The organism is Arthrobacter sp. BC5, from assembly GCF_056680255.1.
This window is the reverse complement of record NZ_CM155273.1, coordinates 115343-173013: the sequence shown is the minus strand read 5'-3', so window position 1 is coordinate 173013 and position 57671 is coordinate 115343. Positions and strand designations below refer to the sequence as shown.

Below are 57671 nucleotides of genomic sequence, written 5' to 3'. Positions count from 1 at the left end.
TCCGCGTTCTGTGCGCGGATCGAGCACGGACGGACGTCATCGGTGCGGGTGGTCGCGGAAGCGGTTGAGCAGGGACTGCGGGAACAGGCGGGCCCTGATCCTCCGGGACCAGGGACTGCCGCCCCGGAGCGCGTGCCTGACGGCGTCGACGTCCTCCCACCGCGGCGGTGCCACCCGGCGCGCGAGCGTCGGGACGGGCCGGAAGGGGCCGCCGGCCGGTGCGACGTCGGCGTGTTCGGCGTACTCCTCGTACTCGTAGGCGGTCCTGAGCCTGCCCAGGGACGTCGCGGGTCCACCCTCCAGCCCCGCATCACGCAGGAGGCGCCCGGCGAAGGTGCGGGGCGTGTCGGTGGGCTCGAGCGGGTAGCCGTAGTCGCCGGCCAGCTCGGTCGTCTCGGCCCACGCGGCGGTGGCGGCACCGTGGCTGTCCGCGGTGGAGTCGGTCATGCCGCTGACCTCGACGGCGCGGCGCCTGGACCGGGTCCTCACCGACCGCAGGAGGAGCGGAAGGAGTGCCAGGAGCGCTATCCCTCCGACGGCGAGCAGGCCCGCCATGGGTCGTGCCTCGTCCTGCGGACCCGCCGCCCGGGGATCGTCGGCGTTCTCCGATGCCTCGGCGCTCGGGCCCGTCAGGCCCGCTCCGCCCAGGGCCCCGCCGGGGTTCAGGGCATCCGTGTCGTCCGCGCGGGGCCCCACCGGTGAGAACGCCCGCTGGGCGTAGGTCGGGACGACGCCGCGGGACGGCGTCGGCTCGAACTGGACCCATCCCACGCCCTCGAAGTACAGCTCGGGCCACGCGTGGGCGTTGCGCGAATCGACCACGAACTCGCGCAGCTCCGTCCCCTCGGGGCCCTCCTCCGTGTCGCCCGTGGGGCTGCCCGGCGTGTACCCGATGGCCACCCGGCTGGGGATCCCGGCAGCACGCGCCATGACGGCCATGGTGCCGGCGTAGTGGACGCAGTAGCCGGACTTGGATTCCAGGAAGCGGGCCATCACGTCCATGCCGCTGCCGTCGTACCCGCCGTCCACCGGGGCCTCCACGGAGTACGTGAACTGGGCACCACGCAGGTAGCTCTGGATCGCCAGGGCCTTGTCGTAGGGGTTCACGAACTCGCCGGCCACCTCCTCGGTCGTCGAGCGGACGATCTCCGGGGTGTCCTCGGGTAGCTCCGAGAAGACCTCCGGGACGAGCTCGGGCTCGGAGGGTCCGATGGTGCCGAGGCCCTCACGCGTGAGGGCGGCCGCGCGGCTCTCGACGACGTACTCCTGGCGCGCCGTGGACCCTCCGTCGGTGGCGAGGATCGAGAGGTTCGCCGGGTCCCATTCCCAGTTCCCGGAGAGGTTGCTGATCCCGACGGGCGCGTAGGGGGAGAGGAGCCAGGGGCTCGCGTAGCTCTGCGTCGTGATGCGCGTGAACACGGTGCTGCTCTCGGGCGGGCTCACCGGGGTGCCCTCCTCCGCGCCGATCTCGGCGACGCCCCCTTCGCGGTCGTCGATCCTCTGGTCCGGTTCCCACCGCCGTCCGCTGAAGTCCTCGAGGGTGACCGCGCGCAGGTAGAGGGGCGCATCCGAGTTGGTGGAGTAGGTGATGCGCCCGAAGCCCGTGGGATTGCGCAGGTCGTTGCCGAGCGTCACTGCGGGGTTCAGGCCCGTGGCGCTGCCCCAGACATTCATGCGCGCTCCCTGCGGAAAGGCACCGGAATTGAAGCCCGGGATGAACAGCGGCAGGATCACGGTCACGGCGAGCGCCGCCGCGCCGATGATCGCGCTGCGACCCGCGAAGCCGGAGGACGCCCGGGTGCCACCGGCCGCTATGCGGTTCTCACGCCATTGCGCGAGCGCGAGCAGCAACAGGAACGCGAGGACGGTGGTGATGAACGCGAACATCCCGACACCGTTGGGCTTCACGATGGCCGGGGTGATCATGACGGTGAGGAGCCCGAGCCCGGCGGCCGCGGGCATGTGCATCGTCGTCGAGAAGACGTCCACGATGATGGCGATGAGCCCCAGCGCCGCGCAGATCACGAGGAAGATGCCGGCGCCGGGCAGCACCGGGGCCACCTGGGAGACGACGGTCTCCTCGGCCTGCGCGAGGAGGCGCCGGAGCTCGAACGACGTGCCCGGCCCGGGGACGACGCCGAGGATGCTCTGCCGCGGGAAGAACTGGGCGGTGAGGGCGCCGACGAGCGCGAGGACGCCCACGAGCGCCGAGAGGACGCCGCCCAGGCGGAGGGTCCGGGTCAGCGCCATGGCCAGGAGCACGGGGACGAGCGTGCGCAGGACGGGGGACAGCCAGGCCCACGGCTCCACGACGCCGTTCAGGCTGGTCGCCGCCGCGAGGACCGCGAGGAGGGACGCCCCGGTGACCGCCCAGTGCCACGGGTCGGCGAGGGGGGCGCCGGAGGCGGGCGACGGCGCGGGCGTGGCGGCGGGCGCCGGGCGGGAGAGTGTCGAGGTCATGCCGGTTCCCTGTGGGTGGTGTCCCGTGCGGTGGCACGGGAGGCGCGGATCGGTCCTGGGGACTGCGACGACGGCGAGGGCCCGGTGGACGTCGCGTGCACCGCGTTCCCGAGCCCGGCCCAGACTGCGGGCAGGTGCGCCGCGGGGGAGGCGGCTGTGGCGTGCCAGCCGGCTGCGCGCAGGATGTCGAGCTGCCGCTGGGAGTCGGCGGGCCGCTCGGTGGTGATGATGGCGTAGCACGCCGAGCCGTAGTCGGCCGCCGAGGCCAGGGCCCGAGCCTCCTCGCTGGTGATCGTCCCGAGGACCGCGATGAGGGGGCCGCGGTGCCGTGTCGTGGCGAGCTTGTCCAGGAGATCGTCCCCGTAGGCGGCGTGCGGCGCTTTCTGGGCGGTCTCGGCGGTGGAGCGGCGGATGCGCTGCGCGGCACTGCGCGCCAGCTCGCCTGCCCGCACCATGGTGCTGCCACCGGTCTCGTCCGCCCCTGTGCGGCGCCCGGTCTCCGGAGCGAGTTCGAGGGCGGCGAGCCCCTCCGCGATGCCTGCCACGGCGCCCTGGCCGTGGTGCTCCTCGTCGGACGGGAACGGCGCGGACGGCGAGTGCAGCAGCGCGGGAGCGCCCTGGTGGTCGAGGAACCGCAGGACGTAGTTGCGCTCCAGCAGGTGCGCGCTGATGGACATCACCGCGGTGACGGCCCACTCGAAGGTGGGTGAGGTCGACAGGCCGTTACCGCCGTCGACGCCGAACGCCGCGCTGAACCCGGTGCTGAAGCCGTGGTGCCGCTGGTCCATGAGCAGGGTGGCCTGCGGTGTGGTCACGGACTCCTCCTGCCGCACCATGAGCTCGCTGTGGCGTGCCGTCGCGGCCCAGTGGACCCGGCGCATCGAGTCCCCGTGCCGGTACTCGCGCGTCATGACGTCGTCGTCGCTCGGGTTGGCCTGGCGGCGCGTGGCGGCCATGCCGTCACTGCCCCGGGAGCCGGAGAGGGCGGAGGCGAGCAGCTCGACGGGGGCCGGCGTGACCACGAGGGCGTCCGTGCCACCGAGCACGTGGCGGGACTTGCCGAGCCCGAAGGGATCGGTGAACTCGGCCGTGACGGGGCCGATGTCGTAGACGCCGCGCGATGCGGAGCGGAGCCGGTACTCGTAGAGGGAGACGCCCTCGCGTGTCGGGTTGCGCGACGGGTAGGTGAACTGCGGTGCCTGCCCGAACCGCGCGGGGAGCCGCTCCTCCATCGAGATGCTCGCCCCGCCGGCCACCGATGCCGTGAGGGACAGCGTGACGGTCGTCGTCGAGCCGATCTCCATCGACTGCGGCTGGAAGCGGCGGCCCACCGCGAACCGCGGCTTGACGATCCTCAGCACGAGGACCGAGACCAGCGGCAGCGCCAGGAGCAGGACGCCCACGTACAGGAGGTCGCGGCGCCCGAGGACCTGCGCGAACAGCAGTGCGACCACGGCGGTGAGGACGAAGCCCCACCCGCGCACGGTGAGGATGCGCGAGGGGAGCCTGTCGAGGAGTGCCATCTGGATCCGCCGGGGCTAGGAGGGACGTGTGCCGGGGGTGGGAGTCATCGCCGCTGCGCCTCGCGGGCCACCGGCACGCGCGACAGGACGTCCCGCACGATCGTCGACGCCGTCTCGCCGGCGCTGGTGGCCTTGCGGTCGAGCAGGAGACGGTGGGCGAGCACGGCGTCGGCGATGGCCGCGATATCGTCCGGGAGGACGAAGTCCCGGCCCTCGAGGGCGGCGCCCGCCTTCGCCGCCCGGAGGAGCTGCAGCAGGGAACGGGGGCTGGCACCGAGCCGCAGCCGCGGGTGCTCCCGCGTGGCGCGGCCGATGGCCACCGTGTAGTCCTTGACGGCCGGCGAGACGTAGACGCCGCGGACCTGGCGCATCATCGAGGCGATGTCCGCGACGCTCGCCACCGGGCGGATCGCCGCGAGCGGCGACACCGACTGGTGGCTCTCGAGCATGTCGGCCTCCGCGTGCGCATCCGGGTACCCCATGGAGATCCGCGCCATGAAGCGGTCGCGCTGGGCCTCGGGGAGGGGATAGGTGCCCTCCATCTCGATGGGGTTCTGCGTGGCGACCACCATGAACGGCTCGCCGAGCGAGTGGGTGTGCCCGTCCACGGTCACCTGGTGCTCCTCCATGCACTCCAGGAGGGAGGACTGCGTCTTGGCGGACGCGCGGTTGATCTCGTCGCCGATCACGATGTTCGCGAAGACCGGACCGGGCCGGAACTCGAAGCGGCGGGAGTCCTGGTTGAAGATCGAGACCCCGGTGACGTCGGAGGGCAGGAGGTCGGGGGTGAACTGGATGCGGTTCACGGTGCAGTCGATGGTCCGTGCGAGGGTCTTCGCCAGCATGGTCTTGCCGACGCCGGGCACGTCCTCGAGGAGCAGGTGGCCCTGGGCCAGCAGTACCGTGAGGGCGAGCCGCGCGGCTTCGGGCTTCCCGTCGATCACCGTGTCGATGGAGTGCAGGATCCGCGTGCTGATGTCGTGGAATCTGGCTCCGGGAACGTCCGGCTCCGCTGGTCCCGCCAGTCGTGGATCCGCTGCGACCTCGGCGATGTTGTGCTGGACGTCCATGGGTACCTTCCATGCGTGCGGCTGCGGTGGCTGGCGGCGGCCTGACGGCCGGACGATCGACACGCAGTGGACGGCTGCGGCCTGCCTGCGCGAGGCAGGGCAGGCCGCAGCTGAATGATTCAACAGGTTACTAGCTCAACTTGCTCCCCGGGGGATAAGTTCCGCACCGGAACTAGTCTTGAAGCATGTGTAACAGCGCAGCAGGCGTCCGGCATCCCTACGAGGCGGGGGAGACCCCACCGGCGTACCGGGAGCCGGCAGGCACGGCAGGCACGGACGGCGGCAACGGCACCCCGGGCAACACCAGCGACGACGGCGCGGCCGAGGCGCGACGGCGCCGGAAGGGCGGTTACCCGCCGCTGCCGGAACCGCTGCCCGTTCCCGTGATCGACAACCACACGCACTTCGACTTCCGTGAGGGATCGGTGGAGGTGTCCATCACGGAGGCCCTCGACGCCGCCGAGGCCGCCGGGGTCAGGGGGGCTGTGCAGGTGGGGACGGACCTGGCGTCGTCGCGCTTCACCGCCGCCGTCGTCGAACAGGACGCACGGCTCCTCGGCGCGGTGGCGCTGCACCCCAATGACGCGCCCCTGCTGGCGGAGGCCGGGACGCTCGAGGACGCGCTCGGGGAGATCGAGCACCTCGCCGCCGGTCCGCGCGTCCGCGCGCTCGGCGAGACGGGACTCGACTACTTCCGGACCGGGGAGGGCGGCCGCGGGAGCCAGCTCACGTCCTTCCGCCGCCACCTGGACATCGCCAGGCGGCTGGGCAAGGCGCTGCAGATCCACGACCGCGACGCCCACGACGACGTCGTGGCCACCCTCCTCGCCGACGGCGCCCCGGAGCGCGTGGTGCTGCACTGCTTCTCCGGCGACGCGGGCCTGGCCCGGATCTGCAACGAGCACGGCTGGTACATGTCCTTCGCCGGGACGGTGACCTTCAGGAACGCCGACAACCTGCGGGAGGCACTGCTCGTCGCCGACCCCGCCCTCGTGCTCACCGAGACCGACGCCCCGTTCCTCACGCCCCATCCGCATCGAGGCCGCCCGAATGCCGCCTACATGGTGCCCTACACGGTGCGCGCCATGGCCGGGATCCTCGACACCGGCCTCGACGCCCTCTGCGCCCGGCTGACCGAGAACACCGAGGCCGTGTACGGCAGCTGGGACTGACGCCCGGCCTCCGCACGGCACCACGGACCGTCAGGGCACGAGTAGTTCCCGGTGGGGTACCGCGTACCGGCCTCCCCAACTGGGGTGGCGGGCACTGGTGCCCGGGAGCGCACCGTGTTCGTACTGTGTGGGCAGGGAAAGCGAGGTCCGCCAGCCACCGTGCTGTCGCCGGCCCGCCTCTTAGTACCGTCCTTCTCTTGAGACCGGAAGACGGCGGTGCGTCCGGCAGGGTCCCTCCCCCCAGCAGGGACTCTGCCCCCGAGTGGGTCGGCGGCGCCGGAAGCCCTCCTGAGACCAGGGCTTCCATCCGGCGCCGTCGACTCCCGGGAACGGTCAGGCTGCGGGAGGCGGACCGGGCGCGTGCACCAGGTCCTTCCGGCAGGACCGATACGATGACGGGGTGACATCGCCCCCTGCCGCCGGCCCGCCCGCACCCCTCTTCGGAGCCGCCGACATCCGACGCCTCGCGGCCGAGGTGGACATCCGCCCCACCAAGACCCTCGGGCAGAACTTCGTGATCGACGGCAACACCATCCGCCGGATCGTCGCCGCAGCGAACCTCGGGACGGACGAGACGGTCCTCGAGGTGGGCCCCGGGCTCGGGTCCCTCACGCTCGGGCTGCTCGACGCCGCCGAGCGGGTGGTCGCGGTCGAGATCGATCCCGTCCTCGCGCGGAAGCTGCCGGGCACCATCGCCCAGTGGCGGCCGGAGCGCGCAGCCTCCCTCGACGTCGTCCTCGAGGACGCCCTGCGCGTCACCGAGCTGCCGCAGGACCCCACGGCGCTCGTGGCCAACCTGCCCTACAACGTCGCCGTTCCCGTGGTCCTCAACCTCCTCGAACGCTTCCCCTCCCTCCGCCACGGCCTCGTGATGGTGCAGGACGAGGTGGCGGACAGGCTGGCGGCTCCTCCCGGCTCGAAGACCTACGGTGTCCCGTCGGTCAAGGCAGCCTGGTACTCGAGCATGTCCAAGGCCGGCGTCATCGGCATGAACGTGTTCTGGCCCGCCCCGAAGATCGCCTCGGGCCTGGTCCGCTTCACGCGCCGCGAACCCCCGGCCACCACCGCCACGCGCGAGCAGGTGTTCGCCGTGATCGACGCCGCCTTCGCCCAGCGCAGGAAGACCCTGCGGGCCGCGCTCGCGGGCTGGGCGGGGTCGCCCGTCCTGGCGGAGCAGGCGCTGCGTGCGGCGGGAGTGGACCCCACCGCCCGCGGCGAGGTGCTCGACGTCGTCGCCTTCGCCCGCATCGCGGAAGCACGCGCACAAGCGGCGGGCGTCCCCGACGCCAGCTGAACGGCGCAGGGAACAGTGGGCTAGGTTGGAGGGTATGGTCTCGGGCAGAACAGTCGACATGCGCTCCGGCGCCCGCTCGGTGCGCGTCAGGGCCCCCGGCAAGATCAACGTCTCGCTCATGGTCGGCCCGCCGCGCGAGGACGGCTACCACGGGATCGCCAGCGTCTTCCTCGCCGTCTCCCTGTACGAGGAGGTCACGGCCACCGAGACTGCCGGCGAGGGCATCAGCGTCACGGTGAACGGCCAGGGCACGCTCAACCTGCCCGCCGAGTCCATCCCGCTCGACCGCACCAACCTCGCGGTGCGCGCCGCCGAGCTCCTCGCCGAGGTGAGCCCCGGCCGCACCGGCGTGCACCTCGACATCACCAAGCGCGTCCCCATCTCCGGGGGCATGGGCGGCGGATCGGCGGACGCCGCCGCGGCCCTGCTCGCCTGCGACGCCCTCTGGGGCAGCGGCTTCTCCCGGGACGAGCTGGCCAAGATCGCCGTCGACCTCGGCGCCGACGTCCCGTTCGCCCTCGTCGGCGGCACCGCCGTCGGCCTCGGCGTGGGGGACCGGCTCACCCCGGCCATCTCGAAGACGCCCCTGCACTGGGTCCTGGTGACCTCCGGCTACGGGCTGTCCACGCCGGAGGTGTACCGCAGGCTCGACGAGATCCGCCTGCGCGACGGCGTGGAGCCCGATCCCCAGCCGTCCATCGATCCCGCGATCCTCGGTGCCATGCGCGCCGGGGACGCGCTGGGCCTGGCCCCGCTGCTGCACAACGACCTGCAGCAGGCCTCGCTCGAACTCGCGCCCGCGCTGGGCGATATCCTTGACCTGGGGAAGGCCGCCGGTGCACTGGCCGGCATCGTGTCCGGTTCCGGTCCCACCATCGCCTTCCTCACCAAGAGCTCCGGCCACGCGGCCGAACTGGAGTCACTCCTCGGAACCGAGGGACTGCAGGCGGCGTCCGTGCACGGCCCGGCACACGGCGCCCGGATCGCCACAGACGTCGCGGGCTGACCCCGCACCACCGCTCCAACCGAAAGCAGCATCCCCTTGGCACACCTCCTCGGCGCGGAAAACCTCAGCGTCGCCTTCGTCACCCGCACCATCCTCGACAACGTGTCCCTCGGACTCGAGGACGGCGACCGCATCGGGATGGTGGGGCGCAACGGCGACGGCAAGTCCACCCTCATGCGCCTGCTCGCCCAGCGGAGCGCCCCCGATTCCGGGCGCGTCACCAAGCGCCGCGACGTCGCCGTCGGCTACCTCGACCAGTCGGACGTGCTCGACGGCGACCTCGAGGTGGGGCAGGCCATCGTCGGCGACCAGGCGGACCACGAGTGGGCGTCGAACCCGAAGATCCGCGACGTCATGGGCGGGCTCGTCTCCGAGGTCGACTGGCATGCGAAGGTGTCCTCGCTCTCCGGCGGGCAGAAGCGGCGGGTGGCGCTCGCCAAGCTCCTGATCGGCGACGACGACGTCATCATGCTCGACGAGCCCACCAACCACCTGGACGTGGAGGGGGTCGCCTGGCTGGCCCGGCACCTGCAGCAGCGCTGGCGTGCCACCGAGGGCGGACTCCTCGTGGTGACCCACGACCGCTGGTTCCTCGACGAGGTCTGCAACCACACGTGGGAGGTCCACGACGCCGTCGTCGACGACTTCGACGGCGGGTACGCCGCCTACGTCCTCGCGCGTGCCGAGCGGGACCGCATGAACGCGGTGATCGAGTCCAAGCGCGTGCAGCTCGTCAAGAAGGAGCTCGCCTGGCTCCGGCGCGGCGCTCCGGCCCGCACCGCGAAGCCGAAGTTCCGCATCGAGGCGGCGAACGAGCTGATCGCCGACGTCCCCGAGCCGCGCGACTCCCTCGCGCTCAGCAAGATGGCGATGTCCCGGCTCGGCAAGGACGTGCTCGACCTCGAGGACGTCAGCCTGACCATCGACGACGGCGAGGGCTCCGAACGGCAGCTGTTCGACAGGATCACGCTGCGGCTCGCGCCGGGTCAGCGCCTCGGGCTCGTGGGCGTCAACGGCTCGGGCAAGACCACCCTGCTGCGGCTGCTCAACGGTGAGGTGCAGCCCACCTCGGGCAAGGTGAAGAAGGGCAAGACCGTCCAGACGGCCGTGCTCTCCCAGGAGGTCCGCGAGCTCGACGACGTCTCCGACAGCCGCGTCATCGAGGTCATCGAGTCGGAGAAGCGGGTCTTCGCCGTCGGCGGCAAGGAGGTCTCCGCGAGCCAGCTGGTGGAGCAGCTCGGCTTCACCAATGAGAAGCAGTGGACACGGGTCAGCGAGCTCTCCGGTGGCGAGCGGCGGCGCCTCCAGCTCCTCCGGCTGCTCGTCGGCGAGCCCAACGTCCTGATGCTCGACGAGCCCACCAACGACCTTGACACCGACACGCTGTCCGCGATCGAGGACGTCCTGGACGGCTGGCCGGGCACCCTCGTGGTGGTCTCCCACGACCGCTACCTGCTCGAGCGCGTCACGGACACCCAGATGGCCCTGCTCGGCGACGGCCGGCTGCGGGACCTGCCCGGCGGCGTGGACCAGTACCTCGAGCTGCGCAACGCCGCGGGCCCCATGACGGCCACCGGGAGCGCGGCGTCGCCCGCCATCAGCGGCGGCTCCACCGGCGGCTCGTCGGAGGCGGAGCTGCGGCAGGCCCGCAAGGACCTCGCCCGGATCGAACGGCAGATCACCAAGGTGGACGCCCAGAAGGGCAAGCTGCAGCAGCAGATGAACGACGCCGGGGCGAAGGCGGACGCCGACTTCGAGCACATCGCGGGCCTCAACACGCGCCTGCAGGAGCTGCAGGTGGAGATCGAGGATCTCGAGGCGCAGTGGATGGAAGCCGCCGAGGTCCTGGGGGAGTAGCTCCTCCCGTGCGGACGGACGCGCGGCACCGATAGCACGCCCCGGTCAAGGTGTGATGCGTTACACGTGATTCTTTGTGCGGCGCTGCCGGGACCCGCGGCAACGGCCGGGCCTCCGCCGGGCAGTAGCCCAGGAACTACTCGCTCCCACGCCGGCGCTCCCGCCGGCGGCCGTCCGGTCACTCTGCCTGCCGGCAAAGGCCCTAGTCAGGGGCTGGTCGGCGGTCGCTGTCGCACCTCCGTGCCGCGCCTGTGCCCCTGCCCGGCCGCGCCGCGGCCGCGGCGGCGACCGGCATTCCCACGGAGTAAGAGGGGGCCGGCGTCCAAGTAGGGCGGGCGAGATTTTCGAGTGATGAGCTCGACGGGCGGCTGCCCTAGTGTCGAAACAGAAGGTTGCTGATGTTCTTTCAGCGACCATGCGCCCGCCGCTCCGCAGCCCGACTGCGGCGTCCGGCCTGGCGCATCTTGCCCGCTGACGTGCAGTCCACCAGCCGCTCCATCCTGCCCTAGGACATCCGTGCACCCATTCCCGTTAGCAGCCACCACCGGCTCGACCCTCGACGTCGGACTCGACGTCCTCGGCTCCCAGTGGTCCGCCTGGACCTCCAGCCTGGACTGGACGGACGTCAGCGCCTTCTGGGCGGAGGTCTCGCCCTACTTCCCGGTCGCCGTCGCCGGCGCCATCGTGTGGGCCCTCTGGCTGTACCGGTTCATCCTCTCGCACCGGGCGAAGCCGATCGTGACCAACTACCGGACGACGACGTCCGTGGTGGTGCCGTCCTTCCACGAGGACCCGGACATCCTGATGAGCGCCCTCGAGTCGTGGCGCTCCCAGCACCCGGACGAGATCATCATCGTCCTCGACGTCGAGGACCTCGATGCCTACGCCCGGATCGAGGCGCTGCAGGACCCCACGATCAAGCCGATCCTCTTCCACCACGTGGGCAAGCGGTCCGCGCTCGGGGCGGGTATCCGCCTCGCCAAGCACGACATCCTGGTCCTGACCGACTCGGACACGTGGTGGCAGCCGGACCTGCTGCAGAACGTGCAGATGCCGTTCATCGATCCGCTCGTCGGAGCAGTGGGCACCCACCAGACCGTGTACAAGCGGGAGACGAGCGTGTGGCGCCGCGTAGCCGACTGGCTCGTGAACCTGCGCTACCTCGACTACGTTCCCGCGATGGGCGCGGCGGGCGCCGTGCCCTGCATCTCCGGCCGGACGGCCGTCTACCGCCGCTCCGCCGTGATGCCCGTCCTCGAGCACCTCGAGAACGAGTACTTCCTCGGCAAGCGCTGCATCTCGGGCGACGACGGCCGCCTGACCTGGCTGGTCCTCGCCTCCGGCTACAAGACGGTCCACCAGTCCACCGCGCGGGCCCTCTCGATGTTCCCCGCCAGCTTCCGGGCCTTCGTCAAGCAGCGCATCCGGTGGAGCCGGAACTCCTACCGCTGCTACCTCACGGCCATCGGCACCGGGTGGCTGTGGCGCGTCCCCTTCATCACGAAGGTCACCGTCCTGCAGATCCTGCTGACGCCGGTGACCATGGGCCTGACCATGTTCTACCTCATCTTCAACCGCCTGGACTTCACCGTGCTCGGCGTCGCCGCCGCGCTGTCCTGGCTGCTCCTCGGCCGGGGTATCCGCGGGATCTCCCACCTTCGCCGCCACCCGCAGGACATCCTGATCCTGCCGGTCCTCGCCTTCGCCGTGATCCTCGTGGCGCTGCCCATCAAGCTCTACGCCTTCGCCACCATGAACAAGCAGGGCTGGCTGACGCGGCACGCCGACCAGATCGGCGGCGACGGCCAGGACGCCGTGAGCCTCGAGTCCAAGACGGACGTGGCCCAGAACGGACAGGAGGCCGTGGCATGACGAACCGGAAACCGATCCTCCTCAGCCTCCTCGCGCTCGTGTTCATCGCCCTCGTCGGGGCGGGCTTCATCGCTGCCGGCAACGTCTGGAAGAAGTCCGAGGCCGACGCCGTCGGGCGCAACGAGATCGCCGCCAACGGCAACGTGCAGGGGGAGCTCTACACGGGGGATCCCCGCAGCGAGGCGCGCATCGTCCAGAGCGAGGAGGAACGCCTCGTCTACGTCAGGACCATCGCCTCCGCCGCGCGCTGGCGCGTGGACGGGCTCGAGGGACCCTACCGCCTCCACACCGGAGCCACGAACACGCTCGTGCTGCCGGCCCGCACGGAGCCGTACACGACCGCGGACCTGCTCCAGCTCGCCCCGGACACCTTCAAGCAGCTGGCGTCGTCGACCTACCTCCTCACCGAGAACATCGTGGTGCTGCCCGGTGCCACGCTCTCGTTCAGCGGGGGAGAGGGCATCACCGTGCGGATGCAGAGCAACGAGGACGCCTTCGTCTCCGTCGTGGCCCTCGGCGGCTCGCTCACGATCGCCGGCACGGAGGAGTCCGACGTCGCGATCACCAGCTGGGACGGCTCCGGAGCGGACACCGACACCTCCGACGGGCGCGCCTATGTCCGCGTGATCGGCGGCCACGCCTCGTTCTCCCACGCGACCGTCTCCTCGCTCGGCTTCTGGAGCGGCAACACGGGCGGCCTCGCCCTGACCGGGACGGACACGGCCGGTACGTTCCAGGACGCGCCGGCGACCCCGGAGCCCGTGGCCCCCGCGGGCGCCCGGCTGCTGCCGGAGGCGGACCTGCAGTCCCTCGGGGACCAGACGGAGCTCGACTACAGCGTGGTCACCGCCGGCATCGACAACCTGACCGTGAAGGACAACGCCTTCGGACTGTTCGTCACCAACGCAAGGGACGTCGCCATCCGCGACACCGCCATCACCGGGAGCCTGGTGGACGGCCTCGTGCTGCACCGCTCCGTCAAGGACGCGACGATCACCGCGACGTCCTCCTCGGACAACGCGGTGGACGGCATCACCGTGGGCCGCTCCAGCACGCGGGTGGACCTGCTGGAGGTCACGGCGAGCGGTAACGGCCGGAACGGCATCTCGCTCGACGGCCAGCCGCTCGCGGACGGCCCGAACGCCGTCGGGACCGCCGTGGTCACCTACGGCGGGAACCGCGTGCTGAAGAGCACCCTCGCCGACAACGGGCGCTACGGCGTCGAGCTCAGCGGCGGCAACAACCTGCGCCTGACGGGCAACACCATCCGCGGCAACGAGGTGGGTGTCGTGGTCAACTACGCGGCCGAGAGCGTGCACATCATCGACAACGAGATCCGCGACCAGCGCCGGCAGGGCATCGCCGTGCGGGACGCCGGCGCCAACGCGGACATCCGCCGCAACACGATCTCCGGCGGCGACACGGGCGTGTACGTCCGGGACGCCACCGCGACGGTCACCGGGAACACCATGACCTCGCTGTCCGGTCACGGCATCTCGCTGCTGGGCGACGTTCCCGGCACCGAGGTCACCGGCAACAACGTGGGCGGCTACGGAACCGTGGCCATCTGGGACGAGACCTCCACGGGCGCCCTGGTCGAGGAGAACGAACTGCTGAACTGGCATCCCGCTCCCACCGTCCACAGCGTCATGAACTCCGTCTTCCAGCCGCTGACCTTCGTCTGGCTGATGCTCGGAGCCCTGCTCGTGGCCACCGCCTTCACCCGGAAGCGGCACCTCCGCGTGCGCACCATCCGCAACCCCTACGAGGAGCGCGTCCCACTGACGGCCCTCAGCCGGGGAATCGTCCGCATCGACGACGTCCGGAAGGCCCAGTGACGCGCCGCGGCGGTATCACCGCGCTGGTCCTCGCGGTCGTCGCGCTCGTCGTCGCCGCCGTCGTCGTGGTGGTGGCCCTGAACCGGCCGGACGGGAAGGGCGCCGCGCGGGACGAGCAGGAGCCGACGCCGCAGACCAGCCAGGAGGTCGAACCGGCGCCCGGACCGGTGGCCACGCCCGTCGAGTGCCCGGAGCCGACCGTCCGGGTGGCGAACTCCACCGATCTCGAGAACGCGCTCGACGCCGCCCAGCCCGGCGACGTGATCGGCCTCGGGGCAGGCGTGTACACGGGCAACTTCACGGCCAGCGCGACCGGCACGGCCGAGCAGCCCATCATGCTCTGCGGCAACGCGGAGAGCATCCTCGACGGCGGCACCACGGAGGACGGCTACGTGTTCCACCTGGAGGACTCCTCCTACTGGGTGCTGCAGGGATTCACCGTCCGCAACGGCCAGAAGGGGGTCATGGTGGACCAGAGCACCAACACCGCCATCTCCGGACTGACCGTCACGACCATCGGCGACGAGGCGATCCACCTGCGCAAGTTCAGCACCGACAACCGGGTCATCGGGAACACCATCAGCAACACCGGCCGGCGGAAGCCCAAGTTCGGCGAGGGCATCTACATCGGCACGGCCGAGAGCAACTGGTGCGACATCAGCAACTGCGAGCCTGATCGCAGCGACCGCAACGAGATCTCCGGGAACACCATCTCCGGGACCACCTCGGAGAACGTCGACATCAAGGAGGGCACCTCCGACGGCGTCCTGCGGGCCAACACCTTCGACGGCTCCGGGATCGTCGAGGCGGACTCCTGGGTGGACGTGAAGGGCCGCGGCTGGGTCATCGAGGAGAACACCGGTGCCGATTCACCCCAGGACGGCTTCCAGACCCACGAGATCGTGGACGGCTGGGGCACCGAGAACGTCTTCCGGGACAACGTCGCCCAGGTCAACGGACCCGGTCTCGGCTACTCCCTGAAGCCCGTGCGCGACAACGTCGTCGAATGCAGCAACACGGCCTCCGACGCCGGAGAAGGCCTGTCCAACGAACCCTGCACCTCCGGCTGACCCTCCACCACCTACCCCGCAGTACACCTCCCCGCGACAATCTGCGCCATCCCCTACCCAAAAGAGGACACACGATGAGCACTTTCCACGAGAACGACCAGCCGGCACCCCGGGTGACGGTCATCGGCACCGGCTACCTCGGGGCCACCCACGCCGTCTGCATGGCCATCATGGGCTTCGACGTCCTCGGCGTCGACGTCGACCAGCGCAAGATCGACATGCTGTCCGCCGGGAAGGTGCCGTTCTTCGAGCCGGGGCTGCCCGAGAAGCTCGAGGAAGCCCTCGCCTCCGGCCGCCTCCGGTTCAGCACCGACTTCGACGAGGCCGCCTCCTTCGGCGATGTGCACTTCGTCTGCGTGGGCACGCCCCAGGCGCCCAATTCCTCGGCTGCCGATCTCCGCTACGTCGAAGCCGCGTTCACCGCGCTCGCCACGCGGATCGACCGGAAGGCCCTGCTCGTCGGGAAGTCGACCGTCCCCATCGGGACGGCTGCCCGCATCACGTCCATGGTGCAGTCGCTCTCCCCGCTCGGCACGGAGCTCGAGCTCGCCTGGAATCCCGAGTTCCTCCGCGAGGGCTTCGCGGTGCAGGACACGCTGTACCCGGATCGCCTGGTCTTCGGCGTCAGCTCCGCGTGGGCCGAGGACCAGCTCCGCAGCGTCTTCAAGCCGATCCTCGACCTCGACACGCCGGTGATCGTCGCCGACCTCGCGACGTCCGAGCTGGTGAAGGTGGCCGCGAACTCCTTCCTCGCCACGAAGATCTCCTTCATCAACGCCATGGCCGAGATCTGCGAGGCGACCGGCGCCGACGTGAACCAGCTCGCGAAGGCCCTCAGCCTGGACGACCGCATCGGCGGACGCTTCCTCAAGCCGGGCCTCGGCTTCGGCGGCGGCTGCCTCCCGAAGGACATCCGGGCCTTCAAGCACCGTGCGGAAGAGCTGGGTGTCGGGCAGGCGGTGAGCTTCCTCGGCGAGGTGGATTCCATCAACAACCGCCGCCGCGTGCGCACCGTGGACCTCATCCGCGAGCTGGCCGGCGGCAGCCTGGCCGGCGTCCGCGTGGCCGCCCTGGGTGCCGCGTTCAAGCCCAACTCCGACGACGTCCGCGACGCTCCGGCACTGGATGTCGCCCGCCTGCTGTACCTCGAGGGCGCGATCGTCTCCGTGTACGATCCGGAGGCCAACGCGAACGCGCACCGCGCCTACCCGGACCTCAACTACGTCGGCTCCATGGCCGAGGCGGTGGAGAAGGCCGACGTCGTCGCGCTGCTCACCGAGTGGTCCGAGTTCCGGAACGCGGATCCGGACACGCTCGGCGCCCTGGTGAACCACCGGCGCATCCTCGACGGGCGCCACGCCCTGAACGCGAACGAGTACACGGCCAAGGGCTGGCAGTACCGGGCGCTCGGCCGCCCCGCCCAGGCGGCGACGGTGGAGCTCGCCTCCGACGTCCGCGACGAGGCCCCGACGCTCGCGCTCTAGCTCGACCGGACGCACGAAGGGCCGGGGGGATCGTCCCACCCGGCCCTTGGCGTGTCGCCTCCGCCGCTACCGGCAGGCGATGTTGCTCAGCCCGCGTGCCGCACCGCTCGGCGTGCACGTGATCGTCGTGCCGAGGTTCGCCGACTGCACCCAGACCTCGTAGCCCGGCACGCCACCCTGCACGGAGTTCCCGGTGAACACGTTTCCGGTTCCCCAGCCGTCCAGGGCCGCGTGCACCTGGAAGGCATCGAGCCTGGTGCCGGTGCCGGAGTTGCCCTCGATCCGGTAGTCGTTGCCCTTCACGTCGATCCAGGAGTCGGCGTAGTTCGCGCCCGAGGAGCCCGCGTTGGTGAAGACGTTGCCTGTGATGACGCCGCCCGTGGTGCCTTCCTTCACATCGATGCCCTCGGCGGCCGTGTTGGTGATGCGGTTGCCGCGCACCGTGATGCGGTCGGACCGGTCCGGTGCGCCGCCCACCCAGTTGCTCTTGGCACTGCCGAGGTAGATGCCCTCGCCGTACCCGGGCTGCCTGAGCCCGGTGTCGTGGATGGACGAGTTGAGGATGGCGCCGTCGGAGCTGCCCGAGCGGAAGTGCACGGCCTCCGCGCCGATGGTGCCGACGTCGACGCCGTCGATGACCGTGTTCCTCGATCCGTCCAGGACGATCCCCTTGCTGGAGGAGGCGACCGAGATGCCGCTGATGCGCCAGTTCGAGCCGGTGACGTGCAGGCCGTAGCCGGAGGACGTCGACCCGGAGGAGAGCACCGCGCTGCGGGATCCCCGGAGCGTGATGGGCGCCTCGGCCGTGCCGGAGGCCGAGGCCGTGAAGGCCCCCAGGTAGCGGCCGTCCTGCAGCTCGATGACCTGCCCGGGCAGGGCGGAGGCGAGGGCCGCCTTGAGCCCGGCCGCGGTCGAGACCTGGACGGTGCCGGCGGGTGCGGGTGCGGGTGCCGGTGCCGGCGCAGGTGCAGGTGCGGCCGCTTCCACGGGTGCCGCGGGCTGCGCGGAGGTGCCGACGGAAAAGGACACGGTGGCCTCCTCCCGTCCCGTGGGCGTCTCCCACCGGACGTTGAGCTTATGCCTTCCGGAGCCCGTGGTCACGGGCCACGAGTAGGGGGCGGTCTCGTCCTGGCCCAGGTAGGCGCCGTCGAGTTTGAACTTCACCTTCGAGCCGGCAGGAGCATCCACGGATGCCGTGAAGGCGCCGTCGGCCTGGAGCGTGTCGGCAAGTGTGGTCCCATCGGCGAGGACAGTGGTCGGTGCCGCCGACGCAGGTGCTGCGAGGGAGGACAGTGCAACGGCGGTGAGGACGACGCCGGCCGCTGCTCGGCCTGCGCGCAGGCTGACGGAAGAATGCATGGGCTACTTTCTGGTGAGACCTTCCCGCGTCTGCGGGCCAGTTCGTCAGAGGTTAGCGAAGCTCCCGGCAGGGCTTGTACGGTCCGGGGCGCAGCCTTGCAATAAAAAGGGGAATTTATGCCAATGCTTGCAAATCCTTGCGGAAAGCGACGCCGAAGGGGGCAGGTAGTCCGGCGCTGAAGACAAGTACCGGGTGCGCGGGATTACTCTCGTTTTGCTCGTGACCCTCCGGTTAGCTGGGCCCTGGTGGTCAAGGACGAGCATGACATGGGGAAACTATGGGTTACGGTCTCAGCATTGATGTAGGAACAAGTTTCACGGCCGCGGCGGTCATACGGACAGGCGGCCAGGGGTCGGACGCGCCGCAGGTCCTCCCGCTGGGCAGCCGCGCATCGGCCATACCGACGGTCGTCTTCCTCGGTGACGACGGGACACGCCTGGTCGGAGAGGCCGCGGAGCGCAGGGGACTCGCGCAGCCGGAGTGTGTCACCCGGGAATTCAAGCGGCGGATGGGCGATGACGTCCCCCTCATGGTGGGGGGCACCGAGGTCCTCCCGCAGGCCCTCTTCGCCGATGTCGTCTCGTGGGTGGTGGGCGTCGCCGTCGAGCGGGAGGGCGGATCTCCCGACGTCGTCACCCTGACCCATCCCGTGGGCTGGGGGGAGCACCGGAAGGCCCTCCTCCGGGGAGCACTCTCGGAGGCGGGCATCCACGACGTCGAGCTGCTGACCGAGCCCGAGGCCGCAGCGCTGTCGTACGCCTCCCGCGAGCATGTCGCCAGTGGGAGCACGCTCGCCGTCTACGACCTCGGCGGCGGCACCTTCGACGCGACGGTGGTCCGGAAGGGCGACGCCGATTCCTTCACGGTCCTCGGGGTTCCGCAGGGCCTCGAGCGCCTCGGCGGCGCGGACTTCGACCAGGAGGTCTTCCACAGCGTCCTCGACAGCGCGAAGATCTCCCCGGCGGACCTCGATCCGTCCGCCCCCGAGGTCCTTGCCGCCCTCAACCGGCTGCGCCGGGAATGCGCCGAAGCGAAGGAAGCCCTCTCGTCGGACTCCGAGGCGACGGTCTCGGTGATGCTTCCCGGAGTGCACTCGCAGGTACGGCTGGTCCGGTCGGAATTCGAGGCGATGATCGAACCCGCGCTCGCGGAGACGGTCGACACCCTGCGCTCGGCCCTCGAGAGTGCGGGGGTCGGCGCGGAGGACCTGACCGCCATCCTGCTGATCGGCGGATCATCCCGCATCCCACTGGTGGCACAGCTCCTCTCCGAGGAATTCAACCGCCCCCTGGCCATCGACCTCGACCCCAAGGCTTCCGTGGCCCTCGGCGCGGCCTTCGCGACCGCGGCCCTCGAGGATGCCTCCGGCCAGGACCCGGCCGCGGCAGGCGCCGCGGAGCACCACGAGGATCCCAGCGCGGTGCCGGGGAGCGGAGCATCCGCCGCACGCACCAATGCAGCCGGGTTCTCCCTGCCCTCCGCCCGGCGGCCGGCCACGGCGCCGCGCCACGGCCCGGTGTCCATGGCACCGAACAAGCGGCTGGGGATCCGGGTGGGGGCCATCGCGGCGGCCGTGGCGTTGCTGGGAGTCGCGACAGCCAGTGCGACGAACGCCCCGGGCCTGTTTCCCGCCATCTCGGCGCTGGGCGACTCACGGGCCGAGGCCGCCGAGAAGCCGGTACCCGCACCGGCGACGCAGAGTGCAACCCCCGAGCCCGGCGAGAGTGCGAGCGAAGGGCCCGCCGGACCCCTGGCCCCTGATGAGGGCCAGACCTTCCTGGAGCGGGCAGGGGTCAAGGACGCCCCATCGGAGGACAGGCCCAGCAGCACCGAAGAGGCTCCTGCCGACGGTACGAGCCGCAGCACGGGCAAGGCGTCGGAGGCCGCACGGCGAGAAGCCTCGACCTCGGAGGAAGCACCCGGCGGAGCGCCGGCAGGAGAAGGACCCTCACCCGCGCCGTCTTCCTCCTCGCAGGCACCGGCGTCCGCGCAGAAGCCCGGGACGAGTCCGGTCGATCCGACGCCGCCCGCGCCCTTCCCGCCGTCGAGCCCCGCCCCGAGCCCCACCGTTCCCGTCAGCGAAGCGCCGAGCCCCACCACGGCGCCCACCCCGGCGCCCACCACGGTGCCGCCCGTCGTGCAGCCGACCACCCCGCCGCCCGCACCCGAACCGACCACCGACCCCACGACGCCCCCACCTCCCTCGCCCGACCCCCAGCCCACCACCGAGCCGGCAACCGAGCCGCCACCGCCGGCCGTTGAGCCGACGCCCACTGATCCGCCGGCCGGTGGGGACCCCACCGCATCCTCCGCACCCGTGGAGGCCTGATCGTGGTGGCCCACTACCTCGAGGCTGACGTGCGCCCGCACGGCAATCACCCGCTGGAACTGGACACCGCAACCTACGAGGTCGTCCTCGCGCTGTGCGTCGGGTTCTCGATCCCCGGCCTCGTCCCGCCGCTGCTGTACAGCGAGGGCACGCCGCCCGAGCACCTGGTGGACCGGGCACGGGCTGCCGGTTTCGTGCAGGCCGACGGCCGGCCGTCCACCGAGCTCCGTGCCTCGGTGCTGAGGGATGCGGATCCGTACCAGGTGCGGCGGCTGCGGCGCGCCCTGGTGGACCTGTACTGCTCCGAGAGGCTGCCACTCGGCCGCCTCGCACGCCAGCTGGCCGGGGAGGGGTTCGTCGACGAACGCCTGGCGGCCCTGCTCGTCCAGGAGGGCACCACCCTCCTCGGCACCGACCCCTGCGGAGCCCTGGAATCGCTCGACCTCGCGGTCGCTGCCGGTGCCGATGCCCTGACCGCCGCACCACGCCGGGCCGAGGCGGCGCTCGGGGCGGGCGACCTCGACGCTGCCTCCCGCATCCTGGACACCTACTTCGGGCATCAGCTTCCCGAGGAGGAGCTGACCCTCCCTGACTTCGCCCGGGCGGTCCGGGTGTCCAGTGCGCTCTGGGCTCACCGCGGCATGATGTCGCGTGCGGCCGATGTCCACCGCTGGGCGGCCGCCCTCCGCCCGCCGGGGGTGGAGCCGCTCGGCGCGCTCGCGCTGCTGGCCGCCGGTGATGCCGCAGGGGCCCGTTCCATGATCGAGGGGAGGGCCTCGGCGCCGTCGCCCTCGCTGCACGACGTCGCGCACACGCTCCTCGCCGAGGGAGCCCTGCTGTCCCTCGGCCCCGATCCCTACGGTGCCCTCCCCATCCTCATCCGTGCCTCCGACACGCTGAATTCGACCGGAAGGATCGCGCCCTCACCGGAGCTGCCGGCGTCCTTCGCGGCGATCGTCGGGCTCCTGGCCGGCAAGCCGCAGACCGCGCTGTCGCTCATCCAGGCGGCACTCGCCGGCGGACAAGGGGGGCAGGTCCTGCGCCCGCGCCTGTGCCTCCTGGGTGCCTGGGCGGCGATGCTCCTCGACCAGCCCGTCCAGGCGCGGCACCTCATCGTGGACGCCGGAGGGGGCGAGCAGCAGCTCGGCCCGCGGGACGAGCTGCTGCTGCAGGCGCTCGAGGTGGGACTCGCCAGGAGGGCAGGGGACACACCCGCCCTCGTCGAGGCCTGGCAACGCGCCCGCGAGGCACTGCTCCACGTCTCCGTGGACCTGCTGGCCATCCTTCCGCTCGACGAACTGGTGATCGCCGCGGCCCGGCTCCGTGACGTCGAAGGGCTGAAGCCACACCTCGAAGAGGCGTGGCTCCTCCTCGACAGGCTCGGCAATCCACCCCTGTGGTCCGTGCCCCTGCACTGGTCGGCCGTCCAGGCCGGCCTCCTGCTCGAACGCCCCGAGGACCTGGCTCCCCACGCGGCGGCGCTGGTCCGCCAGGCGGCGACGTATCCACTGGCTGCCACGTTCGCGGCCGCGGGCAAGGCGTGGGTCTCCGTACTCGCCGGGAGGTTCGATGCCGACGCCGTCGAGGGGGCGGCACGATGCCTTGCCGCGGAGGGTTTCCCCTGGGAGGGCGCCCGGCTGGCAGGCCACGCCTCGGCGCGGGCCGCGGACCGCAAGGACATGACCAGGCTGCTCTCCTGCGCCCGTGACCTGCGCCCCGTCCGGGAACGGACATCGCGGCCGGACCCGAGGACGCCCCGCGACGCGCCCGGTGCGCCGCGGGCCGCCGCCCTCCGGACAGCGGCGGCAGCGCGCGCCGGCACCGTTCCCGGGGACGGCGCGCGGCGAACGGCGGGCCCGGTCCTCAGCGGGCGCGAACGCGAGATCGCGCAGCTGGTCCTGCTGGGCCGGACCTACCGCGAGATCAGCGAGGAGATCTTCATCTCGCCCCGCACCGTGGAGCACCATGTGGCCCGCATCCGGCGGCGCTTCGGAGCGTCGTCGCGCTCGGAACTCCTGGCCCGGCTCCGCCTCGCCCTGGAACCGGCAGCCGGCGGCAGTGCTGCCGCCAGGGGGTCTTCACCTGTGGGGGCCCCTAACGGCGCCGGCCGAAACCCCTAATGGGAGCCCGGGGTTAGGGGGCCAACTACCGATGCCCCCGGTGCACCCCCGCTCCTACGTTTGAAACAAGCCAGGCAGAGCCGCCCGGCGAATCGACACCACCACCGAAGGAACATCTCATGACTACTCTCGCTTCAGATCTCCTCGATTTCCTGATGAACCTCTTCAATGACCAGGAAGCGGCCAGCGAATTCATCAGCGACCCCGAAGGCGTCCTCGCCGAAGCCGGCCTCGGCGACGTGTGCATGGACGACGTCGACGCCGTCATGCCCGTGGTCCTGGACTACGCCCCGGTCAGCTTCGGCGGCGGCAACGCCAGCTCGTTCGGACGCAGCTACAACACCGGCGGCAACTCCTCCGGCGATGTGACCCCCGCTCCCTTCACCCCGGGCGGCGGCGGAACGACCACGCCGACAACGCCGGGCGGTGGCGGCGGCGGAACGACGACGCCGGTCACGCCGGGTACGCCGGGTACGCCCTCCACGGGCGGCGACGACAACGATCACGGCAACGCGGTCCAGCAGCTCCTGCACGTCGTGAACAACTACTCCTACACCTCCTCCGTGGATGACCGCGACACCATCACGGACCAGTCCGTGAACCAGAACATCTGGGCCAACGGCGACGTCACCCAGATGTTCGACAACGACGCCTTCATCGCCTCCGGCAACGGTGCGGTCGCGGCGAACGGTGACGCCAGGGTGGACAACTCGGTGGACAACTCGGACGACCACTCCCAGGACAGCTCCACCAACGTCACGGCCGGCGGCTCCGCGAGTGTCGCGATCGGCAACACCACCGATTCGTACAACGACAACTCGGACAACTCGGACAACTCCGACAACTCGGTCGAGGACTCCTACAACGACAACTCGGACAACTCGGTCGAGGACTCCTACAACGACAACTCCGACAACTCCGACAACTCGGACAACTCGGACAACTCCGACAACTCGGTCGAGGACTCCTACAACGACAACTCCGACAACTCCATCGACACGGACATCGACGTGGAGCTCGAGGACTCGTTCAACGACAACTCGACCACCGACAACTCGGACAACTCCATCGACACCGACGTCCAGGACTCTTTCAACGACAACTCGGACAACTCGACCACCGACAACTCGGTGGACACCGACATCGATGTCGAGCTGGAGAACTCGCTGAACACGGACAACTCCGTCACCGACAACTCGGAGACCACCGACGTCGTGGTGCAGGATTCGTTCAACGACAACTCGGTGGACAACGAGCTGGAGGTCGAGAACTCCTTCAACGAGACCGACAGCTCGGTCGACAACACGCTCGAGGTCGAGAACTCCTTCAACGAGACGGAGGTCGTGACCGACAACTCCGACAACGAGTTCACCTCGATCGACGACTCGGCGATCTTCGTCGACAACGAGCTGGACGTGGAGGTCAACACCGAGCTCACCGTCGAGGACTCGGCGCTCTAACTGCAGGACAACTCGGGCAAGCCCAACGGGGGATCCACCCCGTTGGGCTTGCCTGCGGTCTCATACAACAACTCATCGGGGAGCTTTACATGGACGATCTCACCACGCTCGTGAACCGCGGTCTCAGCCTGGTCGCTGCCGGGGACCGGGCGGACCTGCGCCAGAGGCTGGAGCAGACGCTGGTGCGCCTGGCGAACCCGGACATCCGGGTCATCGTGGTGGGGGAGTTCAAGCAGGGCAAGAGCAAACTCATCAACGCGCTCGTGAACGCGCCGGTGTGCCCGGTGGATGACGACATCGCGACCTCCGTGCCGACGGTCGTCAGCTTCGGTGATCCCCCAAGCGCAGCCGTGCTGGTGCCCCGCGGGAGCGGCGGGGCGGAACAGGATGCCTCGGCGTTCGAGCGCCGCCCCATCGCGCTCGAGGAGATCGCCGGCTTCGTGTCCGAGCGGGGCAATCCCTCGAACAGCCAGGGGCTCGCCTCGGCGGAGGTCCGCCTTCCCCGGCGTGTACTGGCCGACGGGCTCTCCATCATCGATTCCCCCGGGGTCGGCGGCCTCGAATCGGCCCACGCGCTGACCACCCTCACGGCCCTGCCCACGGCCGACGCCATGCTCCTCGTCTCGGATGCCTCCCAGGAGTACACCGAACCGGAGCTCCGGTTCCTCAAGCAGGCCCAGCGCATCGTCCCCAACGTGGGGTGCGTCCTGTCGAAGACCGATCTCTACCCGCAGTGGAGGGCCGTCGCGGACCTCGACCGCGCCCACCTCGCCCAGGCGGGCATGGAAGCGGCACCGCTGATCCCGGTCTCCTCGGACCTCCGCCTCTTCGCCTCCCAGGCGAAGGATCCCGAGCTCAACCGCGAGTCCGGGTTCCCCGAGCTCATCGCCTACCTCCGGAACGACGTCGTCGGCAAGGCGCAGGCCCTGCGCCGGAACTCCGTGGCGCAGGACCTGCTGTCCACCACCGAGCACCTGCGGCTGTCGGTGAGGTCCGAGCTCCAGGCGCTCCAGAACCCCGAGGGAGTGCCCGTGCTCCTCGCCGAGCTGGAGGAGGCCAAGGAGAAGGCCGACCAGCAGCGGAAGCGCTCATCGCGCTGGCAGACCACCCTGAACGACGGCGCCTCGGACCTGATCTCCGACATGGAGCACGATCTCCGCGACCGGCTCCGGTCCATCCAGCGGGAGGCGGAGACCGCCATCGACGCCGGGGATCCGGGGCCCGTCTGGGACCAGTTCGCGGAGTGGCTCGAGCAGCGCGTCGCCTCAGCGGTGTCCGACACCTTCGTCTGGACCAACGAGCGCTCGCAGTGGCTCGCCGAGCAGGTGGCCGAACTGTTCGCACTCGACGAGGTGCCTCTGCCCCTGCTGGAGGTCTCCAGTACGGACGGGGTCCTCGCACCCGTCGAGGAGGTGCCCTACCTGGACCCCGGTCACGTCAGCGCCGCGGGGAAGGTGCTGATCGGCATGCGCGGTTCCTACGGCGGCGTCCTGATGTTCGGGCTGCTGACCGGCATCATCGGCATGTCCCTCATCAATCCGCTCTCGGTCGGAGCCGGCCTGCTGCTGGGGCGCAAGGCGTACCGGGAGGACAAGGACGCCAGGCTGAAGCGGCGCCAGTCGGAGGCCAAGGCCCTCGTGCGGCGGCAGATGGACGACGTCGTCTTCCAGGTGGGCAAGCAGCTGAAGGACCGGCTGCGCCTCGTCCAGCGCGAGATCCGCGACCACTTCGGCAACATCGCCGAGGAGCACCACCGGTCGCTCGCCGATTCGGTCACCGCCGCGCAGCGGACGGCCTCGAGCTTCCGGCAGCAGCGCGATGAGCGGGTGGTCCAGCTGAAGGCCGAGCTCACGCGGATCGACCAGGTGCACGCGCAGGCCAGGAAGCTCCTTCCCGCAGCCACCCCGGTGCCGCAGGTCGCCGCGGACGTGATGGCAGCAGGAGCATGAGGGACAGCGGCGCCGTCGAGGCCCTCCTGCTGGAGGCCGTCACGGTGTACGACGACGAACCTGCGGTGCGTGCCGAGCTCGAGACGTACGCGCAGCGCCTGCGCGAGCCGCTGCGCGTCGCCGTCGCGGGCATGGTCAAGGCCGGCAAGTCCACGCTCCTCAACGCGATCATCGGCGAGGAGATAGCTCCCACCGACACGGGGGAGTGCACCCGCATCATCACCTGGTACCGCCACGCGGCCACGCCCCGGATCACCCTGTACCCCGTGGACGGCGAACCGCGGCTGCTTCCCCTCACGAGGGTGCAGGGGCGGCTCGTCTTCGACCTCGGCGGGCAGCGGGCCGAGGACGTCGCCCGGCTCGTCGTCGAGTGGCCGGCAGAGAACCTGCGCTCCATGACGCTGATCGACACACCCGGCATCGCCTCCCTCTCGGCGGATGTCTCCGCGCGCAGCACCCGGTTCCTCACGCCCGAGGACGCGCCGTCCGAGGCGGATGCCGTGATCTACCTGATGCGGCACCTGCACGCCTCGGACATCACGTTCCTCGAGGCCTTCCGCGACACCAGTGCGGCCCACGCGGGCACCGTGAATGCGCTCGCGGTCCTGTCCCGGGCGGACGAGGTGGGGGCCGGCCGCATCGATTCCCTCATCTCCGCCTCCCGGATCGCCGACCGGTACCGGGCCGACCCCTCGCTGAGGTCACTGGTGCTCGACGTCCTGCCGATGGCCGGCCTCCTCGCCCAGAGCTCGCGGACGCTGCGGCAGGCGGAGTACGAGGCGTTCGTCGCCCTGGCTGCGCTCGGGAACGCGGAGCGCGAGCGCATGCTGATCTCCGCGGACCGCTTCGTCGCCGGGGGCCCCGCCCTCGGGATCTCCGCCGAAGACGCCGCGCGGATGCTCGACCGTTTCGGCATGTTCGGCCTGCGGCTGGGAGCGGCGCTGGTCCGTGGCGGCACCACGGATGCGACGGCGCTGGCGCGTGAGCTGGCCCGGCGGAGCGGGCTCGACAACCTGCTGGCGCTCGTGATGCGGCAGTTCAACGCGCGGGCGGCGACCCTGCGGGTCCGGACGGCGCTGGCCGGACTGGAAGCGCTGCTCCGCACCCACCCGCGGGAGGACGGCGCCCGGCTGCTGGCCGGGATCGAGAGGATCACGGCCAACGCCCACGAGATCAGCGAGCTGCGGCTGCTGTCCGCGTTGCGCTCGGGCCTCGTCCCCCTGCCGGCACGTGCAGCGGACGAGGCGGAGCGGCTGGTGGGCGGATCCGGCACGGGTGCCGCGGAGCGTCTTGCCCTGGCGCCCGGCGCGGATGCCGAAGAGATCCGCTCCACCTCGTTCGGGACCCTGCGCCGCTGGCGCGTGATGGCCGAGAACCCGCTGACGGACCGGGGAGCCCTCGAGGCCTGCCAGGTGGTGCTGCGCTCCTGCGAGGAACTGGTGGTCCGGGCAGGCGCCGGTGCCGGACCGGGAGGACCTGCAGGTGGAACCGAGCAGGCCCGGGAGCTCGCCCGGGGCTGATCAGCCCGTCAGCGCCGCGAGGGGACGTGCCGGAACCAGCGCGCGGCCGCCGGAAGCAGGCACAGGATCAGGGCCGGCACCGCCAGGGCCAGCTGGACCACCGAGAGGTGGGGGGCGGGCTGGAACCCGGCAGCATCACTGCCGAGGAAGGCGAACACCAGCAGCACGGCGCCTGCGTTGAAGACCACCATCACCAGGAGCGCCCAGCGGGCCCAGCCGCGGCGTCGCAGCAGCGGACCCACCAGGAGTGCTTCGAGCAGCAGGACGAGCGCGAAGACCCCCAGCGTTCCCCACAGGGCCACCGAGGCCACCTGGTCCACCGCCGAGGCCTCGACCTCTGTGTCGAGGGAGCTCGCGGTCTCCCGCAGGGTGTCCAAATGCGCCTCGCGGTCGAGGAACGCGAACACGAGCGCCACCACTCCGGCAACCACCCCCAGGAGCCAGAGCCCACCCGAGGCCCGCACCACCCGCGGAGCGGGCTCCTCCCTGACGATGGGAGGCGGGACGGCATTGGACATCTCTGGCCGGGGAGGAAGCATGCTCGTAATCTAGCCCCGCTGCCGCAGCGCTTTCAATGATGGGCGGCCCGGCAACCGTGCCGAGCCTCCACCCGCAGGGAACCTCCGGGCGGAGTCGCCCGTGCCCCGGGAGCATGGCAAACTAGATAACCGTGCGCACATGCTCCGGCACCAGGGGAGCGTGGTCGCGGTCCGCCCTGGTGTAATGGCAGCACCCCAGCCTTTGGAGCTGTGGAGTATAGGTTCGAATCCTATGGGCGGAACGGTGAATTGCTGCCCGGACGGGTCAGTCCGCCGCACACGCCGGTCCCCCAGAGGTAGGAGCGCTTTTTCGTGAGCAACCAGGACAGCACCACTGCCACCGCGCTGGACGGTACCGAGATCCCCGCGGCGGTGATCGTCCTCGCTGCGGGCGCAGGTACCCGGATGAAGTCACGCACGCCGAAGATCCTCCACCCCATCGGCGGCATCTCCATGATCGGGCACGCGCTGCGCGCGGCGCGCGCCGTGCAGCCCCGGGACCTCGCCGTCGTCGTCCGCCATGAGCGTGACCGCGTGGCCGAGCACGTCAGCGGGCTCGACGCCGCTGCGGTGCTGATCGACCAGGACGACGTGCCCGGCACCGGCCGGGCGGTGCAGGTGGCGCTCGCGGGCCTCGACGAGCGCTCCGGGAGCCCACTGGCCGGAACCGTGGTGGTGACGTACGGCGACGTCCCCCTGCTCACCCCCGAGACCCTCCGGGACCTCGTAGCGGTGCACCAGGGCGAGGGCAACGCCGTCTCGGTCCTCACCGCGGTGCTCGAGGACCCCACGGGGTACGGGCGCATCCAGCGCCATGAGGACGGCACGGTGGTCGCCATCGTCGAGCACAAGGACGCCTCGCCCGAGCAGCGGGCCATCCGCGAGGTCAACTCCGGCATCTACGCCTTCGACGCCGCCGTTCTCAGGAGCGCGCTGACGCGGGTCGACGTCGACAACGCGCAGGGCGAGATGTACCTCACCGACGTCGTCGCGATCGCACGTGCCGACGGCGGCCGCGTCGCCGCCGTCGTGCAGGAGGACCGCTGGCAGGTCGAGGGCGCGAATGACCGCCTGCAGCTCGCCGCTCTCGGAGCCGAGCTGAACCGGCGCCTCGTGGAGCGGTGGATGCTCGCCGGAGTCAGCATCGTGGACCCGTCCACCACGTGGATCGACGCGACCGTCGTCCTCGAGGAGGACACCACGCTGCTGCCCAACACGCAGCTCCACGGCGGGACGTTCGTGGCGCGGGACGCGGTGGTGGGTCCGGACACCACCCTCACCGACGTCGTCGTCGGCGAGGGCGCGCACGTGGTCCGGACGCACGGGAGCGGCGCGCGCATCGGCGCCGGCGCCAGCGTGGGCCCCTTCACCTACCTGCGCCCCGGGACGGTCCTGGGCGAGGACGGCAAGATCGGCGCGTTCTACGAGACCAAGAACGTGACCGTGGGGCGCGGCTCGAAGCTCTCGCACCTCGGCTACGCGGGTGACGCCGAGATCGGCGAGTACTCCAACATCGGGTGCGGCAACATCACCGCCAACTACGACGGCGTCAACAAGCACCGCACCGTGATCGGCTCGCATGTGCGCACCAGCTCCAACACCGTCTTCGTGGCCCCCGTGACGGTGGGGGACGGCGCCTACACGGGGGCGGGCGCCGTGGTGCGCAAGGACGTCCCGGCCGGTTCGCTGGCCCTGACCGTCGCACCGCAGCGGAACATCGCGGACTGGGTGGCCGAGAAGCGGGCCGGCACCGCGTCCGCCGGTGCCGCAGGCGCGGCCGGCGCTTCACCCGACAATGACACCCCCTCGAGCAACCCCACCGAAGAGAAGAGCACCCAGGCATGAGCGAGATCACCGCACACGGCGAGAAGAAGCTGGTCCTGGCCTCCGGGCGCGCCCACCCGGAACTGGCGGAGGAGATCGCGTCCTGGCTGGGCACGGAACTGCTGCCGGTCTCGGCCTACGACTTCGCGAACGGCGAGATCTACGTGCGCTCCGGGGAGAGCGTCCGGGGCACGGACGTCTTCGTGATCCAGGCCCACCCGGCGCCCCTGAACAACTGGCTCATGGAACAGCTCATCATGGTGGACTCGCTCAAGCGGGCGTCGGCCAAGCGCATCACCGTGGTGTCGCCGTTCTACCCCTACGCACGGCAGGACAAGAAGGGCAGGGGCCGCGAGCCCATCTCGGCCCGCCTCGTCGCCGATCTGTACAAGACCGCCGGCGCCAACCGCCTCATGTCCGTGGACCTGCACACCTCGCAGATCCAGGGCTTCTTCGACGGGCCGGTGGACCACCTCATGGCCATCCCGCTGCTCGCCGACTACATCCGCACGCGGGTGGACGCCGACAACGTCACCGTCGTCTCCCCGGACACCGGGCGCGTGCGTGTGGCCGAGCAGTGGGCCGAGCGCCTCGGCGGGGCGCCGCTGGCCTTCGTCCACAAGAGCCGCGACCTCACGGTGCCCAACCAGGCGATCTCCAAGCAGGTGGTCGGTCAGATCGAGGGGCGCACCTGCGTGCTCATCGACGACATGATCGACACGGGCGGAACCATCTCCGGTGCCGTGCAGGTGCTCAAGAACGCCGGCGCGAAGGACGTCATCATCGCCGCCACGCATGCGGTATTCTCGGAACCGGCGTCCCGGCGCCTGGCCGAGTCCGGTGCCCGCGAGGTCGTGGTGACCAACACGCTGCCGATCCCCGCGGAGAAGCGCTTCCCGCAGTTGACGGTGCTCTCGATCGCCCCCCTGATCGCCCGGGCCATCCGCGAGGTGTTCGACGACGGCTCGGTCACGAGCCTGTTCGACGGCAACTCCTGACGGCTGGTATCGCGCCACCCGAGCTCCACAACACTCGTCGTCCAAGTACTCCATGCGGGATTTGCAAGTAGTCTTACCGTAATTACCCGGGTGGGAAGCGAGTAGGTGGAGTGGAACTCCAGTAAGTGTTACTCGTGTAGCAGGCCCGAAGCGTTCCTAGGCTCGAAGTGGAATGACCCAGACTTCGGATGTAGGAAGTGGTCTCATGGATGACATCATCCTTGGCATGCTGTTTCTCTCGATATGTTCAGCAGTACTTCACGGGGCGGTGAGGACATGAGCAGGTTGGCGGAAGCGCCCTTCTTCGTGGGCCGGGAGGATACGGTCTCGGCGGTCGGGGATGCCCTGTTCTCGCCGGGATCCGTCGGAGCCGTGCTGGTCGGGGAAGCGGGAGTAGGCAAGACGGCGGTCATGCAGCAGGTGCTGTCCGCCCAGGCGGAGAGCCTCTACATCCTCCGCATCCGTGGCTCCAAAGGGTCCCGGCACCAGGCATTCCGTCCCGTGAACTTCCTCCTGTCCGAGCTCGAGGCGGACGTCGTCGAGCACCCCGTGACGGTGCTGCAGGCCGTGTCCGAGCTGCTGAACCGGCAGGCACGCGGCCGCCGCGTGGTCCTCGCGGTGGACAACGTCGAGTACCTCGACCCCTCCTCGGCTGCGCTGATCGGCCAGCTCGTGCTCAGCGAGACCGCCATCGTGCTGCTGACCGCCCAGGATTTCGCGGCCGCTGATCCCCTGTTCGCCGCGCTGTGGCGGGACGGCTCGCTGAAGCGGTTCGACCTGGTGCCGTTCACCCCGCCGGAGGTACGGGCCTTCGTCGAGGCCGAGCTGGAGGGGCCCGTGAGCGCCGAGGGCGTCCAGCTGCTGCACTGCATGAGTGGAGGCAACGCGCGGTTCCTGCAGGCCTGCACGCGGGAGCTGCGCGGGCGGCGCATCGTGCAGCACGGGAACTCCTGGGTGCTGCTGCCCGGCGGCACTCCCGTGCCGGCCGAGATCGCCGAAGCGGCCCAGGCGCTCCTCGAGGAGCTGCCGGCCGGCCAGCAGGAGATCGCGCACGTGATCGCCCTGGCGGGGCGGCTGCCGCTCAATGCGGCGCAGGGCATCACCACCAGTGCGGACGTGGACTCCCTCCAGTCGGCCGGCGTCCTCGCCGTGCGGCACGGCAAGCAGGAATACGTGGAGTTCGCGAACCCCGTCATAGCCGCCGGAACCGTCGAGTCCCTCTCCGCACAGCGCTCCGGCGAGCTCTACAGGCGCTGGGTCGAGGACGCCGCGCAGGCGCAGCTGCTCGACCCGGAGCGGCACGCCGCGTGGCTGCTGAAGTGCCACCGGCCGGTACCCGCCGCACTGGCCCTCGCCGCCGCCCGCTCGGCCAACCACGCCGGCAGGTACTGGGACGCCGCCACCTACGCCGAGCTCGGGGACGCGCACCGGTCCTCCGCCGCTGCCGCCGCCGAGCGGATCCATGCCCTCACCTTCGAGGGCCGGTTCCAGGACGCCGCGAACGCTCTCCTGCTCGCCTCACCGCTGCTCGGCGAGGCCGCGACGGCGGACGCCGTGGAGCTGCTCCTCGCGGACGCGTTCCTCCGGAGCTGTCTCGGCCTGGCCGGGCTCGAGGAGCCCCTCGCCGACGCCGAGGCACGGTTGGAGGCCGACGCCGGCCTCGCCGGGGAGGAGAAGGCCCGGCTCCGGGCCGACGTCGTGATCGCCCGCGCCAAGCTCGCGTCCCTGCAGGGGGAGTTCGCGCAGTGCCGGGACCTCGTGCTGTCCCTGAGGGAATCGTCCCCCCAGCTCACCCGGGACCAGGCGATCCGCAGCGACGTGCTGCTGTGTGAGGCGTGGGCCATGATGGAGAGCCAGCTGGAGGCGCTCCAGCTCGCCGATTCGGTCGCGGACCGCCTGGAGGAGTCCTACGGCAGCGATCGCACCAGCGAGATCGCCTACCTGCGCCTGGCCGCCGTCTACAGCGCCACCGGCTGCTGGGAATCGGGATCGCAGAAGCTGCGCCTCTCCGCCGGGGACTGCGGGGCCATGCACCACGGCTCGGCGGTGCAGCTGGCGCTGGGACTCGCGCGCGGCCGGCACGGTACCCCCGAGGACGCCCTGGTCCTCCTGGCGCCGGCGTTCGACCAGCTGCGGGTCGCCGATCCGCACCGGATGCTGCCGCTCGCGGCCGCGGCGATCGCCTTCTGCCACACCATGAGCCAGAACATCAAGGCCGCCATCCCGTTCCTGGTGCACGCGGAACCCGCACCGGGTGTCCCGTGGGTGGTACGCCGCATGGTCGCGCAGCTGCAGCTGCTGAGCCTCGGGCTCCGTGAGGCCAAGCCCGATGCCGCCCAGCAGCTCCAGGCCCTGGGGCGGTCGGACCGGCAGCGCGGAGCGTCGCTGTTCGAGCTGTCCGCCTTCACGAGTTCGGTGCGGCTGGGCAACACCGCCGCCCTGGCGGAACTGTCCGACGTCGCGGCCCGCATGCAGGGACCCTTCGCCCGTCTCTGCGAGATGTTCGCGAAGGGCGTGTCCACACGGGACGCCGAGGTGCTCCTGCAGGCGATGGAGCTCGCGGCCGCGGGCGGGGACCAGGACTTCGGCAGGGACGCCGCCCGCTCGGCCCTGAACGCGGCCCGCGCCACCGGCAACAAGTCCACCGTGCGCGAAGTGCAGCAGAGGGCACGGCGGGTCCTGGCCAACGTGGATGCCGGCGGCCCCACCTCGCAGCTCGACGCCCTCACGCCACGTGAGGGCGAGATAGCGCAGCTGGCGGTCGGCGGGTACACCAACCGGGAGATCGCGGAGGTCATGTGCGTCTCCGTCCGCACCATCGAGGGGCACCTTTACCAGATCTACTCCAAGCTCCACGTCTCCTCGCGGCTACAGCTCGCGGAGCTGCTTCCGGCACCGCTCTGATGAGCCGCGAGGACGGGCACGCACCCCTCGTGGGCGTCGATCGGACCATCGGCGCGATCGTCTCCACGCTGTCCCACCCCAACCTGCACGGTGCGCTCGTGGTGGGCGAGGCCGGCACGGGCAAGAGCGCGATCGCCCGCCGCCTCGTCTCGGTTCTCGAGGCGCACCAGAAGAAGTGCTTCGTGGTGCGGGCGACGGCGAGCCTGGCCGACGTGCCGTACGGATCGCTCGGGCCGTACCTCACCGAGGCGACACCCCAGACGCTCGCGTCCTCCCTCTCCGCCCTCCGCGCGCTCGTCGCCTACTTCCGTGCCGCCTCCGGAGGCCGCGAGGCGGTCGTGGTGGTCGACGACGCCCACTACCTCGACGACGACAGCAGCCACATCCTCACGCAGCTGGTGATCTCCCGGACCATCAAGGTGGTCCTCTTCGCGAACGGCATCCCGCCCCGCTCCGGCGATCTCTTCTCCCTGTACACGGACGGCTTCATCAGCCGCGTGGACGTCCGTGCGCTCGATGACGCGGACGCGGCGAAGCTGTCCGCGGCCGTGCTCGGCGGTCCGCTCACCCGGGGTGCCGCGCACTACCTCGCCCGGCAGAGTGCGGGGAACCCCCTGATGCTGCGGGCCCTCCTCGAGCATTCCTCCGCCACCGGCGAACTGGTGGAGCGGAGCGGTGTCTGGTGCCTCGCGGGGCGCTTCCACCCGCCCATCCCCGCCCTGGTGGACCTGGCCAAGACGTTGCTGCAGGGTCTCAGCGAGCAGGAGCGGACCGTGTACGAGGCCGTGGCGCTCAGCGGCGGCCTTCCGCAGGCGCGGCTGGCGAGGCTGGAGGAGGACGCCGTGGCACAGCAACTCCTCCGGCGCGGGCTCCTGCGGAACTCCGGTCCGTCCGCCGGCCCGGTCCGGGTTGCCCACCCCATGATGACGCGCGTCGTCCGGGCGCTGGTACCCGCCGGCCGGAGCGCCGACCTGCGCCGCAGGGTCTTCGACGACGACGAGGTGGTGCTGCCCGCACTCCACGAGGGCCGGATGGACCACCTCAACTGGGCCCTCGACTGCGGGGTGGACGTGCCGGCAGCGGTCCTCCTTGCGTCGGCGCGCACCGCCGCGCACGTCTCCAGCCCGGAGTCCGCCCTGCGGTTCGCGGGTGCCGCGAGGGCAGGGGGAGAGGACGACGCCGCCACGGTCGAGGAGGCGCGTGTCCGGGTCAACCTCGGCGACTACGCGGTGGCCGTGGACATGCTCGAGGAGGTCCTGTCCCGTGCGGTCCGGCCGATGACCGTCGCCGACGCCGCGGTCCTCACCGCTCTTGCCTGCGTCCGCAGGGGTGATGATCCGAGCACGGTCCATGCCATCGCCGATGCCTGCACGGCACGGTTGGAGGCAGTGCAGGCGGGTGGCGGTACGGCTGAAGCGGACGACGCCGGGGGAGCGGCGCGTGAGGCGGTCGCGCTGCTCCACGTCTTCGGGTGGATCCTCGAAGGGCAGTACGCAGCCGCCCAGGCCGGGCTCGATGTCCTGGACGGCGCGGGGTGGTCCGCGGCGTCAGCGGCTGAACCCCGGTTGCCGGTTCTGGGGCTCGTGTTCAGGGGGATGGTCAGCGGCGCGTTCGGCAAGTGCGGGACGGCCACCGCCGAGCTCCGGGCCGCGCTCGAGGAGGTGGAGGGTTCTTCCGGGGACCTCGAACACCTGCGCCCGCAGGTCATGGTCGAGTACGTGAGTGCGCTGATCCACGCGGGCGAATTCGCGGCAGCCGCGGACGCCCTCGAGGAGTACCGGCAAAGGCCCGTGGTGAGCCTCGAGTACCTGAGCGGTCCGCTGGCGGCGCTCGAGGCCGTTCTCGAGGCGCGGCGTGGGAGATTCCGTACGGCGCTGCAGATTCTCGAGCCGGCCCTGGTCTGCCTGCGCCGGCTGGACAGCGAGATGCTGCTGCCCTACGCGCTCGGCGTGGCGTCCTGGGCTGCCAACTCGGTGGGGGAGAAAGCCGCGGCAAAGGCCTTCGAGGAGGAGTTCAGCGGGGTGTCCTCGATCGGGAGCCGCGCGCTGCTGCTCCTCGGCCGGGCCTTCCTCGCGGCATGGGGCGCCGGGACACCGGGTGAGGGCAGCGACCTCGCCGGTCTCCAGGCCCTGGCCGAGGCGGCGAGGTCCGCTCCCTATCCGTCCTGCGAGAAGGACACCCTGGAACTGCTCCTGGTCCTCGGGGACACAGCGAGGGCATGGCGCCTGGCGGAACTCGCGGACCAGTTCGAGGGCACGGAGGCCGAGGTCCTCTCGCACTACGCGCACGCCCTGACGGACGCGGACGCCGAGGCGCTGCTCATGGCGGCCGATGAGGCCGAGAGCATCCAGAAACTGCCGCTGGCGGCTGACGCCTCCGCCCGGGCCATGCGACTGTTCGAGGAGAAGGGGGATGGACGCGCACGGCGCCTTGCCCTCCGTGCCGTGCGCCGGCGCCAGTCCCTGCTCGAGGGGTTCCTGCCGCATCAGGAGGGGGACGTGCAGACGACCCACGAGCTGACCGGCAGGGAGTGGGAGATCGCCAAGATGGCCGCTGACGGCGCCACCAACCGTGCCATCGCGAGGGCGCTGGTCCTGTCCACGCGCACCGTGGAGGGGCACCTGTACCGCATCTACGGGAAGCTCGGGATCACCACGCGGGAGGAGCTGGCGGGGGAGATGGCGGGGGACGACGGTACGCGCTGACTGCCCTGGCGAAAGCGCGTATCCCGTGCGGTGTGACAGGTAGTGAAGGGCTGCAGTCCCCGTAGTCGGCTGGAGAAAACACGTTGTGCGTACTCGTGAGCCGCCCGCAAGATCTCCGTAGTGTTGCACTTGTTGAACCAAGGATGCTTCAGCAGCAGGGCTTGTGCCCTTACCCGAAGAAAAAGCGGGTCCCGGATCGGGGCCAGTGGCAAAGGAGTCTTCCTGAGACCAAGACTCCGTCCCCAGCTGCCGCTGGCCCCTTACTCGTTTAACAGGCGCGGGATTTCCTTCTTGCAGATGTGGTCTCACTACCGGGGGTCGATTCCATGTACCGCACGCAGCAGTCTTCGTTCACCAGGAGACTCCGCCGCCGCCTTCGCCGCAGGATCAGGAAGGTCAGGCCTCACCAGTGGTTGCAGTACTTCGGACTACTCATGCTCGTGATCGGCGCCGGGATGCTGACCTTCGCGGCTCTCAACATCTGATTCGCCCGACGAACAAAGAACGTCTGCAGTTAAACACAGAATGGGCAGACCCTCAGGGTCTGCCCATTCTGCTAGATGGTGTACTGGTTACGCTTCGGCACCCGCACGACGACGGGAGACGACGATGCTGCCGGCACCCAGGCCGAGTGCACCGATGCCGGCGGCACCCCAGAGGAGCATTGCGGAATCGACACCAGTGTTGGCGAGGCCGCCCTTGACCGAGGAGGTGGTTCCGCCGCCGGTGGTGCCTCCGGTCGAACCGCCGGTGGTGCCACCAACGGCGTTGGCGGAGTCGACGACCACGCGAGAGGTGACTACGGGGCTGCCATCGAGTGCAGCTGCGGTCAGCGTGTACACGCCTTCCTCGTTGAGCTGCACGTTGTAGGAGAAGTTGCCCTGTGCATCGGCATTGATCGTCTTGTCGAGGACGATCTCGTTGAGCACGATCAGCCCGCCGCGCGCTGCAGCAGCGCCACCGGCACCGAAGCCTGCAGCCGAGGGCGTTGCGTCGGTGCGGTCGACCGTGATGCGGATGGGCTCGTTGGGCTCGAAGAGACCGTCGTTGCTGCTGAACACTACGGTGTCGCCGGGAGCAACAGTGCCATCGCTGACCGTGCCGGGCGCCGGCGTGGTGACGTAGGCGGGGGTCGAGACAGGAGCGGCCTGCGCTGCGCCGGCTCCAAGGAGTGCAAGGGTTCCAGCGACGGCCAGGACTGAGGCGGTTTTGTTCATGATGAGCTCCCCATAAAGGTGATTGAGACGAGAGAAAAGCGGTGAAGTGACCGGGGCCTTCGTTCCCAAAACGCCCTGAGCCTACTCTCCCCTACCCTATAGGACCCACGACGATTACTCGAACCGCCGATGACTTACTACTTAGTAAGGAAGTACCTCTACTCAGAAGTTACCAAGTATGCCTAGGTAGGGGAAGGCTTCGAACGCCACTGGCAAAGATGTAACCCAGTGTTAACCTCGCCTAGCCACTTCAACTGCGTCAGCTGCAGGACTGCAGGCCTTCCGCCGGCAGAAGCACATCGGCCGGGTCCTGAACGGTCGGCGTGATGTCGAGCACCGGCTCGCTTTCCTGCACCACCTTCGAGAAGTCCACCTCGATGGTTGCCGTCTCGCCTGGTCCGAGTTCTGTGGTGAGGATGCCCACGGGCCGGTTGCCGTGCGCGAAGGAACCGACCGGCACGTCCTCGCCGTTGATCCTCGTCTGCTGCAGGAGCGCCTGGGCCGGCCCGTAGGCGACCGTATTGGTTCGCACCCGGCCCGGATCCACACCGAAGGCCCCGCCTCCGGTGACGTACTCGGGAAGGCTGGTCGCGGCGTCAGCGGGAGCCGTGTTGGTCAGCGTCACCTTGGCCGTGTACAGGGAGTACCCGTCACCCGGGCAGCTCTTGACGAGCTGCACCGTGCGGCGCACGTAGTAGTCCATCTTCGCCCCGGTACCGTCGTTGAAGTACACCCCGAAGGCGGCTCCGCCGACGGCGGGACCCAGCGCTGCGCCGGCGAGGTCGGTCTGCGCGAGCAGGTCCTGCTGCTCAGGTGTCGCGGACCACAGGTACAGGCGGCCCTGCTCGGCGCTGGTGACCAGGGATTCGACGAGCTGCGTGCCGTCCCCCTGAACATCGGTCAGCGCCCCGAAGACCTTGCCGGCAACAGCCGCGAAGTAGGCGTCCTGCAGGGCCGGCTCCTCGATCTGCGCGTACACGTCCGAGAGGAGAGTGGGCACCACGTTCGCGGAATCGAGCGCGGTGGGCAACTGAGTCTCTGCGAGCAGGGCATCGACGGCGGGGTCTCCGAACTCGCCGAGCTCCACGGGCCCCGTGGCCCACAGGATGTTGGCGAGCACCACGGGATCGATCGCGATCACTCCGTCGATCCGCGACCCTGGGTGACGTTCCTGCCACATCCGCTGTGCGGTCGAAGCGGCCGTGGGGAAGTCGGGGGTGAGGTTCACGCTCTGCATAAACGTGCCCATGCGGTAGGAGTAGATCAGCTCCTGCTCGGGATCCACGCCGATCGACGGGGTGAACCGTCCCATCTCGGAAGCGCTGCCCTGGTCCGTCAGGGCAATCCGTCCGTCCTCGACGGTGAGTACGGCCAGCGCACCGGAGATGCCGCCCGTCGCGCGAACTTCGGCACTGTTTTGCACCAGCACCAGATAGTTGCGGGGCCCGTCGGAGCCAAGCATGGAGGGAAGCAGCTGACCGGCACGTGATGCACCGTTGATGGGCCCCCGCGCTTCCTCCAGCGCGTCGATAGCGTCCTGCAGCGGCCCGGCGATCTGCGGTAGCAGCTCCGAGCGGTCGATTCCCTCGAGGCGGCCGTAGGAGAGATTGACCGTCGTCGCTGCCGCGGACAGGGTTGGGGCGATGTCCGCCAGCGGGGCTGTGTCAATCCGTCCATCGACCGGTGTAAGTGCGTCCCAATCCAGGGCCGCGAACTTGTCGACCATGGGCGCAACGGCACGGTTAACCACGTCATCGGCCGATACCGTGACCTCGGATACTGCACTGAAGTTCTGCCCGACGAATGGAATCAGGCTAGCTGCCTTCCAGAGCGGGTCGGTACCGGCGGCACGAGCTGTGGTCGTGTGCCCCGCCAATTCCGCTGTTAGGAAGCTGGCCCGGTCGGTGTCACGGTCCAGGACCGCCGCCTGCAAGTCGGGGAGCAAAGACATAGTGCTTTCCAGATTGCTGCGGACCTGGTGCGCCCGGTGTACCAGCCAGCCGCCGGCCGCCGCGAGCAGCACCAGGATGACGACGGCGATCACCAGCAGCATGCGGCCGCGCTTGGCGCGGCTGCCCCTCGGCGCGGGCGAGCTCCTATTAGCCGATACCGCCGCTTTGGAGCGGGCGGGCTCGGCGTGCGGGGAGTATCCGTCAGTCATGCCAAGAGTCCTTCATACGGTGGTCGTTGGAGGTGGGAATTGTTACAAAACAGGCAAGCAACGTAATCGTCAAAAGGCGCCGTGGCGTCCGATAACAGCTTTAACTGTCCGGAGGAGGATGGTCAGGTCACCCAGGAAGGACCAGTTCTCCACGTAGTAGAGATCGAGCCGAACGGTCTCATCCCAGGACAGCAGTGATCGTCCGCTGACCTGCCACAGCCCGGTCATCCCGGGGCGTACCAGTAGTCGCCGGTGAGCGCGGATATCGTAGCGCTCCACCTCGGCGGCCAGGGGAGGTCGGGGGCCTACCAGGGACATTGATCCGCCGAGCACGTTGAAGAGTTGTGGCAGCTCATCGAGACTGAATTTGCGCAGGACGCGACCTACGCGAGTAACTCGGGGATCATTCTTTAGCTTGAACAGCACTTCGTTGCCCTCGTGGTTTTCACGGAGCTGCTCGAGTTTCACCTCTGCATCCATCACCATCGACCGGAACTTGTACATCTCGAAGCGCTCACCGGCTGTGCCTACCCGTTCCTGCCGAAACAGGACCGGCCCTGGCGAGTCGAACCGCACGAGCAGGGCGAGCACGGCCAGAAGGGGAGACGTGGCGATAATCAGCAGTGCGGCGCCGGCTATGTCGGTGGAACGCTTGACGAAGCGCTGCCCCTTTTCGAGGTTCGGGGTTGAGACATGGATCAGCGGGAGGCCGGCGACGGGACGGGTATGAATACGTGGTCCGGCGACGTCCGTTAGCGCAGGTGCCATGATGAGGCGAATGTTGAGGTCAGCGAGCGCCCAACCGAGGGCTCTGATGGTCTCGGGCGCCAATTGCATGCTGCTCGAAAGAGCTACGGCATCCGGATTGAATCCCTTGATGTCGGCGACGATGTCATCGGCCTCGACAGCCCTCCCGATCACGGGCAGATCCAGGAGGTCGGCAGTGCTCGCGCCGGATTCGACTCCGGGGAGGTAAGCCCCTACCGGGAGGTAGCCAGCCATCGGCTGCGCACGCAAGGAGTCGGCAAGATGCTGCACTCCGCTCGAGCTGCCGATCACCAGCACGCGGAGGGAGCTACGACCATGCTCGCGTTCTATGTGGAGAAAACGACGCACTATTGCGCGGGACAACAAGAGCATGATGAGACCGGACGGAAGGGCCACGCCGACGTATCCACGAGCGGTGTCGAACTGCAGCGCGTAGCTGACGATTGCTACGACCCCGAACAAGATGAGGGAGGCGCTGACAACCCGCTTGTACTCCTCCGTGCCGTGCCCCAATACGGTCGCCTCGCGGCTGCCTCGCAAGGACAGCATGGCCCACCAGCCGGCAGCGAGAAGGAGAGATAGGACCACATAGGGTTGTTCGCTCGCGCTCAATCGTTCCGCTTCGGGAACTCCGAACCGGACGATCAACGCACCGATCGTCGCCCAAAGAACAACAGCGGCGTCGACGATGGCTAGCCGCCTCCCGTAACGCTGAGTCCACCCGATATTCTCTTCGATCTCCGACACCAGCTCCCCATGCCCTGTGGTACGCCGCACTGCGACGACGTGCTCGTTATTTGTTGTCAGACGGAATCCCGAAGATCCGTTCATCGAAGTCAGAGGGACTGTTACCGGTGGATCGCCGGGACAATGGCTGTGCGTGGTCCATCGTGGTAGGAGCTGCCGAATCGTATGAATAGTAGCTGTAGGCGTACGCATCCGGCCCCTTGCTTGGCAGCAAGTTGATGACGACTCCGAGCAGGTCCGCGTCCACCAGCTCAAGGTTTCCGAGGGCCTTCTGCAGGTCGGGCAGTCTCACCTTAGAGGAACCGACAACGAGCACTACGCCGCCAACCTGCTGAGCGAGCACGGCGGCATCTGTGACGGGCAACAGGGGAGGAGCATCGATAATGACTGCGTCAAACTTTTGCTCTAGCCGTGCGATTAGCTGCTTCATGGCGTCAGATCCCAGCAGCTCACTTGGGTTAGGCGGTATCTGCCCGGCTGTCAGGATGTATAGTTCGTCGGCGCCCCATGGCTGCAGGAGGTCCTCGACATCGGCCCGGCCGATCAGGGCCGTGGTAAGACCAGCGTTGCGCTCGAGCCCGAGGTACTCGTCCACACGAGGTCGGCGAAGATCAGCATCAACGAGGACCACCGACTGCCCGCCTTGAGCGATCGAAATTGCAAGATTTGTTGCCGTGGTGCTCTTGCCTTCGCCAGGGAGTGACGAGGTCACGAGCACCGCTTTGGACTTATGGCTCACGTGCGCAAACTGCAGATTCGTACGAATCTGCCGGAAGGACTCGGCACGCGGGCCCTGGGTCGGGGCCTGCGTCAGCAGTGGCTTCTTCTGCGCATCGGTATCGAAGGAGATTCCGCCGAGGAGGGGGGCGTCGCTGATTCGACGGAGATCAGATTCTCCACGCACGCGGGTGTCGAGCGTCGTACGAAGTACCGCCACGCCCACTCCGAGCGCGAGGCCCACAAGGAGGCCGAGGGCAAGGTTGAGCCGCGTGTTCGGGGCCGAGGGCTGCGACGGCGCCGTTGCCGGGGTGATCACCGTCAGGTTTACGGGCGAGGCACCTCCCTCGGTGGGGTTTTCTAAACCACCGACGGATTGCACCAGACTGTCCGCCGTGGCTCGAGCTATCGCAGCAGCCTGTACAGGCGATGTGTCCTTAACCGTGATCGTAATGATGACCGTATTCAGATCAGCGCTGGCGGTAACCTTTCCCGCCAACTGTTCGGCCGTCCACTCCAGCCCAAGCGAATCAACGACAGGCTGCAGCACTAAGGGCTCTGTCACAGTTTCCACGTATGACTGCACCCGTGCTTGCGTGAACGTGTTGCCCTGCTGCAGTTCTTGGACACTGCCCGAGCTTTGTATCGCCACGAAGAGCTTGGTCTGAGCCGTATAGGTTGGTCGAACGGCGAATGACGCGACGGCTCCCGCGAGCAGGCCGATGAGGGCGCAGACGACGATCAGCAGCCAATTTCGTCGCAGTATCCGTAGGTAGTCACGCAGCTCCAAAGGAGACCTCTCTAGATGCTCTGTATGGTCGCCAAACCAGGGCCGTGCCGACGATTCAGTGACGTGTGTTGCCCAAAGGGGGCGGAAGTTCGTGCTGAGTCTAGCCGCGCAGGCTCGTCTGGTGGGTGCGATACCACTCCACCGTGTTGCGCACGCCATCTTCGAGACCTATACCCGCGGTCCATCCCGCCTCCGCGAGCTTAGAAACATCAAGCAGCTTTTGCGGAGTGCCGTCCGGCTTTGTGGTGTCCCACTCCATGGTGCCCTCGTATCCGACTGCATCTGCAACGATCTCGGCCAGCTCTTTGATGGTCACGTCCGATCCCGTTCCCACGTTTACCTGCTCCGGGCCGTCGTAGTGCTCCAGGAGGTGAAGGCAAGCTGCGGCCATGTCGTCCACGTGCAGGAACTCGCGCCTGGGCGAGCCGGTGCCCCAATTCGTCACGGTGCCAACGCCGCCGCGCGCGGCCTCGTCATATCGGCGGATGAGCGCCGGGAGGACGTGCGAGCCTTCAGGGGAAAAATTGTCTCCCGGGCCGTAAAGATTGGTGGGCATCGCCGAGATCCAGGGGAGCCCGTACTGGCGACGAACGGCCTGTACCTGCATGATCCCGGCAATTTTCGCAATCGCGTATGCATCGTTGGTGGGTTCGAGATGCCCGGTAAGTAGCGATTCCTCGCGAATGGGTTGCGGCGCCAACTTGGGGTAGATGCAGGACGAGCCAAGGAACAGAAGACGCTCCACGTTGTGTTCTAGTGCGGCATCCATAACGTTCACCTGGATCTGCAGGTTCTCTGTCAGGAAATCAACGGGATAGCTATTATTCGCCAGGATGCCACCGACTTTGGCCGCGGCCAGAACCACATATTTCGGCTTGTTGGCGGCAAAGTACTCGAAGACGGCCGTACGGTTCTTGAGATCCAGTTCGGTGGACGTCTTCCCGTGCAGGTTGGAGAAACCTTCCGACTCGAGGGTTCGCCAAATCGCAGAACCCACCAATCCTCGGTGGCCCGCTACGTAGAAGGCAGCGTCGCGCTGGAGGGACCCAGGGATGAAAGTAGTCGTCACGTCACGCCGTCCAGGATTCGAGATCGACTGTGTCGATCCAATTGCGTCCGGAGTGCTTGAGGGCTTCAACGTCCGCGTCGACCATGAGCCGGGCAAGGTCCGGCGTATGGATAGTGGCCTTCCAGCCGAGCTTGTCCTGTGCTTTCGACGCGTCGCCCACAAGGGCGTCCACTTCAGTGGGGCGGAGGTAGCGCTCGTCAAACTTCACATGGTCTTCCCAATTTAGGCCCGCATGTTCGAACGCAATGCGAAGGAAGTCCTTGACTGTGTAGTTGCCTCCGGTGGCTAGGACGAAATCGTCGGGTTCGTCTGCCTGAAGCATGCGCCACATGCCCTCCACGTACTCTGCGGCGTATCCCCAGTCGCGGACGGCATCGAGGTTTCCCATGTAGACGTGTTCCTGCTGGCCGGCCTTTATGGCTGCGACCGCTCGAGTGATCTTTCGCGTCACGAAGGTCTCACCGCGGCGGGGAGACTCGTGGTTGAAAAGGATCCCGTTGACGGCGTACATGCCATACGCCTCGCGGTAGTTCTTCGTGATCCAGTAGCTGTAGACCTTCGCCGCTCCGTATGGTGATCGAGGGTAGAACGGCGTTTCCTCATTTTGAGGGGGTGGAGTAGCACCGAACATTTCCGAAGAAGACGCCTGGTAGAACTTGGTTTCGATACCTGCGAGTCTGACGGCTTCCAAGAGACGAACTGTGCCCATGCCTGTGGTATCGGCGGTGTGTTCCGGCTCGTCGAAAGACACCCTGACGTGGGACTGAGCGGCAAGGTTGTACACCTCGTCTGGTCGGATGTCTGCCAGCAGCGTTACGAGACGGGAGCCATCACTCAGGTCGCCATAATGCAGAAATAGCTTCGCCGTAGGGTTGTGCGGATCTACGTACATGTGGTCGATGCGAGCCGTGTTGAACGTCGAGGCACGCCGAATGAGACCGTGCACCTCGTAGCCCTTACGGAGCAATAGCTCCGCTAGGTAGGACCCATCCTGGCCCGTGATTCCCGTGATAAGCGCCTTTTTAGACACCCGTACCCCCAGCCCTTAATTATTTCACCGCGCGCGTCGCACGTTACCTCCGGAATCCTACCTCCAGTAGGGCTGCCGGAGGCGCACAAGCAGCAGCCCTGCAACGAATACGACTGGCCGAGACGCCCGTCCACTGGAAGACCGCCTCGAGCCTGTAGGCTAGCCCCGCTATGTCGATCTACAGGAAGCCTGGAGACAAAAGTGGGGGATGCACTGCGCAGTGAGGAAACAACTCTGGTCCTATCGACCGAGTTCGAACAAGACTTCCGCACGACCGCGAGCCGGCTCCTGGGAACGGAGGCGCAGGAGGGCGACGGCAGCATCCATGTGCATCTTCTAAACGCTTACTCAATGTGCGTTGCTGATGGAAACGTGAATTACCAAGCGGCGCTGAACGATAGCTCCGCGGTGAACCTATGCGATGGCAAATCCGTGGAACTAGCCGCCAGAATGTTGCACGGGATGACGAAGCTGCGTCAAATGCGCGGGCCAGATTTCTTCCGCACCATGCTGGATCAGGGTCGAGAAACTAACCTACGCCACTGCTTTCTAGGTTCGACGCCCAGCGTTCTAGAAAAGCTTGTGAAACAAGCAGAAGAGATGTACCCAGGAGTGCAAATTGCTTGCGCCATAAGCCCACCATTTCGTGAGCCAACAGCTCAAGAGCTCGCCGAGCGGGATGCGCTAATTCTTGCATCCGGAGCCAATATCATCTGGGTAGGCCTAGGTACACCCAAACAGGACTTCGAAGCGCATAGGGTGACAACGGCCACGGGGATCAACTCAGTGGCCATTGGAGCGGCTTTTGACTTCTTAGCTGGAACCACCAAGGAAGCTCCCCGGATTCTCCGAGGATCAGGTGCGGAGTGGTTATACCGACTTATTTCTGAGCCTCGTCGCTTGTGGAGAAGGTACCTCTTTGGAAACGTACATTTTCTAGCTCTAGTCCTTCGCCAAGCGCGGCCTCGACAGCGCGCTGTTTAGCACTTGTACCGTCCTACGAAGAGCAGGTTACCGCTTATGGCAGGCCCGATCGCTACTTTTAGAAGTGATTCCAAGGACGGACAAACTTCTCAGAAGGCAAGTATCTGGCTGGTTGCCGTAATAATACTCGCATGCTTGTTGCAAGAGCTTTTCACCGACCGATACGGAACCTCCTCGGTCGGTTCACAGTTGCCACTGAATGCAATAGTTGCGCAACTTGCTAGGTTTAGCAATGCAATAATACTATCGGCCTGCTTTTTCACAGTCCTCCTGATAATTGCCGCTCACGGGACCGCCCGTATCAAATCCACCGCGTTGAGTAATAATCTTGATTTGCGCACCAGTCAACCCGGAGCACTTCGGGTTTCGCAATGCTGGATATGGGTTCCGTACGCTTTCGTTTGGCTGTTCTCCTCCGCATTCGCAACTTATCCTGGTACGACCTTCTATGCCCTCGTAAGCCTCCTAGCTGTCGTCACTATTGCTTTCCTTCCAATGGAGAGGAAGTCGAATTATCCGATAGGTCAGCTAACCCTTTCCCTACTTCGGCTTTTGACTAGCAGTTCCGCTCTTCTGGGACTGATTTGGCCTGGACGGGCATTTGCTCCTTACCAGACCTGGCCAGGTGGTTGGTGGACCGGCGTCGATCGCCTGCAAGGAGTATTTCCCCATCCCAACACTCTCGCTTGGGTGGCTGCCCTTGCGGTTCTTGCCGAAGTGCTCGGAACACGTCGGGTAGGGAGGTGGTTCTTTCTGCCTGTAGCCCTGTACGCGCTGCTAGCAACCGGTTCCCGTACTGCATCCATCTCTTTGGCCGTGGGACTCTTGGTCGGCTTTCTATACTGGTGCGGAAAGAAGAGCCTGGCTTCGCGACAGCTAATCCTCCTGTGCGCTCCAGTCTTCGCGGCCATTTTCGCTATAGCGATCATATCGACGAGGTTGTCCGCTGATTCCTTCAACGGCCGGAATCTCACCTGGGCAGGTGCCTGGGTCTCGTTTCAGGAGAACTGGTTGGCAGGGACAGGGCCCGGTGCATATTTGTCGCTCGGTTCCGAATCGGTAGCCTATGCGCACAATCAATTGCTACAGACCATGAGCGAACTTGGTACTCTCGGGCTGGTGGCACTGTTGATCCATATTGGAGCTCTTCTCTACTTTGTTCGCCAGCATTGCGTTAGCAGTCTAGGACTTGGTTTGACTGCAATGTGGCTAGTTATGTTTATTTCGGAGAACCTGATCCGCTTCGCCGCGACAAGTTTTGCTCCGCAGATCCTGCTGTTTCAGCTGATGCTGCTTTTGGCCGCAGCCGAGAAGGAGCGCAAAAGCCATCACCCGTTACGAAGCTTTTCTACAACAGGAGAATATCCGTGACATTACCAAGCGTTACCGTGGTGATAGCCGCATTCAATGCAGAGCGCACTGTCGGGAAATCTATCGACTCGGCACTTGCACAGCAATATGACGGCGAGGTTCGGGTGATAGTTGTTGATGACGCATCGACTGATTTGACTGCTTCCGTTGCAGAGAGCTACCCCGACGTAGAAGTTGTACGAAACAGCGTGAATATCGGCAGGGCAGGAGCAAGAAATATCGCGATCGCGACTGCAACCACAGATCTGATCGCGATACAGGACGCCGACGACTGCTCGTTTCCCTCGCGTCTGGAGGATACGGTCCCGTTCCTGCTGAACGAACCGATGGCCATCGCGGGAGGGCAACTTGAGTGGGTTGACTCGCGTTCTGGGTCGTATCCTGGGCCCACATGGCCCGAGGGTTTTGAAGAAGCCGATGAACTGCTGTCCCAAGGCAGAATGCCAGTTGCCCATCCTGCGCTACTAGCGCCAACGGCCCTCCTTCGGGAGTCGGGTGGATATGATGAGGACCTCCCCGTTGGAGAGGACCTCGATCTTTTGCTGTCGCTGAAGAAAGCGCATCCTGACCTAAAGTTCTTCAATTCACCGCAGATTGTTGTCCGCTACGACCGCCCGAGAATACCTGCACCTAGATATACGCTGCGGTCAACCTTCTGGACGTCGCGCGTGCATCGCAAGCATAACCTTCGAACACCCGTCTCTAGACACGCTGGATGGTTTGTATTTGGCATTACGAGCCTGACGCGGTCTGTGATGAAACAGGCAATTGAGTTGCTTTCTCGTGTCAAATAGGTCTACTAGCCTGAGGGCCGGATCGTCGACAAGTAGGACCGTTCTAGGATCTGCAATGAGTCTGATCATAGTCTCGGTTGGATTCATGATTCCGGGACTCGTGCGTACCAAGTCGGCAGCGCTGTTCTTCGGTCTTGAAGGAGTAGGCCTGATCGGTCAGCTCTCTCAAATACAAACTGTGTTTATCTCGCTTGGTGCGGCCGGCGTAGTTACCGCAACACGGGTCATATTCTCCCGAACTGAACTGGTGAACGATGAGGAGGCCCGCACCCGGAATTGGGTCCTGCTTGCTCCAACTGGTGTCGCGGGTGGTCTCGCTATAGTGGTGATCCTTTTTTCAAGTTGGTTAGCGATACTTTTGCTCGGCGACAGTTCTTACTTCGTGCTCATCATCGGTGCAGCCGCTGGCATTCCGTTTGCAGTTTTTGGTCAGATAGCGTTATCGCTAGCTCAAGTACGCTCCGGGCGACAAAAACTCGTCGTTTCTGCGCTTTTCGCTTCAGTCACTAGCAGCTGCGTAGTAGTTTTGCTCATGGTTTCGGGAAGCTACAGTCTGGCAGCCCTGAGCTTTGTGGCGGCGCCGGCCGTCCAAGTTGCTGCCATCTTGGTCATGTGCAAGCAGTCACGCCTCAAGCGCGGCATACGGCCGAAGATATCGCCGTCGCATCGCTCGGAGATGTTTATGTTGGCCTGGGCCTCTGCAACCCTCGGTATATTTGCGGCGACTGCTGAACTAACTGGGCGGACGGCGGTGTTGCACGCCCACGGGATCACCGAGCTAGCTCGATACCAGCCCGTCGCGTTGATCGTCACGCAGATTATCGGCGTTGCATTGGGCGCGCTTTCCACCTCGACCTTAATCGAGGTATCCAAGTCGCAGACGCAGGAAAAGCTCATTCGGAACTTGAACGGGCTGTTGGCTACCCTAATCCCAATCTCTACTATTGCCCTAGGGGCGTTGTCTGCAGCTGGCCCACTTCTGATAACCCTATTTTTCTCAGCCCAAGTTGCTTCATCCGCTTCGAGTCTTCTCGCGTTGGCGCTGAGTGGTGAAGTCGCTCGAGTCTACGCGTGGACAACCGGATCGACATTTTTGTCGAGAGGATGGAGAACCAGCTGGTTAGTTAATGGCCTGAGCACAGTGTCTGTTCAAGTCGTACTTGCCGTTTTCCTAGGGATTGAGTTTGGCGCGACAGGAATTGTATTTGCCCTAGTAGGCGCTAATCTCGTGTCGGCAATTCTAACCTTCGCGTTGCTGCGGATGCGAAAAGTTTCCGTATCTGCATTCGATATTTGTTCCGTCACCGTGATTGTAGCGGCATTCGCCGCCGTGCAACTATCCGGCGGCGACATTACTTTGCTTCTTACCGCTTGTCTCTGCCTTGTAGTTGGCGCTAGCTATTTTTTGATCTCGAGAAGAAGGAAGGCTGTGGTTGCGTGAGTGGGATCGACGTTGTCCCCCTTAGAGGGGGATTTGGCAACCAGCTATTTTGCTGGGCTAGAGGGTTACAACTTATGCACGAGGGACGCAAGGTGTTGTACGACCGGGGGCGTTCCTTGGGTCGCGGTTATGAACTTGGCCATTTGCTGGAAGCGCGGAAGATTGCTATTCCAAATCGCGTGTGGCGTCGGCTTCTGCACAGTGGAGCGTCTCACAGGAACCGCGTGTTCGAGCTCGTGACTGAGGACCAAACAGTGCCTCCGCAACTCAGTCCTAAAGGCGCTCCTGTCACTTTTCATTGGGGATACTGGCAGTCATCGGACTATTTCTCAGATATCAGGGGTGAGGCGGCTACAAATGTGAGTAGATGGCTAAATCTCGCTTCGCGCAATGAGTCTTCTGTTTGTCGGATACACGTGCGCCGCGGAGACTACGTAACCGACGTAGGTGCCGCGCTCACTCTCGGGGCGTTGTCGCTTGAGTATTACCAGGATGCAATCGGTTTAATGAGAAATCGCGGGTATGACAAGTTTGTAGTCCACACCGACGACGCCTCGTGGGTGCGCGAGCGACTTATTGGGAAGGACATACATCTTTCAGAGTCTACTACTGCTCGTGAGGACTTTTGCTCTCTGGCTGCGGCATCGGCAATAATAATGTCTAACAGCTCCTTCAGCTGGTGGGCCTCTCTCATTGCGTCTGAGCGCGAGCATGCCGAAATAGTCGGTCCACAGAAATGGTTCGCGGACGAAACTCTGTCGAGCGAGCGGCTGATGGAGGAACCTTGGACCAGAATCTAGATGTAATAGCCGTTGCGATTTGTACCTACCGTCGACCGGTGACGTTGGAAAATGTAGTTCGTGCGATAGTCAGCCAGATCGCTGAGTTGGACAAGAGCATCAGTGACATCTTAAGCGTGCGTTTAGTGGTGATCGATAATGATCCTGAGAAGTCTGCCGAAGTCGTTGTTGGTCGCCTTCAATCTGCGGGTCGCGGATCTAATATCTCCTACGTGACTGAGCGACGAACAGGAGTCGGGTGGGCGCGCAATGCTGCCTTCGAAGCGGTCCGCGGCGACTCAGCGTTGATCTTTTTTGATGACGATCAGGTTCCAGACGACGGTTGGCTGGCCACTCTGCTTGAGAGGCATTTGGAGTATCCGCGTGATCTGCTTGTAGGGCCGGTCACGCCGCTTCTGCCTAGTGATGCTCCGCCCTGGGCGCACCACGTCTCAGGATGGGGAGCACGCTTGCATCCAGACAACTCGATTCGCCCACATGCTGGGTTCGGCAACATCCTCCTTCCGAGCGGCGCCCTCAGCTCTCCTTCGTGCAGCGTCCCGGGTCCGTTTCTCCTCGGACCAGGGGAAGACACGTTGGTAACGCGGATGCTGGCGAAAGAGGGGTTCTCACTGAGGACTGTCCGACACGCATCAGCTCGGGAGCCGGTTGATCCAAGCAGGATCAAGAGGAGCTGGCTCCAGGCAAGAGCGAGAACCAATGCGAACGCTTGGGCGAAGGTTCTGCTACATACAGGGGAGTCGCCGTGGAAGATTCTGGCGTATGCCAGCTACTCGGTGTACAAGGCGCTGGTGGCCGGCCTTCGACTATCTCTGAAGAGGCAAGAGATTCAAACGATTGCTTTTGAGCGTTCAATGGCAGTGGTTCAGGGATACATTGATTTCTACAGCAGCTGGTATCGGACGAGGAGCTTTCTTCGAGCTGCGTCTTATGCGGGCGAGGTGCTTCATAAATTATTCCAGCGCTGAAACCATTCCAGAAACGAACGCAGTAGCAGTATTGTCTATAGACAAAGTGCCGCTTTCCTCGCGGCAACCGTTACGGAGACGTTCAAGTTCAGTCGGAGAGTTAAGCAAGCCGCCCAGAGTGGAGGCATACGCTTCTACGGAGTCGTTGGAAAATACACTCGTCACTCTGTCGGTAAGGTAGTCAACTTCGGGAGCGTGCCAAGACCAGTTTGTCGTGACTATAGGAACGGTCGTTGCGAGGCTGTCAGCGGCGATGAGGCCGACCCTCCCAGGCATAGCAATAGCCTCGCTCCCTCGCAAAGCGAGTGCTTTCTCCCGGCCCGACAAGCTTCCGAGGTAGATCACGTAGGGCTTGCTGCAAGCTAATTGGCGGACTAAACCGCCTAGCGGTCCTTGCCCGGCCACGAGGAGGCGAAAGTCGTTATCAACTTTGTATATCCTGTCTGCGGCTTCCAACAGGAATGCTATTCGCTTGCTCTCATCAAGTCCACCAATGAAAATGGCAGTTTTGCCCTGCAGGTCATGCTCCGCCTTAAATGATTCAACATCCTCTTGAGACACTGAGGAGTAGTTATCACTCAGTGTGCGAGTGTCGATGGTGTTATTGAGAGTTGTAATTCGCTGGGCGGGGAAGCCAAGGGACGCGACTGCTTTGGCCCCACTTTGTGTATACGCAAAAAACCAGTCCGCGCGCAGGGTAAGTTGGTCTCGAAGGAGTTGCTCCAAACGATTTGCTTGTAGCACATAATCTTTGCCGTGCCCCCAAAGTGCAAACTTTGACGTCCTTGTCGCTCGGGGCAGAAACATCCTATAGCTATCAAGGTTTCGGCGCGCCTGTTCCATTACTACCAAATCTGCGTTATCTATTATTTCGCCTACCTGACGAAGCACAAGTCGACGCCCCATTAGTGAATATTCGCGTTGCTTGATGTAAGCCGAACTAGATATTTTGCCGACATCGTTTCGGGCCGCTTGCGTTTGACTCGGAGTGCCGCTTGCTACTGTCACGTGTATATCTGCATCTTCTGATTTTTCTTCGATCGCTTCGTACAACGCTTCGCGATATTTCGGAACATACTCCTGCAGAATGACCACCCGTCGCTTACTCATTCACAACCTCCTCATAGGCTGATTCTATATTCGTTAGCCAAGCCCGCTCGGTATAAAAGTTCTGGAAGTTTGTTCTTGCTTGTGCAGCGAGAATATTCAGAGTAGGAACTTCGGTGTTGACTGCTTCCGTCAATTCTTTCGTATTCGAATATACTCGACCACCGCCCCGGGCGGAAATATCATCGGCGGCTGCGTTTCCGCTTCGACAGATGACCGGGCGCCCGGCACCAAGCGACTCAAGGTATACCAGCGGTGCCGCGCCCTCCGCCCAGCGGCTCGGTAGCACAAGTCCTTTGGAAGCTTGAAGTACGTTCGCGATTTGTTCTTGAGTTGCCCGGCCCATTATCTTGATGTTCTTCGAACGAAATTCATCCACTTGGTCACGAAGGGGGCCGTCCCCGTAAACTTCTATGACCTGGTTGTCGGGCCACTGCTGTAGTAGTTCAAGTATCCCTTTCTCAGGGGAGAGTCTTCCCACAAAGGCCCATGCGGCGACTTCGGAAATAGCAATCTTCTCCGCCGAGATGCTTGGTCGCCTGAAGTTTGGGACGACCGATATTTTCGTTTTGTCGAGGCCATAATTTTCGTATATTTGCTTGGACCTGTCGGACAGCATAATGACTCGATCGGCCCTGTTCAGCAGCTCGCCTAGGCGGTTTGCCTTCCTCGTGACTATTGCCAGTGGCACCGTGGCTGGCCGGGACTGCCGGTAGCATGCATGCTTGATTGCGTTGAGAGTTCCCTGATCGGGGCAGAGAGTGCAGGGCTCTCCGTCTCGGAAGAGGGTGCCCGCGGCGCACATCGGCCGGAAGTTGTGGACTGTGGAAACGATCGGGCCCGACCACTTACGAAGCCAAGAAGTTGCGAAGTTTGGGAAGAGATTGTGGACATGGATAACGTCCGGGCAAAAATGCTCGAGTTCGGAAAGGGGTGAAATTCCACGCCCCAGAGAGACGCTGGCTGCGGTTCGGGCGGAGTAGAGTGGTCGGTCTCGCAGTTCGTCTGTGTGAGCTGCGATTAGCCGAACTTCATGTCCGGCACGCTCTAAGGCCGCGACCTGATCAATCACCGCTATGTTCTCGCCACTTGGTGAATCGTTTGAGTAGAAGCTGTGAACTACTGCGATCTTCATCAGGCCGTCGCTCGTCCGTGATGCGGAACTTCGGTCAGACCCTCAACTATGAGATTGATTGCCGACACGATCTGTTTATATGACTGTTCATAGTCAGAATCCGCCCTTTTATAGGGGTCTATTACATCAAGATTCTGCTGCGGAACGTTACTGTTATGCGAGCGAAGGCGTGGTGCCCATTCTGAGACGTTATGCAATGTTCGCTCTGCCTTGCTGCCTTGTTCGAGGTTCGCTCCGTGTACGAGATTCGCGAACTCTCGAAGCGTGTATGTTTTCCTAATGCTACCGGGAGATATTTCTAGGACTCTCCGCCGGTGCTCACGAGCTAGCGCGAAGATTAGGTCAGCGCCTGCAATCACGTTCTCGTCAACTTGTCGGGCTCTGAACGTCTCGTACGAAAGCCCCGAACGTGCTAATTGCTCCGCTACATGGTTATCAATTTTATGGCCAGAAAGGGCGCGAGTTCCAGCGCTTGTAATCGAAAAAGACTGTTCTGGAAAGGAGGTGCTGAGCCTTTCCTGGAGCAGTCGGGCGGTCATCGGGGACCGACATATGTTGCCGGTGCACACGGTTAGTATGCGGAAGGGTGTCGATGTCGATGTCACGGTCGTCCAATACCTTTGTAATTCCAGCCCGCTGCACGCCACGCGTCACAGTCCAAAACATTGCGCCCGTCTAGCACATTCTTTGTCCGAACGAGGGAGCCCGCCTCCTCCGGCGTAATATCTCTATACTCCTGCCATTCGGTGAGCAGGAGGACCGCATCTGCCTTTTTCATGGCCGTATGGGTGTCTGCTTCGTACGTGAGTTCCGGGAATCGACTGCGTGCGCCTTCAATCGCTTCCGGGTCCGTAACGGTCACGTCGGCGCCCTGTAGTTGCAACTGCGCCGCAATGCTCAGCGCTGGGGAATCGCGGACGTCGTCGCTGTTGGGCTTGAAGGCCGCTCCCAGGACTGTGACGCGTTTGCCCAAAAGGGAGCCGCCAACCAAGGTTCGGGTCAGGTCAACGACGCGCGTACGTCGCCGCACGTTGATGTCGTCTACCTCGCGAAGGAACGTGAGCGCCTGATCGGCGCCAAGCTCACCTGCGCGCGCCATAAAGGCTCGGATGTCCTTCGGAAGGCAGCCTCCGCCGAACCCGATGCCGGCATTCAGGAACTTTCGGCCGATGCGCTCGTCCATGCCGATCGCATCCGCGAGGACAGTCACGTCAGCACCCGTGACTTCGCAGACCTCGGCCATGGCGTTGATGAAGGAGATTTTGGTTGCAAGGAAGGAATTGGCTGCGGCCTTCACTAGCTCAGCGGTGGCATAGTCGGCTACCAGCCGGCGTGTCCCAAGCGACAGGGGAGTGTTGTACACCTCGTCGAGAGCGGAGGTGGCTCGCTCGCCGGCATCGCCTTCCGGCACCCCGTATACAAAGCGGTCCGGCGAGAGTGTGTCCTTGACAGCGAAGCCTTCGCGGAGAAACTCGGGATTCCAAGCGAGGACGGCATCGGGGTGGCTTTCGGCCAGGTCGTCTGCCAGCCGCGCAGCAGTGCCGACTGGCACCGTGGACTTGCCGACCACGACGTTGCCCGGTTCGAGGGAGTCGAGCAGCGAGCTGAAGGCGCCGTCCACGTAGCGCATATCGGCCGCGTACTCGCCCTTGCGCTGGGGGGTGCCGACGCAGAGGAAGTGCACTTCCGCGCCCTTCGCGTCCGCCATATCGGCGCTGAACTTCAGCCGTCCGGTAGCGAGCACCTCGTCGAGGAGCTCAGGCAAACCGGGTTCGAAGAATGGAGCACGGCCAGCCTGCAGATCGCCGATCTTCCGCGGGTCGACATCAATACCGATCACGTCATGGCCCAGTTTCGCCATACATGCCGCGTGTACTGCCCCCAGATAGCCGCAACCGATCACGGATATACGCATATGTGTTTGTCCCCTAAAAAGTTCCCCAGTGCAGCCGATTCTAGTCCGGACTGTTCGCTTGGACAGACGTAGGACACCCGCGTGGTGTTAACAAAATGTGAACTAGCGTGTGCGGCCAGTAGCACGCAGCTGTAGGACGGCCCAACCCAGCAGCGAGCCGATCACGGAGCCGAAGGTGTTGGCGATGACGTCCTGCGGCGTCGCGAACCGTTGCGGGAGCAACACGAGCTGGGTGAGCTCAATGATGATCGAAAGAGTCATCCCCGCCAGCGGTCCTGCCCAGCGCCAGGACCGCGGCGCAAGGATGAACCAGAAAAGGCCGAAGGGGACGAACATCACCACGTTCGACATGAACTCGACCGAACTGTAGGTGACGAACGCGGGCAGTCCATGGTCGTGGAGGAATGCCAGACCCTGCCGCAATCTCCCGCCTCCGGCACGGTCCACAGGGGTCGGCCACAGGACGATGCACGCGACGGCCGCCAACCACACCGCGCACAGCGCAGCTGTCACGGTCTTGTACCGGTGGGAGGGAAGCGGCACAGAACTCAGTGGAGCCTCTTCGAGGATGGGTCGGACGGATGACAGGGTAGTTGCCCCATTATCGCCGTCCGACGTTGACGAACAGCCCACAACTCGCGTTCCTGTACTATTGAACGCGATGCCTAGGCGAGGGAGCGGGCCGGAGTAAGAACTATCCGGCCGTACTCCGTGATCGACGGTGGCTAGCGACTCTACTGGTTTCTAGACGACTGCCCCACGCGTGTTCCTTCCGCCCCGGTAACGTCCCAGTGCTCCCGCAGACAGCTTGAGCCATAACGTCCAGGAGAAACCATGTCCGAGCAGAAGCTCGCAGCACACGTCCGCACCGAGTTCGGCAAGGGCTCGGCCCGCCAGGCCCGCCGCGCCAACATGATCCCCGCCGTCATCTACGGGCACGGCGCCGATCCCATCCACGTCCTCCTGCCCGCGAAGGCGACCACCCTCGCCGTGCGCACGCCCAACGCGCTGCTCACGCTTGACATCAACGGCGAGGACCACCTGGCCCTCGTCAAGGACATCCAGCGCAACCAGCTCAAGCGCATCGTGGAGCACCTCGACCTCCTGACCGTCCGCCGCGGCGAGAAGGTTCAGGTGGACGTCGCCATCCACGTCGAGGGCGAGCCCGCCGCCGACGCCGTCCCGAACCTCGAGGCCAACACGGTCCTCGTCGAGGCCGACGCCACCAACCTGCCCGAGACCCTCACCGTCAGCATCGAGGGCCGCGAGGTCGGACAGCACGTCCTCGCCTCGGACATCGTCCTGCCCGCAGGCGTGACCCTGCTCGTCGAGGCCGACTCCCTCGTGGTCAACCTGGCCGCCGAGGAAGAGCAGGATCTCGGTGAGACTCCTGAGACCGACGCCGACGTCGAAGGCACCTCCGAAGGCGCGACGGCGGCTGACGCCGACGCCGACGCCGTCATCACCGACGCCGACGAGCAGTAAGCAGGATCCGCACGGTGTCCACTGACACCTGGCTCGTAGCCGGGCTCGGGAATCCCGGGCCCGGCTACGCCGGCAACCGCCACAACGTCGGCCAGATGGTCCTCGACCTGCTCGCCGCCCGGCTCGGCGGGCGCTTCAAGTCCTCCAAGGCGCAGGCCGTCACCCTCGAGGGACGCCTGGGCATCGGCGGCCCCCGCCTGGTCCTGGCGAAGCCGCTGACCTACATGAACATCACCGGCGGCCCGGTCTCCACGCTCGCGCGCTTCCACGACGTCGCCCCCGATCATGTGATCGCTGTGCATGACGAGATCGACATCCCCTTTAACACCCTCAAGCTCAAGCTCGGTGGGGGAGAAGGCGGACACAACGGTCTGCGGGACATCAGCAAGGCCCTCGGCACCAAGGACTACCATCGAGTCCGCGTCGGCGTCGGGCGCCCGCCCGGACGGCAGGACCCGGCCGACTTCGTGCTGAAGGACTTCAGCACCGTGGAGAAGAAGGAACTGCCGTTCCTGCTCGACGACGCCGCGGACGCCGTCGAACTCCTCATCCGGGATGGCCTGCTCGAAGCCCAGCAGAAGTTCCACCCGCAGAAGTAGGACCGGCGGCAGAGGACGGTTCCGTGCCCCTTCCGGCAGCCCTCCTGCGCAGCCGGTTCGAGACGGCCGTGGAGAATGTCGCGAGTTCTTTCGCGGCGACCGTCGCTAGTGCCTGACGGGCACCAGCCGGCCCTACTGCGTCGACGCGAAGTAGGTCTCCGGCACCACGGGGATCTGCCCGTCCGGGAACAGGGCATCCGCCTGCGTCCCGTAGCCCCT

The 57671-nt window shown here is 66.6% G+C and carries 42 protein-coding genes and 1 tRNA gene (1 of these 43 cut by a window edge); 26 read left to right on the top strand and 17 right to left on the bottom strand.

Annotated elements, in window-relative coordinates:
* Positions 1 to 36: 36 nt before the first annotated feature.
* The 3 genes from AC1MFI_RS00610 to AC1MFI_RS00600 are packed head-to-tail and all read right to left on the bottom strand — an operon-like array spanning position 37 to position 5053.
* Complete coding sequence (locus AC1MFI_RS00610) at positions 37 to 2460, bottom strand: transglutaminase TgpA family protein (RefSeq protein ID WP_479818786.1); 2424 nt, start codon at positions 2458 to 2460, stop codon at positions 37 to 39.
* Positions 2457 to 3983 carry a DUF58 domain-containing protein gene (locus AC1MFI_RS00605; protein ID WP_479818784.1) on the bottom strand — a complete coding sequence of 509 codons (1527 nt, stop codon included), beginning with the start codon at positions 3981 to 3983 and terminating at the stop codon, positions 2457 to 2459. The genes AC1MFI_RS00610 and AC1MFI_RS00605 overlap by 4 nt, the downstream gene beginning before the upstream one ends.
* A gap of 44 nt (positions 3984 to 4027) precedes the next feature.
* Complete coding sequence (locus AC1MFI_RS00600; protein ID WP_479818782.1) at positions 4028 to 5053, bottom strand: AAA family ATPase; 1026 nt, start codon at positions 5051 to 5053, stop codon at positions 4028 to 4030.
* Positions 5054 to 5238: 185 nt separating this feature from the next.
* Between AC1MFI_RS00600 and AC1MFI_RS00595 the strand changes: the two genes are divergently transcribed.
* From AC1MFI_RS00595 to AC1MFI_RS00560, 8 genes are all read left to right on the top strand, one after another.
* Entirely contained in the window at positions 5239 to 6225 is a 987-nt protein-coding gene (locus AC1MFI_RS00595) for a TatD family hydrolase (RefSeq protein ID WP_479818780.1), read from the top strand.
* Between the two features lie 400 nt (positions 6226 to 6625).
* Entirely contained in the window at positions 6626 to 7519 is an 894-nt protein-coding gene (gene rsmA, locus AC1MFI_RS00590) for a 16S rRNA (adenine(1518)-N(6)/adenine(1519)-N(6))-dimethyltransferase RsmA (RefSeq protein WP_479818778.1), read from the top strand.
* A 34-nt stretch (positions 7520 to 7553) separates the two neighbouring features.
* Positions 7554 to 8525, top strand: a complete 972-nt coding sequence (locus tag AC1MFI_RS00585; RefSeq protein ID WP_479818776.1) for a 4-(cytidine 5'-diphospho)-2-C-methyl-D-erythritol kinase — start codon at positions 7554 to 7556, stop codon at positions 8523 to 8525.
* A 36-nt stretch (positions 8526 to 8561) separates the two neighbouring features.
* Positions 8562 to 10382: an ABC-F family ATP-binding cassette domain-containing protein gene (locus AC1MFI_RS00580; RefSeq protein ID WP_479818774.1), complete on the top strand. Its 1821-nt coding sequence runs from the start codon at positions 8562 to 8564 to the stop codon at positions 10380 to 10382.
* A 516-nt stretch (positions 10383 to 10898) separates the two neighbouring features.
* The gene (locus AC1MFI_RS00575) at positions 10899 to 12254 is read left to right on the top strand and encodes a glycosyltransferase (RefSeq protein WP_479818772.1); all 1356 of its coding nucleotides are present in this window, start codon (positions 10899 to 10901) and stop codon (positions 12252 to 12254) included.
* A complete protein-coding gene (locus AC1MFI_RS00570; protein WP_479818770.1) occupies positions 12251 to 14092 on the top strand; it encodes a right-handed parallel beta-helix repeat-containing protein in 1842 nt (613 codons plus the stop codon). Before AC1MFI_RS00575 ends, AC1MFI_RS00570 begins: the two co-directional genes overlap by 4 nt.
* Entirely contained in the window at positions 14089 to 15162 is a 1074-nt protein-coding gene (locus tag AC1MFI_RS00565) for a right-handed parallel beta-helix repeat-containing protein (protein WP_479818768.1), read from the top strand. The genes AC1MFI_RS00570 and AC1MFI_RS00565 overlap by 4 nt, the downstream gene beginning before the upstream one ends.
* Before the next feature lie 74 nt (positions 15163 to 15236).
* Entirely contained in the window at positions 15237 to 16646 is a 1410-nt protein-coding gene (locus tag AC1MFI_RS00560; protein WP_479818766.1) for a UDP-glucose dehydrogenase family protein, read from the top strand.
* A gap of 66 nt (positions 16647 to 16712) precedes the next feature.
* On the opposite strand, the gene AC1MFI_RS00555 is transcribed toward AC1MFI_RS00560, so the two are convergent.
* Positions 16713 to 18005, bottom strand: a complete 1293-nt coding sequence (locus tag AC1MFI_RS00555; RefSeq protein WP_479818764.1) for a right-handed parallel beta-helix repeat-containing protein — start codon at positions 18003 to 18005, stop codon at positions 16713 to 16715.
* A 278-nt stretch (positions 18006 to 18283) separates the two neighbouring features.
* Between AC1MFI_RS00555 and AC1MFI_RS00550 the strand changes: the two genes are divergently transcribed.
* From AC1MFI_RS00550 to AC1MFI_RS00530, 5 genes are all read left to right on the top strand, one after another.
* A complete protein-coding gene (locus AC1MFI_RS00550; protein ID WP_479818762.1) occupies positions 18284 to 20335 on the top strand; it encodes an Hsp70 family protein in 2052 nt (683 codons plus the stop codon).
* A 2-nt stretch (positions 20336 to 20337) separates the two neighbouring features.
* Positions 20338 to 22455 (top strand): LuxR C-terminal-related transcriptional regulator, encoded by a 2118-nt coding sequence (locus AC1MFI_RS00545; RefSeq protein WP_479818760.1) that lies wholly within the window; start codon positions 20338 to 20340, stop codon positions 22453 to 22455.
* A gap of 119 nt (positions 22456 to 22574) precedes the next feature.
* Positions 22575 to 23915, top strand: coding sequence for an IniB N-terminal domain-containing protein (locus AC1MFI_RS00540; RefSeq protein ID WP_479818759.1), 1341 nt, complete (start codon positions 22575 to 22577; stop codon positions 23913 to 23915).
* 89 nt (positions 23916 to 24004) lie between these two features.
* A complete protein-coding gene (locus AC1MFI_RS00535; protein WP_479818757.1) occupies positions 24005 to 25864 on the top strand; it encodes a dynamin family protein in 1860 nt (619 codons plus the stop codon).
* Positions 25861 to 27384, top strand: coding sequence for a dynamin family protein (locus AC1MFI_RS00530; RefSeq protein WP_479818755.1), 1524 nt, complete (start codon positions 25861 to 25863; stop codon positions 27382 to 27384). Before AC1MFI_RS00535 ends, AC1MFI_RS00530 begins: the two co-directional genes overlap by 4 nt.
* 8 nt (positions 27385 to 27392) lie before the next feature.
* Here AC1MFI_RS00530 and AC1MFI_RS00525 read toward each other — a convergent pair whose 3' ends face one another.
* On the bottom strand, positions 27393 to 27923 hold the full coding sequence (locus AC1MFI_RS00525; RefSeq protein WP_479818753.1) for a hypothetical protein: 531 nt from the start codon (positions 27921 to 27923) through the stop codon (positions 27393 to 27395).
* Between the two features lie 170 nt (positions 27924 to 28093).
* Here AC1MFI_RS00525 and AC1MFI_RS00520 point away from each other — a divergent pair.
* The 5 genes from AC1MFI_RS00520 (at position 28094) to AC1MFI_RS00500 (ending at position 36354) form a co-directional block, all read left to right on the top strand.
* Positions 28094 to 28165: transfer RNA gene (locus AC1MFI_RS00520), tRNA-Gln, on the top strand.
* Between the two features lie 70 nt (positions 28166 to 28235).
* Entirely contained in the window at positions 28236 to 29768 is a 1533-nt protein-coding gene (gene glmU, locus AC1MFI_RS00515; RefSeq protein WP_479818751.1) for a bifunctional UDP-N-acetylglucosamine diphosphorylase/glucosamine-1-phosphate N-acetyltransferase GlmU, read from the top strand.
* Complete coding sequence (locus tag AC1MFI_RS00510) at positions 29765 to 30745, top strand: ribose-phosphate diphosphokinase (protein ID WP_479818749.1); 981 nt, start codon at positions 29765 to 29767, stop codon at positions 30743 to 30745. Before glmU ends, AC1MFI_RS00510 begins: the two co-directional genes overlap by 4 nt.
* A gap of 276 nt (positions 30746 to 31021) precedes the next feature.
* Complete coding sequence (locus tag AC1MFI_RS00505; protein ID WP_479818748.1) at positions 31022 to 33649, top strand: LuxR C-terminal-related transcriptional regulator; 2628 nt, start codon at positions 31022 to 31024, stop codon at positions 33647 to 33649.
* Complete coding sequence (locus AC1MFI_RS00500) at positions 33649 to 36354, top strand: helix-turn-helix transcriptional regulator (protein WP_479818747.1); 2706 nt, start codon at positions 33649 to 33651, stop codon at positions 36352 to 36354. The genes AC1MFI_RS00505 and AC1MFI_RS00500 overlap by 1 nt, the downstream gene beginning before the upstream one ends.
* 572 nt (positions 36355 to 36926) lie before the next feature.
* Here AC1MFI_RS00500 and AC1MFI_RS00495 read toward each other — a convergent pair.
* The 6 genes from AC1MFI_RS00495 to gmd form a co-directional block, all read right to left on the bottom strand.
* Positions 36927 to 37571 (bottom strand): LPXTG cell wall anchor domain-containing protein, encoded by a 645-nt coding sequence (locus AC1MFI_RS00495; protein WP_479818746.1) that lies wholly within the window; start codon positions 37569 to 37571, stop codon positions 36927 to 36929.
* Positions 37572 to 37830: 259 nt separating this feature from the next.
* Positions 37831 to 39732 carry a DUF4012 domain-containing protein gene (locus AC1MFI_RS00490; protein WP_479818744.1) on the bottom strand — a complete coding sequence of 634 codons (1902 nt, stop codon included), beginning with the start codon at positions 39730 to 39732 and terminating at the stop codon, positions 37831 to 37833.
* 69 nt (positions 39733 to 39801) lie between these two features.
* On the bottom strand, positions 39802 to 41247 hold the full coding sequence (locus AC1MFI_RS00485) for a sugar transferase (protein WP_479818742.1): 1446 nt from the start codon (positions 41245 to 41247) through the stop codon (positions 39802 to 39804).
* Between the two features lie 46 nt (positions 41248 to 41293).
* Positions 41294 to 42754 (bottom strand): tyrosine-protein kinase domain-containing protein, encoded by a 1461-nt coding sequence (locus AC1MFI_RS00480; protein ID WP_479818740.1) that lies wholly within the window; start codon positions 42752 to 42754, stop codon positions 41294 to 41296.
* A gap of 100 nt (positions 42755 to 42854) precedes the next feature.
* Entirely contained in the window at positions 42855 to 43823 is a 969-nt protein-coding gene (locus tag AC1MFI_RS00475) for a GDP-L-fucose synthase family protein (protein ID WP_479818739.1), read from the bottom strand.
* A 1-nt stretch (position 43824) separates the two neighbouring features.
* Positions 43825 to 44853, bottom strand: a complete 1029-nt coding sequence (gene gmd / locus AC1MFI_RS00470) for a GDP-mannose 4,6-dehydratase (RefSeq protein ID WP_479818737.1) — start codon at positions 44851 to 44853, stop codon at positions 43825 to 43827.
* 351 nt (positions 44854 to 45204) lie between these two features.
* Here gmd and AC1MFI_RS00465 point away from each other — a divergent pair, with 351 nt between their 5' ends.
* From AC1MFI_RS00465 to AC1MFI_RS00440, 6 genes are all read left to right on the top strand, one after another.
* Complete coding sequence (locus AC1MFI_RS00465) at positions 45205 to 45837, top strand: WecB/TagA/CpsF family glycosyltransferase (protein WP_479820950.1); 633 nt, start codon at positions 45205 to 45207, stop codon at positions 45835 to 45837.
* A 690-nt stretch (positions 45838 to 46527) separates the two neighbouring features.
* The gene (locus AC1MFI_RS00460; RefSeq protein WP_479818735.1) at positions 46528 to 47208 is read left to right on the top strand and encodes an O-antigen ligase family protein; all 681 of its coding nucleotides are present in this window, start codon (positions 46528 to 46530) and stop codon (positions 47206 to 47208) included.
* On the top strand, positions 47205 to 48002 hold the full coding sequence (locus AC1MFI_RS00455) for a glycosyltransferase family 2 protein (RefSeq protein ID WP_479818733.1): 798 nt from the start codon (positions 47205 to 47207) through the stop codon (positions 48000 to 48002). The genes AC1MFI_RS00460 and AC1MFI_RS00455 overlap by 4 nt, the downstream gene beginning before the upstream one ends.
* 55 nt (positions 48003 to 48057) lie before the next feature.
* A complete protein-coding gene (locus AC1MFI_RS00450) occupies positions 48058 to 49443 on the top strand; it encodes an MATE family efflux transporter (RefSeq protein ID WP_479818731.1) in 1386 nt (461 codons plus the stop codon).
* Positions 49444 to 49517: 74 nt separating this feature from the next.
* On the top strand, positions 49518 to 50243 hold the full coding sequence (locus AC1MFI_RS00445) for an alpha-1,2-fucosyltransferase (RefSeq protein ID WP_479818730.1): 726 nt from the start codon (positions 49518 to 49520) through the stop codon (positions 50241 to 50243).
* A complete protein-coding gene (locus tag AC1MFI_RS00440) occupies positions 50180 to 51211 on the top strand; it encodes a glycosyltransferase family 2 protein (protein ID WP_479818728.1) in 1032 nt (343 codons plus the stop codon). Before AC1MFI_RS00445 ends, AC1MFI_RS00440 begins: the two co-directional genes overlap by 64 nt.
* On the opposite strand, the gene AC1MFI_RS00435 is transcribed toward AC1MFI_RS00440, so the two are convergent.
* The 5 genes from AC1MFI_RS00435 to AC1MFI_RS00415 form a co-directional block, all read right to left on the bottom strand.
* Entirely contained in the window at positions 51197 to 52321 is a 1125-nt protein-coding gene (locus tag AC1MFI_RS00435) for a glycosyltransferase family 4 protein (protein WP_479818726.1), read from the bottom strand. The two genes, AC1MFI_RS00440 and AC1MFI_RS00435, sit on opposite strands and share 15 nt — an antisense overlap.
* Positions 52314 to 53453, bottom strand: a complete 1140-nt coding sequence (locus tag AC1MFI_RS00430) for a glycosyltransferase family 4 protein (RefSeq protein WP_479818724.1) — start codon at positions 53451 to 53453, stop codon at positions 52314 to 52316. Before AC1MFI_RS00430 ends, AC1MFI_RS00435 begins: the two co-directional genes overlap by 8 nt.
* On the bottom strand, positions 53453 to 54022 hold the full coding sequence (locus AC1MFI_RS00425; RefSeq protein ID WP_479820948.1) for an arsenate reductase/protein-tyrosine-phosphatase family protein: 570 nt from the start codon (positions 54020 to 54022) through the stop codon (positions 53453 to 53455). Before AC1MFI_RS00425 ends, AC1MFI_RS00430 begins: the two co-directional genes overlap by 1 nt.
* A 32-nt stretch (positions 54023 to 54054) precedes the next feature.
* Positions 54055 to 55368 (bottom strand): UDP-glucose dehydrogenase family protein, encoded by a 1314-nt coding sequence (locus AC1MFI_RS00420; protein ID WP_479818722.1) that lies wholly within the window; start codon positions 55366 to 55368, stop codon positions 54055 to 54057.
* A gap of 102 nt (positions 55369 to 55470) precedes the next feature.
* Positions 55471 to 55911 carry a VanZ family protein gene (locus AC1MFI_RS00415; RefSeq protein ID WP_479818720.1) on the bottom strand — a complete coding sequence of 147 codons (441 nt, stop codon included), beginning with the start codon at positions 55909 to 55911 and terminating at the stop codon, positions 55471 to 55473.
* A gap of 291 nt (positions 55912 to 56202) precedes the next feature.
* On the opposite strand from AC1MFI_RS00415, the gene AC1MFI_RS00410 reads away from it, so the two are divergent.
* Positions 56203 to 56853 (top strand): 50S ribosomal protein L25/general stress protein Ctc, encoded by a 651-nt coding sequence (locus AC1MFI_RS00410; protein WP_400485060.1) that lies wholly within the window; start codon positions 56203 to 56205, stop codon positions 56851 to 56853.
* 14 nt (positions 56854 to 56867) lie between these two features.
* The gene (pth, locus tag AC1MFI_RS00405) at positions 56868 to 57452 is read left to right on the top strand and encodes an aminoacyl-tRNA hydrolase (protein WP_479818719.1); all 585 of its coding nucleotides are present in this window, start codon (positions 56868 to 56870) and stop codon (positions 57450 to 57452) included.
* A gap of 132 nt (positions 57453 to 57584) precedes the next feature.
* Here pth and AC1MFI_RS00400 read toward each other — a convergent pair whose 3' ends face one another.
* Positions 57585 to 57671 carry the end of a PIG-L deacetylase family protein gene (locus AC1MFI_RS00400; protein ID WP_479818718.1) on the bottom strand. The gene runs 705 nt beyond the window's last position, so the window shows 87 of its 792 coding nt (coding positions 706-792); its start codon lies beyond the right edge, outside the window — the gene reads right to left on this strand; it ends in the stop codon at positions 57585 to 57587.

Excerpts from the sequence above, each read along its gene's own strand:
- AC1MFI_RS00610 (WP_479818786.1), bottom strand. The coding sequence starts at position 2,460 with ATGACCTCGACACTCTCCCGCCCGGCGCCCGCCGCCACGCCCGCGCCG.
- AC1MFI_RS00570 (WP_479818770.1), top strand. The coding sequence starts at position 12,251 with ATGACGAACCGGAAACCGATCCTCCTCAGCCTCCTCGCGCTCGTGTTC.
- AC1MFI_RS00450 (WP_479818731.1), top strand. The coding sequence starts at position 48,058 with ATGAGTCTGATCATAGTCTCGGTTGGATTCATGATTCCGGGACTCGTG.
- AC1MFI_RS00595 (WP_479818780.1), top strand. The coding sequence starts at position 5,239 with ATGTGTAACAGCGCAGCAGGCGTCCGGCATCCCTACGAGGCGGGGGAG.
- AC1MFI_RS00585 (WP_479818776.1), top strand. The coding sequence starts at position 7,554 with ATGGTCTCGGGCAGAACAGTCGACATGCGCTCCGGCGCCCGCTCGGTG.
- AC1MFI_RS00440 (WP_479818728.1), top strand. The coding sequence starts at position 50,180 with ATGGTTCGCGGACGAAACTCTGTCGAGCGAGCGGCTGATGGAGGAACC.
- AC1MFI_RS00530 (WP_479818755.1), top strand. The coding sequence starts at position 25,861 with ATGAGGGACAGCGGCGCCGTCGAGGCCCTCCTGCTGGAGGCCGTCACG.
- AC1MFI_RS00500 (WP_479818747.1), top strand. The coding sequence starts at position 33,649 with ATGAGCCGCGAGGACGGGCACGCACCCCTCGTGGGCGTCGATCGGACC.
- AC1MFI_RS00555 (WP_479818764.1), bottom strand. The coding sequence starts at position 18,005 with ATGCATTCTTCCGTCAGCCTGCGCGCAGGCCGAGCAGCGGCCGGCGTC.
- AC1MFI_RS00605 (WP_479818784.1), bottom strand. The coding sequence starts at position 3,983 with ATGGCACTCCTCGACAGGCTCCCCTCGCGCATCCTCACCGTGCGCGGG.
- AC1MFI_RS00505 (WP_479818748.1), top strand. The coding sequence starts at position 31,022 with ATGAGCAGGTTGGCGGAAGCGCCCTTCTTCGTGGGCCGGGAGGATACG.
- AC1MFI_RS00465 (WP_479820950.1), top strand. The coding sequence starts at position 45,205 with ATGTGCGTTGCTGATGGAAACGTGAATTACCAAGCGGCGCTGAACGAT.
- AC1MFI_RS00435 (WP_479818726.1), bottom strand. The coding sequence starts at position 52,321 with ATGAGTAAGCGACGGGTGGTCATTCTGCAGGAGTATGTTCCGAAATAT.
- AC1MFI_RS00445 (WP_479818730.1), top strand. The coding sequence starts at position 49,518 with ATGCACGAGGGACGCAAGGTGTTGTACGACCGGGGGCGTTCCTTGGGT.
- AC1MFI_RS00495 (WP_479818746.1), bottom strand. The coding sequence starts at position 37,571 with ATGAACAAAACCGCCTCAGTCCTGGCCGTCGCTGGAACCCTTGCACTC.
- AC1MFI_RS00560 (WP_479818766.1), top strand. The coding sequence starts at position 15,237 with ATGAGCACTTTCCACGAGAACGACCAGCCGGCACCCCGGGTGACGGTC.
- AC1MFI_RS00410 (WP_400485060.1), top strand. The coding sequence starts at position 56,203 with ATGTCCGAGCAGAAGCTCGCAGCACACGTCCGCACCGAGTTCGGCAAG.
- AC1MFI_RS00430 (WP_479818724.1), bottom strand. The coding sequence starts at position 53,453 with ATGAAGATCGCAGTAGTTCACAGCTTCTACTCAAACGATTCACCAAGT.
- AC1MFI_RS00535 (WP_479818757.1), top strand. The coding sequence starts at position 24,005 with ATGGACGATCTCACCACGCTCGTGAACCGCGGTCTCAGCCTGGTCGCT.
- AC1MFI_RS00550 (WP_479818762.1), top strand. The coding sequence starts at position 18,284 with ATGGGTTACGGTCTCAGCATTGATGTAGGAACAAGTTTCACGGCCGCG.
- AC1MFI_RS00540 (WP_479818759.1), top strand. The coding sequence starts at position 22,575 with ATGACTACTCTCGCTTCAGATCTCCTCGATTTCCTGATGAACCTCTTC.
- AC1MFI_RS00490 (WP_479818744.1), bottom strand. The coding sequence starts at position 39,732 with ATGACTGACGGATACTCCCCGCACGCCGAGCCCGCCCGCTCCAAAGCG.
- AC1MFI_RS00510 (WP_479818749.1), top strand. The coding sequence starts at position 29,765 with ATGAGCGAGATCACCGCACACGGCGAGAAGAAGCTGGTCCTGGCCTCC.
- AC1MFI_RS00525 (WP_479818753.1), bottom strand. The coding sequence starts at position 27,923 with ATGCTTCCTCCCCGGCCAGAGATGTCCAATGCCGTCCCGCCTCCCATC.
- AC1MFI_RS00420 (WP_479818722.1), bottom strand. The coding sequence starts at position 55,368 with ATGCGTATATCCGTGATCGGTTGCGGCTATCTGGGGGCAGTACACGCG.
- AC1MFI_RS00600 (WP_479818782.1), bottom strand. The coding sequence starts at position 5,053 with ATGGACGTCCAGCACAACATCGCCGAGGTCGCAGCGGATCCACGACTG.